The organism is Pseudomonas sp. MIACH, assembly GCF_001269925.1.
Lineage (GTDB): Bacteria > Pseudomonadota > Gammaproteobacteria > Pseudomonadales > Pseudomonadaceae > Aquipseudomonas.
In genome coordinates this window covers 1-55,455 of sequence record NZ_LHVO01000064.1, presented here as the reverse complement: position 1 = coordinate 55,455, position 55,455 = coordinate 1, and the positions used below count along the sequence as shown (strand labels likewise).

Genomic DNA, 55,455 nt, shown 5'->3' with positions numbered 1-55,455 from the left:
TGCGCATGCGCACCGTGGTGGCGGTGGTGACCGACTCCAGCGGCTCGGCGGCGAGCATACGGCCGCTTTTTTGGATGGACTGCGCGTAGGCAAGGCATTCCGGGTCTGCGGGGCTGTCCGGCGAGGTGTGCAGCACCTGCTCGTTGCTGTAGATCAGGCAGAGGTATTTCATGTGCGTCTCCGTTTTCGGACTATTGACTATAGTTCGCGGCGCTCAAGGTTTCAGGTCGAACAATGCCGTGCCGCTTGCCATGTCGAACGGCGCCGACCAATGCTCATGCACCACCTTCCAGTCGCCGTTAAAACGTCGATAACCGGCCGTCACCCGCATCCAGCAGGCCTTCACTTCACCGTCCGGCCCGGCGCCGCCGCAGTGGGCCAGCCAGTGGGCGAATGCGCTGTCCTGGGACTCGACGATACGCAGTTCGTGGAACTCGAAAATACCTGGGCCAGGGCAGTGCTCCATGCAGGCTTCCCAGTGCGCACGGTAGGCGGCCTTGCCTTTGAATTGCAGGGCAGTGACGGCGTCGAACGAGACGATATCGTCGGCGTAATAGCTGACAATATTGTCGATATTCCGGGAAAGCACGGCGTGCTTCCATTCTTCGATCAGGGTGTTGATTGCGGTACTCATGGCGATACTCCTTCGGCTTGGAAAATCACGGAAGACACCCTTAGTCGAACGGCCTGCGGGCAAATCGACAGCCCGGTGAAAAATAATGTCGTCCAACACAAAACCGCTAGACTGCGCCCTTCTTTGCAGCTGTTCGGACACGCCGATGCAAACCCGCCTTGTCGCCTACGAGACGCTGAATGCTGTGCAACAACAGCACGTCAGCACCATCGAAGTTCATCCTGAGCAGTTGCCGTTTTCCGGCGACATGTATTGCGCCCTCAATTCACTGCTGGCCAAGCCCAGCCCCGGCGTCAAAGGCTTTGCCCTGCTGGCCGACGACATTCCGGTGGCCTTCCTCCTGCTTAAACGCCCGCCCTGCCTGCCCCACTGGGCCGATAAGCACAGCGCGACGCTGCACGCCTTGCAGGTGGATCGACGACAGCAAGGGCGTGGGTTCGGCAAGGCGTGCTTGCAGGCGCTGCCGGCTGCGGCATTGCAGGCGTGGCCGCAGATCAAGGCGCTGGAGTTGTCGGTGGACACGGACAATGTGGCAGCGATGGGGCTGTATCTGGGCGCCGGATGGGTGGACAGCGGGGAGGCATATAAGGGGCGGGTTGGGTATGAGCGTAGGTTGAGGTGGATGTATGCGTCTTAACCATGGCTCTGCTGAGGGGCTGCGCAGCGGTAGGTTTGAGGGCTGCTGCGCAGCCCAACGCGGGACAAGCCCGCTCGCCACAAAGGAAAGGGTTCAGCCAGTGCTTACTTGGGTTCTACAGGCAACCAGATCTCCACCGTCCCCGTCCCCTTGCGCCCATCAAAATCCGCGCTGTAGCGCTCGAAATCCGCCCCCGCCACCTTGTAGCCCGAGTGCGGCAACCACTCGAACATGATGCGCTCGTAGGTCTGATCCAGTGCCTGCACCGGGCCGTAGTGCGGGAACACGGCGTAGTGGTGCGCAGCCAGTTCGACGCACTCGAAGTTGCTCGGCACATCGCCTTTGGACGGTACTTCCACCCCGGCCATGTAATCGAATTCGCCGTGGCTGGGGTTATGGCAAACACCGTAGGTCACGCCGCCGATGCGTTGCTTGATGGCTTTGATGCTGTCGTCGAACACGCCCCATAGCTTGGGGATATCGCCCGCAGTGGCCTTTGAATAACGCCCTTGCACTCCAGCGATCACCAGAGCCTTGCCCTCTTCCATGCGTGGCTCTAACGGTTGTTTTGTCTGCTGATCCATACGAACAGTCTCCTTCTTAATGAGGGAACAAACCCGTATCGAGTATAGGGGCATATCACCGCTGTACTCCATGCAGAAAATTTTCCTACGTATCTGGACAACTGGCCATCATCGACCGTATTGTCTGCTCCGCAGGCCACCGCAGTGGCCGACGTCGCTCGGACGGTTCCGGGCGCTTACGTACTCTCGAGGCAACAATGGCCGACCAAGGTTCGCCGCGCCGCTTTGCGCGCATAGATCGACTCCCCCCTTACGTTTTCAATATCACTGCCGAGCTGAAGATGGCTGCGCGTCGGCGCGGCGAAGACATCATCGACTTGAGCATGGGTAACCCTGACGGCGCCACGCCTCCACACATCGTGGAAAAAATGGTCACCGTCGCCCAACGTGAAGACACCCACGGCTACTCCACCTCCAAAGGCATTCCGCGCCTGCGCCGGGCGATTTCGCGTTGGTACAAGGACCGCTATGAGGTGGACATCGACCCTGAGACCGAAGCCATCGTCACCATCGGTTCCAAGGAAGGCCTGGCGCACTTGATGCTGGCCACCCTGGACCAGGGCGACACGGTGCTGGTGCCCAACCCGAGCTACCCGATTCATATCTACGGTGCCGTGATTGCCGGCGCCCAGGTCCGTTCGGTGCCGCTGATTCCTGGCGTGGACTTCTTCGCCGAGCTGGAACGGGCGATCCGTGGGTCGATCCCGAAGCCGAAGATGATGATCCTCGGCTTCCCGTCCAACCCGACTGCGCAGTGCGTGGAGCTGGACTTCTTCGAACGGGTGATCGCCCTGGCCAAGCAGTACGACGTGCTGGTGGTGCATGACCTGGCCTACGCCGACATCGTCTACGACGGCTGGAAAGCCCCATCGATCATGCAAGTGCCCGGCGCCAAGGACATTGCGGTGGAGTTCTTCACCTTGTCCAAGAGCTACAACATGGCCGGTTGGCGCATCGGTTTCATGGTGGGCAACCCGGAGCTGGTCAACGCCCTGGCGCGGATCAAGAGCTACCACGACTATGGCACCTTCACCCCACTGCAGGTGGCGGCCATCGCGGCATTGGAAGGCGACCAGCAGTGCGTAAAAGACATCGCCGAGCAGTACCGCCAGCGCCGCAATGTGCTGGTCAAGGGCCTGCATGAGCTGGGCTGGATGGTGGAGAATCCCAAGGCGTCGATGTATGTCTGGGCGAAGATCCCCGAGGCGTATGCCGCCATGGGCTCGCTGGAATTTGCCAAGAAACTGCTGCTGGAGGCGAAGGTGTGTGTGTCGCCGGGGATTGGTTTTGGTGAGTATGGCGACGATCATGTGCGCTTTGCGCTGATCGAGAACCAGGACCGGATTCGCCAGGCGGTGCGCGGGATTCGCGGGATGTTCCGGGCGGATGGATTGGTCACTAAAGCCTGACCCGATCCACCTGAACAAATGTGGTCAAAATGTGGGAGAGGCTTGCCCCCTCCCACAGTTGCATTGGGTTTTCACCCTTGCTGCCGGTGTGTCGGTTAGACCACCAACGACAGCAGCATGATAAAGATCAACGCCACAATGGACAGGATGGTCTCCATCGCTGTCCAGGTCTTGAAGGTTTCGGCCACGGTCATGTTGAAGTACTGCTTCACCAGCCAGAACCCCGCATCGTTGACGTGCGACAGGATCAACGAACCCGCCCCCGTCGCCAACACCAGCAGCTCACGGTTAACCCCCGGAATCATCCCCACCACCGGCACTACGATGCCCGCACCGGTAATGGTCGCCACGGTGGCCGAACCGGTCGCCACACGAATCACCGCCGCCACCAGCCACGCCAGCAGGATCGGGTTGATCTGTGCGTTCACCGCCATATGGCCGATCACGTCACCCACGCCGCTGGTCACCAGCATCTGCTTGAAGCCACCACCGGCACCGATGATCAGGATGATCGCAGCGGTCGGCGCAAGGCTGGCGTCGAGCAGCTTGAGGATCTGCTTGGAATGAATGCTCTGGCGGCTGCCAAAGGTGTACAGCGACAGCAGCAACGCCAGCAGCAAGGCGGTGATCGGGTGACCGATCATGTCCATCCAGTTGCGCACCACGTTGCCTTCGGCAAAGGCGATGTCGGCGAAGGTTTTGAGCAGCATCAGGAACACCGGCAACAGCACGGTGACCAGGGTGATACTGAAGCTCGGCAGGTTTTTGTTCTCAGGCTCGCGGGCCAGTTGGTCGACCAGTTCCTGGGACGGGTTGCCCGGGATGTACTTGGCGATAAACGTACCGAAGATCGGGCCAGCGATGATGGCGGTCGGCAGCGCGACGATCAGGCCATACAGGATGGTCTTGCCGATGTCGGCGCCAAACACGCCGATGGCCAGCAGCGGGCCCGGGTGCGGCGGCACCAGGCCGTGGACTGCCGACAGGCCGGCGAGCAACGGGATGCCGATCTTGATCAGCGACACGCCGGTGCGGCGCGCCACGATAAACACCAGCGGGATCAGCAGCACAAAGCCGATCTCGAAGAACAGCGGAATGCCCACCAGGAACGCGGCGAACATCATCGCCCACTGGACCTTTTCCTTGCCGAAGGCACGGATCAGGGTCTGGGCGATCTGATCGGCGCCACCGGATTCGGCCATCATCTTGCCGAGCATCGTGCCCAGCGCGAGGATGATGCCGACAAAGCCGAGCACCCCGCCGAAACCGTCCTGGAACGCCTTGATGATCTTGTCCACTGGCATGCCCGAGGTCAGGCCAAGGAAGCCTGCCGCGATGATCAGCGCAATGAACGGGTGAACCTTGAACCGGGTGATCAATACAATCAGCCCGATGATGGTGACCACTGCATCTAGCAGCAGGTACGACTCGTGGGACATGCCAAACATGGGGGGTCTCTCCTGTTTGTTGTTGTTATTAAAGCGGGTGTTGAATTTCCTGCCGGGGATAGCGCTATCTTTTCCGGCAAAAAATTAATGAGTAGGTTCAAAGCCGTGCTTGAGCCACCAGGCGTTGGTTTGCCTGGCCAGTTCCTCGACGCTGTCTTCGCTGGCGTTGAGGGCCAGGGTCAATGGCTCGCCCTTGGGCGATTCGAGGGTGGCGAACTGGCTGTCGATGAGGCTTGCCGGCATGAAATGGTCGGGGCGATGGGACACGCGGTCGGCAGCGACTTCACGGGTCAGTTCCAGAAACACAAAGCCCAGGCCCGGCGCGGCTTCACGCAGGTGGTCACGGTATTTCTTTTTCAGTGCGGAACAGGTGAGTACCGGGTGTTCACCGGCTTTGAGCGAACGGCGCAGTTCATCGCACAGGATGTCGAGCCAGCCGGCGCGGTCGTCGTCGTTGAGGGGGTGACCGGCGCTCATCTTTTCGATGTTCGCGGCAGGGTGAAAGCTGTCGCCTTCAATGGCGGTGGCGCCGTTCAGCTGGCACAGGGCCTCGCTGACACTGGTCTTGCCACAGCCGGCGACGCCCATGATGACCAGGGCGGTAACAGGTTGACTCATGGAACACCTCAGGACGCAGATAGCGCTACCTTTGCACACCGTAAGGCGAGTGCAAAAACAGGCTTTTCCCGCGCCGTCTTGTCTTTTTTTATGGAGTGACGCGTGCATCCGCTCCAATCATTTGAACCGGATCAGGCAACCCAAAGTTCAATAATTTGCAGCCATTTGGAGACAGCGCTACCTTAGTGCCTCGATTTTTGTTTGGCAAGCCGCCTGATGACCTCCAAGAACGATAAAAATACACGCACCACCGGTCGCCCTACCCTCAATGAAGTCGCACGCCTGGCTGGCGTCAGCCCGATTACTGCCTCCCGTGCCCTGCGCGGCATCAGCACGGTGGCCATCGAGCTGGTAGAAAAAGTCCAGCACGCCGCCGCCGAACTCAACTATGTGGTCAACCCTGCCGCTCGCGCCCTGGCTTCGGCCCAGAGCCATTCAGTAGTGGTGTTGGTGCCGTCGTTGTCCAACCTGCTGTTTATCGAAACCCTCGAAGCCATTCACCAGGTCCTGCGGCCCAAGGGCTTTGAAGTGCTGATCGGCAACTCCCACTATTCGCGTGACGAAGAAGAAAACCTGCTGCGCAACTACATGGCCTACCAGCCTCGCGGACTGTTGTTGACCGGCTTCGATCGCACCGAGAGCGCCCGACGGATGGTCGAGGCCAGTAATGTGCCGTGTGTGTACATGATGGACCTCGACCCCAATGCCGGCGTGAACTGCGTGGGCTTCTCGCAGTTGGCGGCGGGTGAGACAGCCGCCGCGCATTTGATCTCCCGGGGGCGCAAGCGCCTGGCGTATATCGGCGCGCAGTTGGACCAACGCACCTTGCTGCGCGGTGAAGGTTTCCGCCGGGCGCTGCAACAGGCCGGCCTGTACGACCCGGCGCTGGAACTGCTGACGCCACGCCCTTCCTCCGTGGGCCTGGGCGGCGAGCTGTTTTTGCAACTGTTGGCCGCCCATCCGGATGTGGATGCGATCTTCTTCGGCAACGACGACCTGGCCCAGGGCGCGCTGCTGGAAGCCATGCGCCACGGTATCAAGGTGCCAGAGCGCGTCGCAGTGCTGGGCTTCAACGACTTGCCGGCCTCGTCGTTCATGGTGCCGCGCCTGAGCAGCATCAGCACGCCCAGGGAAGCGATTGGCCGGCGAGCGGCAGAGCATTTGTTGACGATCATGGCGGGCAACAAAATCGCCAAGCCGGTGGTGGATATGGGGTTTGAGTTGCAGGTGCGGGAAAGCACGTAGTCCCTCCCACATTTTTAACCGTGCCCGCTTGGCCCCTGCTAGATTGGCTGTTCTCCACCGCAAGGAAAGCACCATGGCACACTCACTGAAAATCTTGGGCCGCACGTCCTCCATCAACGTGCGAAAAGTGCTCTGGACCTGCCAGGAACTGGGCATCGACTATGTTCGCGAAGACTGGGGCATCGGCTTCAAGCCCACCCAGTCCGCCGAATTCCTCGCCCTGAACCCCAACGCGCAAATACCGGTGCTGATCGACGACCACGGCGTGCTGTGGGAATCCAACACCATCTGCCGCTACCTCGTGAACCTCTATCAACGCCACGACCTGCTACCCGTCGAGCCCGCACCACGGGCCCGCGTCGAACAGTGGATCGACTGGCAAGCCGTCGAACTCAACCGCGCCTGGGGCGATGCCTTTACCGCCCTGGTACGCAATAACCCGGACGGCCTGGACGCAGCGCAGATTGCCGCCGCCGTGCAGCGTTGGAACGACAAGATGGGCATCCTTGAGCAACAGCTGACCAAGACCGGCGCCTTTGTTGCCGGCGATGAATTCACCCTCGCCGACATCCTCATCGGCCTCTCGGTGCACCGCTGGCAGATGACGCCCATGGAGCGCCCGCCCTACCCCGCCATTGCCGCCTACTACCAGCGCCTCGGCCAGCACCAGGGTTTCCAGCTCTTCGCCCTCGACGGGCATAACTAAGGACATGCACGTGAAAGGACTCAACGTACTGCTCACCGGCGCTTGCGGCAGAATCGGCAAGACGTTTTTCGAAGCCTCGAAAGACCGCTACCGTTTCACCCTCACCGACCGCATCGCGCCAGATTTCGACCTGGGCGAACACCGCTTCGTACACGCTGACCTCAGCGACAAAGCCAGCCTCGCCAGCCTGCTCGAAGGTATCGACGTGATCGTGCACCTGTCGGGGATCCCCCACGCCAGCGCGTCGTTCGAAGAACTGCTGCCAAACAATATCCTCGCCACCACCTACCTGTTCGAAGCCGCCGTGGCTGCGGGCGTGCAACGCCTGGTGTTCGCCAGCAGCGCGCAAACTATCGAAGGCTATCCGGTAGACCGGCAGATCACCTCGGGCATGCAGGTGATGCCGGCCAACCTGTACGGCGTGAGCAAATGCTACGGCGAAGCGTTGTGCGCCTTCTACGCGGCAAAAACCCCGCTGTCGACGATTGCCCTGCGCATCGGCGCGTTCGAATTCGTTGAAACCCACGATCTGAACAACGCCCGCGACCTCAGTGCCTGGCTCAGCCCGCGGGATGCCGTGCACCTGCTGCAACGCTCGGTGGAGGCCGTCGGTGTGAAGCACCTGATCGCCCACGGCATTTCCAATAACCGCTTCAAGCGCCTGGACCTGAGCGAAACCACGCGGGTGTTGGGTTACCATCCGCTGGACGATGCTTTTCAGACCTTCGATATCCCCATCACTGACTGAGTTTTTCCCGCCATGCCAGCACTTCCCGCTACAGACGGCATCGACCCGATCCGCGCCGCCCATATCAGCGCGCGTATCGACCGCCTGCCCGCCGTCGCCACGGTCTGGCGCCTGGTGGCGCTGCTGTCGATCGGCGGCTTTTTCGAGCTGTATGACTTGTTCCAGACCGCCTACATCAGCCCCGGTCTGATCAGCGACGGCATCTTCCATACCGGCAGCGAAGGCGTGTTTGGCTTCTCGGATCAGGCGGCATTCGCCTCGGCGACCTTCCTCGGCCTGTTCCTCGGCGCCAGCCTGCTCAGCCCTATCGCCGACCGCTTCGGGCGGCGGGCGATCTTCACCTTTGCCTTGATCTGGTACACCGTGGCGACGGTGTTGATGGGCATTCAAACGTCCGCCCCGGGGATTATCTGCATGCGCTTCCTGGTGGGCATTGGCCTGGGGATCGAGCTGGTGACGATTGACGCATACCTCTCGGAACTGGTGCCCAAGCGCATGCGCAGCTCGGCGTTTGCCTTTGCGTTTTTTATCCAGTTTCTGTCGGTGCCAGCGGTGGCGTTGATGTCGTGGTGGCTGGTGCCCCAGGCGCCGTTCGGGGTTTCGGGCTGGCGCTGGGTGGTACTGAGCAGTGCGGTGTTTGCGTTGTTTATCTGGCAACTGCGCAAGCGCCTGCCGGAATCACCGCGCTGGCTGGCGCAGAAAGGCCGCTTCGAAGAAGCCGGTACGATCATGGACAGCCTGGAGGCGCGTTGCCAGAAAGATCACGGCAAGCCGCTGGATGAACCCGAACCCGAAGCGGTCAGTGTGCAAGGCAGCGGCCGGTTTGCCGACATCTGGCAACCGCCGTACCGCCGCCGAGCGTTGATGCTGATTGTGTTCCATGTATTTCAGGCCATCGGCTTTTTTGGGTTCGGCAACTGGTTGCCGGCGCTGCTCTCGGGCCAGGGTGTCAGCGTGACCCACAGCTTGCTGTACGCCTTTATCATCACCCTCGCCTACCCGCTGGGGCCGCTGCTGTTCGTGAAGGTGGCCAACCGCTTTGAAAACAAATGGCAGATCGTCGGCTCGGCCATGGGCGCGGTGATCTTCGGTAGCCTGTTCGCGTTGCAGACCACGGCGGTGGGGCTGGTGATCTGCGGGGTGATGATCACTTTCTGCAACGCCTGGCTGAGCTTCAGTTACCACTCGTACCAGAGCGAGCTGTTCCCGACCAATATCCGCGCGCGGGCGGTGGGGTTCTGCTATTCGTTCAGCCGCTTGTCGACGGTCTTCAGCAGCCTGTTGATCGGTTTTATCCTCGAACACCTGGGCACGCCGGGCGTGTTGGCGTTTATTGCCAGCAGCATGTTGATCGTGATGATCACCATCAGTTGGTTCGGCCCGCGCACGCGCAACCTGGCCTTGGAAAATATCGCCCATTGACGGCAACGGTTGGCCGCCGGCGCGACAATGTTTGCCGCGGCGGCCGCACCAACCCCAGTAAAACCGGGGTTATCGGACCCGGCATGTTATTTGCTCAAGCTATGGCACCGAACATTTTCCCAGGTGACCGATCATGCTGGTTAACAACAACACTCAAGCGGTGTCGACCGTTCAACAGATCAAGCGACCCGACATGGACCCTGCCAACGCCGCCGCCAGCGCGTTGTACAGCGGCGCACTGCAAGCCGCGCAGCAAAGCGTGACCGTGCCGGCCGCGCAGAAGGAATTGGACAAGGCTACCGACCGTATCGATGAAGCCTTCGCCAAGACCCGTGTGCAGTTGCAGGCCAGCACTGCGGCCACCCCCGCGACGACAGATATGCCCGCTACCGGCTCCACCACCAGCTCCGCGCGTGCAGACTTCACCGATTACATGAGCAAGACCCCAGCCGAACGCATCCGTGAGCAATTGCTCAAGGAACAGGGTTTGACCGAGGCAGATGTGCAAAACATGTCCCAGGAAAAGCAGGACGCCATTTCCAAGCAAGTGGCTGAGCGCTTGAAGCAGCAGCAAGAACAGCAGGTAGCGGCGAAGACCACTGACCCGCAGGCGCTGACCGTGAAAGAAACCCTGGCGGCGATCTAAGCCGCACGATCGTTTCCACGCTGTGCGTGGAAACGATCATCTGTTTACTGCAGCTGCAACGTCGAATTGAACTGCCCGATTGCATCCACAACATGCCGTGACCCTTCCTGAATCTCCAGGATCACCTGTCCCGCCTCGTTCGCCAATTCCACCCCCTGCCCCGTGCGACTCAAGCTCGACTGCATGCTCGACACCGCACTCAGCGACAGGTCGTGGTTCTTGCGCACCACTTCCACAATTTCCACCGTCGCCTCGCTGGTACGCGCGGCGAGGCTGCGCACCTCATCGGCCACCACCGCAAAGCCACGCCCATGCTCGCCCGCTCGCGCGGCTTCAATAGCCGCGTTAAGCGCCAGCATATTGGTTTGCTCGGCAATGCTGCGGATGGTCTGGACAATGGTGCCGATGATCTCTGACTGCTTGTTCACGGCATCGATGCTCTGCGCCGCCTGATTCAGGTTATGGGAAATTTCTTCGATGATCTGCACGGTTTGCTGCACCACCTCCGAGCCCTTGCGCGCGCAGGCGTCATTTTGTACCGAGGTGGCATGGGCCGAATCGGCGGCGGTCCGCAGGGTGGTGACCTGGTCGGTGATGTCGCTGGCGAATTTCACCACTTTATACAGGCGCCCATTGGCATCGAAAATCGGGTTGTAGGACGCTTCCAAAAACAGGGTTTTACCGTATTTGTTTTTGCGCTCGAAGCGGTGCGAGTGATATTCGCCGCGATTGAGGGAGGCCCAGAACGCCTTGTACGTCGGCGATTCCACTTCGCTGCGATGGCAAAACAGGCTGTGGTGCTGGCCGACGACTTCATCCAGGGAGTACTGCACCGTCTTCAGGAAGTTGTCGTTGGCGTTGAGGATCTGGCCTTGAGGGGTGAACTCGATCACCGCCATGGAGCGGCTGATGGCGTCGATCAGGCTCTGGTTTTCATGTTCATGGTGAATCCGGGCGGAAATATCCGAGGCCACTTTGATCACGCTCTGCACGTGGTTATCGCTGTCCAGCACCGGCATGTAGCTGGCTTCGAGCCACACTTCCTGGCCGTGCTTGTTCAAGCGCATGAAGGTGCCACTGAGTGCTTCGCCCCGCGCCAGGTCGCGCCATAATTTGGCGTACGCGTCGGTGTGGGTGTAGGCCTCGTCACAAAAGATCCGGTGATGCTGACCGCGAATTTCCTCGATGCTGTAGCCCATGGCTTTGCAGAAATTGTCGTTGGCATCGAGTATCACCCCATCGCGATCAAATTCGATCATGGCCATGGACCGGCTGATGGCGGCAAGTTTGGCGTTGGACTCGGTGAGTGCGCAGGAGAAGCGCTGAATTTCAAGCAGGTCGGATTTGTGATGGAGGTTGAACATGATCAGATCACCCTTGATTACCGGCGCCTGGAAGGCGCATTCCATTCTTCAGTTGGCTACTGCTGGAAAACCTGCTCGGGGAGAAAACCATCCGAATCGCTTGCTAGGCCAAGCGTCCTCAATGGTTCTGGATGAGCATAGACAGGCCTTGCCGCTATGCAAGGCCACTGGCCAGCCAACTTGACCAGGCGAAAAAATGGGAGCGGGCTCACTCACGACCGTGCTGTGTCAGCCTAGGAACAAATCGACTGATTCAGCGCTATCGCGAGCAAGCCCGCTCCCACTAGTTGAACGATGTTGCGACCTGAAAACCTTAGTGACCGAACAAGCCGCTCTCGGATTTCTTGGTTTTCTTGTCTGCGCGTTTTTCATCGGCAGTCTTCGCCGGTTTTTTCTTCGCGGCTTTCTTTGAATCCATACCTTTGGCCATGATGCATGCTCCACTTACAGGGGATGTAACACTGGGTATAACACCTATTGCCGCACAGAAGGCGCTTATAATTCCCGGCCCTTGACTCTGTTGCCCAAACACCATGCCCGAACTGCACATCGAACCGCTGGCAGAGCCGCTGTGGCCGCTGCTGAACAAGTTTTACCGCAGCCACAACTCACCGATGAAAGCGCTCAAGGGCGGGCGTTTATGGGTGGCACGGGACGGCGAAATTGTCGCCGGGCTATGCCTCACACCCGTGGTGGGTGGGCAGTGGTTGACCGGGGTGTTTGTCGACCCGGCGTATCGCGGCCAAGGGTTGGCGGCACGGCTGATCGGCGCGGCGGCGGCCGAGGTGGAAGGTACCCTGTGGCTGTTGTGTCATCCGGACCTGGAGGGTTTGTATCAGCGCATGGGTTTCAGCCAGGACACGCTATTGCCGCAATCCCTCAGTGAGCGACTGGTGCGCTACAAGCGCAACAAACCGATGATCGCGATGGGCTTAGATCGTTTAGTGAGGTCGTCCTTGGATAATGTGTGATCGCCCGGTGTGGGCCCCATGCTAGCCTCGGCGACACAGTGGCCCATTTTTCGGATGATCATGAAAGCGACCCTTGCAGCTCTGTCCTTTACCGCCCTCCTCGTTCCCACGCTCAGTCAGGCCACCGACGCACCGATCAGTGCCCAGCAATACGCCAGCGTGTTGGCTGGCAGCTGGCGCGACCCGGCCAACAGCGCGCGCGACGGCTATCGCCACCCGCAGCAGACCTTGGAATTCTTTGGCCTGGGTGCCAGGCAGACCGTGATCGAAATCACCCCTGGCGGCGGTTGGTACAGCGAACTGCTGGCGCCGTTGCTCAAGGATCACGGGCATTACATCGCCGCGGTGCAGGCAGCGAGCAGCAGTGCCTACGCGCGCACGTCCGAAGATAACCTGAAGAAAAAATTCGCCGCCGACCCGACGCGGTATGCCGAGGCTGAAGTGCTCGAGTTCGACCCCAAGGCGCCGGTATTCGGTAAACCCGCTTCAGCGGATGCGGTGCTGACCTTTCGCAATGTGCATAACTGGGTTGCGGCCGATACCGCCAACGCTACCTTCAGCGCGTTCTATACCGTGCTGAAACCGGGTGGCGTGCTGGGCGTGGAAGATCACCGGGCCAAGGACGGGGCCGATCTGCAAGCGATCAAGGACAGCGGTTACCTGACCACCGCCCAGGTGGTGAAACTGGCGACCGATGCCGGGTTCAAGCTGGCCGGGCAGAGTGAGGTCAACGCCAACCCGAAGGACACCAAGGATTATCCCGCCGGCGTGTGGACGCTGCCGCCGACGTTGAAACTGGGTGAGCAGGATAAGGCCAAGTATGTGGCGATTGGCGAGTCGGACCGGATGACGTTGCGGTTCGTCAAACCGGCCAAATAACCTGGCCTCAAGTGCAAATCAAATATGGGAGGGGTCAAGCCCCCTCCCACATGTTGATCTCCGCGTGTCTGCGATTACTCGTCAGCAGCAGGATCCATGTCGGGAAACATCACTTCAATAAACCCGAACTTGCTGAAATCGGTAATCCGCGATGGGTATAGCCGGCCGATCAGGTGATCGCACTCATGCTGCACCACCCGCGCATGGAAGCCATCGGCGAAACGTACGATCGGCTCGCCCTTGGGATCAAACCCTTCGTAGCGAATCTGCTGGTAGCGGTCCACCGCGCCACGTAGGCCAGGCACGGACAGGCAACCTTCAAAGCCCTCTTCCAGCACCGGGCTCAGCGGGGTGATCAACGGGTTGATGAGGATGGTCTGCGGCACCGGCGGCGCATCCGGGTAGCGTTCGCTGGCTTCGAAACCAAAGATCACCAATTGCAGGTCGACGCCAATCTGCGGCGCGGCCAGGCCGACGCCGCCCACGTGTTCCATGGTCTGGAACATGTCATCGATCAATTGCCACAGCTCGGGGCTGTCGAACATTTCCGGCGGCACCGGCGGGGCGATACGCAGCAGGCGTTCATCGCCCATTTTCAGGATTTCACGGATCATCGATCAGGCTTCGTCGGTAGTGGGTTTGGAATGGTCGCGGCCTAGGCCTGAGACATGTTGTTTTTCCTGCGCGGGCTCGTCGAAATCCTTCGCGCCCGGTGCCTTTCCTTCGGCCGACATATGCTCGATCACGGCATTCATTTCCGCACCCAGCAATAGCACGGCAGCGGAAATATAGAAGTACAGGAGCAGCACGATGATCGCACCGATGCTGCCATACATGGCGTTGTAGTCGGCGAAGGTTTTGACGTAGTAGCCAAAACCGAGGGAGGCGACAATCCACACCACCACGGCAAGCACGGAGCCTGGGGTGATAAAGCGAAATTTCTGCTCAACGTCGGGCATCACGTAGTACATGAGGGCCACGGCGAACATCAGCAGGATCACGATCAGCGGCCAGCGCACGATGGTCCACAGGGTGACCACGAACTCCTGCATGCCAATCTGCCCCGCCAGCCATTCCATCACCTGCGGGCCGAGTACCATCAGCGCGGCGGCAGCCAGCAACATGCCAGCGATGCCGACGGTATAGAAAATCGACAGCGGGAAACGCTTCCAGATCGGCCGGCCTTCGACCACGTCGTACGCGGCGTTCATGGCGCTCATCATCAGGCGCACGCCAGCGGAGGCGGTCCACAGGGCAATCACGATACCCACCGAGAGCAAGCCGCCCTTGGATTGCTGCAACTGGTCGATTACCGGGTTGACCTGCTCCAGCGCCTGGGGCGGCAACACCAGTTCCGACTGCAGGCGCAACCAGGTGAAAAAGTCCGGCAGGTGCAGGAAACCGATCAGGGCAATCAGGAACAGCAGGAAAGGAAACAGCGAGAACAGCATCTGGTAGGCCAATGCCGACGCGTAGGTGGGCATCTCGTCATCGACGAACTCCTTGACGGTGCGCACCAGCACCTTGTGCAGCTTGAGACCATCGAGAACCGGAAAAATCATAGCGTCTCCTTTCGCCGCAAAGAGGTTGGGTTCATGGGCGACTCAGGGGCCGTTTTCTACATCAAAGTAGCCCATTTGGCGACTTTCAAACAATTTCAAAACTTTAGTTGCAGCAAAGCACATAAAAACGGCCATCCGTGGATGGCCGCAGGGCTGCGTGGTTACCGTCAGCCAGATCGGGACTATTTGGTCGCTTTCTTGACCGCGTCCTTGGTGTCGCCAACCGCTTTCTGCACTTCACCTTTCTTTTCTTGAATCACGCCTTCAGCGCGCAGTTTGTCGTTGCCAGTCACTTTGCCAACGCCCTGCTTGATGTTGCCAACGGCTTCATTCGCCAAGCCTTTTGCCTTATCCGATGTGCTACTCATGGTATCTCTCCTGGGAACAATCAAGGATTTTGGTCACTACGTAGAGATTGACCCGGGGCCGTTCAGCAGAGTTTCAATTATTTTTCGGTGAGCATTTCATCGCCAGCCGCAGGTTTGGCTTTATGTTTTGCAGCCAACCCACGAGAATGCCCGGCAGATTCAGGCTCTAACGCTGAATAACAGATCCCGTAGGAAGGTTATGAAACTCAATAAAGCACAGGCCATCGCCCGCAGAAACCAGGAACTGGGAGGTGCCGTACTCGGCGTCAACAATTGCCACTTCACCGACCTGGACCGCAAACGCAACATCTGGTGGTTCGACCTGCCGGTGGGGCGTATTGCCGTGGGCCAGTACGAGTGGATTCACTTATTGATGCACAACGCCGAGACCGACCAGTTGCTGCACCTGAAGGTGCCGACCGTGTTCCTGCGTGAAAAACTCGAAGGCCTGGTGGTGCGCAATGCGGGCAAGCGCAAGCCGGAGATCACCCTGGAGCTGAGTGCGGATAAGGATTCGTTCTTGAAGGACGTGCGCCCGGCGGGTGCGGGTGTGAGCTTCGCGCAGTTCGCACTGTAAGCACCGCCCCTCCCACATTGGATTGCATTCCAATCCAGTCATTAAAAAACCCGCATCGGCGGGTTTTTTATGGGTTCACTTTTTCAGGCCCAGCTTCTTCAACTCTTCATCGCGCAATTCGCGGCGCAGGATCTTGCCCACGTTGGTGGTCGGCAGCGCATCGCGGAACTCCACGGCCTTGGGCACTTTGTAACCGGTGACATTGGCGCGCATATGCTCCATCACCTGCTCCTTCGTCAGGGTGGCACCCGGCTTGACCACGATAAAGAGCTTGATGTGTTCCCCGGACTTTTCATCCGGCACACCGATGGCCGCGCACTGCAGTACGCCCGGCAAGCCTGCCAGCACGTCTTCAAGCTCGTTGGGGTACACGTTGAAACCGGAGACCAGGATCATGTCCTTCTTGCGGTCGACAATGCGCATGTAGCCATCCGGCTGGATGATCGCGATGTCGCCGGTCTTCAGCCAGCCTTCGCTGTCGAGCATCTCGGCGGTGGCGTCTTCACGCTGCCAGTAGCCCTTCATCACCTGCGGGCCCTTGACGCACAACTCGCCGACTTCACCCAGGGCCAACTCGACGCCGTCATCGGTGATGACCTTGCACAGGGTCGACGGCACCGGAATGCCGATGGTACCGATCTGGATATGCTGGATCGGGTTCACCGTGGCCACCGGACTGGTTTCGGTCATACCGTAGCCTTCGCAGATGCCACAACCGGTCACGGCCTTCCAACGCTCGGCCGCCGCCAGTTGCAGGGCCATGCCGCCCGACAGGGTGACTTTAAGCGCGGAGAAATCCAGCTTGCGGAAGGCTTCGTTGTTGCACAGCGCGACGAACAGGGTGTTCAGGCCGACAAAGCCGCTGAACTTCCACTTCGACAACTCCTTGACCATCGCCGGCAGGTCGCGCGGGTTGCTGATCAGGATGTTGTGGTTGCCGATGAGCATCATCGCCATGCAATGAAAGGTGAACGCGTAGATGTGGTACAGCGGCAGCGGCGTGATCAGGATCTCGCAACCTTCATTGAGGTTGGAACCCATCAGCGCCTTGCACTGCAGCATGTTGGCCACCAGGTTGCGGTGGGTCAGCATCGCGCCCTTGGCCACGCCGGTGGTGCCGCCGGTGTATTGCAGCACGGCCACGTCGCTGCTGGCCGGGCTGACTTCATTGACCGCCTGACCGTGGCCCTTGGCAAGGACGTCGTTGAACTTGATCGCCTTGGGCAAGTGATAGGCCGGGACCATCTTCTTCACGTACTTGATGACGCTGTTGATCAGCAGACGCTTGAGCGGCGGCAACAGGTCGGCGACTTCGGTGACGATCACATGCTTGACGGCGGTCTTGGGCACGACCTTTTCCGCCAGGTGGGCCATGTTGGCCAGGCAGACCAACGCCTTGGCGCCGGAGTCATTGAATTGGTGTTCCATTTCCCGCGCGGTGTACAGCGGGTTGGTGTTGACCACGATCAGGCCGGCACGGATGGCGCCGAACACGGCGACCGGGTATTGCAGGACATTGGGCAGTTGCACGGCGATTCGATCGCCAGGCTTGAGGTCGGTATGCTGTTGCAGGTACGCGGCGAAGGCACCGGACAACTCGTACAATTCACCGTAGGTGATTGTCTTGCCCAGGTTGCTGAAAGCCGGTTTGTTGGCGAAGCGCTGGCAGGACTGCTTCAATACCGCCTGAATATTCGGATACTCGTCTGGATTGATTTCTGCAGCAATCCCGGCGGGGTACTTATCCTTCCAAAAGTCTTCGTGCATGGAAGCCCACTCCTCAGCGACGCGAATTCATCATCGCATTTGATGCGATTATTATTGGTGTATGTTTTTTTTAGGTGAATCTGGCGCTTTCAAGCAGGCCGAGACGTCACAAAGCGCGCCGAGAGTAGCAGCTTTGCCAAGGGCCGACTAGAGCCTAAAGGGGCCCCCACAGTCATAATCACGACTGTCCTACAATATTTAGTCACACTTTAAACGAAAGTGAAATTCCTTGATGAAAGGCTCTGGAATAGGCCTTCAGGACGATACACGACAAATGTGGGAGGGGGCTTGCCCCCGATGCGGTGGACCAGTCGATACGTCCGGTGACTGTTCCACTGCATCGGGGGCAAGCCCCCTCCCACATTTTGATTGCATTTCAATTCATGGTCAGGCGATGTCGCGTAGCTCCCTGCGCAGGATCTTCCCTACCGGCGTCATCGGCAACGAGTCACGCAACACAATGTGCTTGGGTACCTTGTACCCGGTGAAGTTGGTCTTGCAGTACACCTTCAACTCTTCAAGGCTTACCCCTTCGGCACGCGCTACCACAAACAGCTTCACCGCCTCCCCGGTGCGCTCATCCGGCACGCCGATCACCGCGCAATTGGCCACCGCCGGGTGGGCCATGACGACATCTTCGATTTCGTTGGGGTACACATTGAAGCCCGAAACGATGATCAGGTCTTTCTTGCGATCGACGATGCGCACAAAGCCGTCGTCGTCTATCACTGCAATGTCACCGGTCTTGAGCCAGCCTTCGGCATCCAGGGCCTCGGCGCTGGCGGCCGGTTGCTGCCAGTAGCCCTTCATCACCTGCGGGCCCTTGATGCACAACTCGCCGCGCTCGCCCAAGGGCAGCTCGGCGCCTTCGTCGTCAATCACCTTCATCGCGGTAGCGGGCACCGGGATGCCCACGGTACCCAGGCGTGACTTGTTGCCGTAGGGGTTGGTGCTGGCGACCGGCGAGGTTTCTGTCAGGCCATAGCCCTCACCAATCGCGCAGCCGGTGATTTGCTCCCAGCGCTCGGCCGTGGCCTTGATCAGTGCCGTGCCGCCGGAGTTGGTGAGCTTGAGATGGGAAAAATCCAGGCTCTTGAAATCCGGGTGATCCATCAACGCCACAAACAACGTGTTAAGCCCCAGCAGCCCGGTAAAACGCCACTTTTTCAGCTCTTTGATAAACCCACCGATGTCCCGTGGGTTGGTGATCAGCACGTTGTGATTACCCGAGACCATCATGCACATGCAGTTCGCGGTGAAGGCATAGATATGGTACAGCGGCAGCGGCGCGATCATCACCTCCTGCCCTTCTTTGATCAGCGGGTGGCCGTCGTCGCCGGTCTGGGACATGCAGGCGCGCACCTGCTGCATGTTCGCCACCAGGTTGCCATGGGTCAGCATCGCGCCCTTGGCCAGGCCGGTGGTGCCGCCGGTGTATTGCAGCACCGCGATGTCGTCCAAGCTCACCGGGTGGCGCGTCACGCCGAGGCCTGCGCCCATGCGCAAGGTGCGCTTGAACGACACCGCACGCGGCAGGTGGTAGGCCGGGACCATCTTTTTCACCTTGTCGACCACGGTATTGACCAGCCAGCCTTTGGCAGCGGGCAGGAAGTCGCCCATCTTGGCTTCGATCAGGTAGTCGATCTCGGTGTCGGTGCATACCTCCTGCACCCGCGAACCAAACAGGTTGAGGTAGACCAAGGCCCGTACGCCGGCGTCCTTGAACTGGTGACGCATTTCGCGCGGGGTGTACAGCGGGTTGGTGTTGACCACAATCAGCCCGGCACGCAGTGCGCCGAACACGGCAATCGGGTAATGCAGCACGTTGGGCATCTGCACGGCGATGCGCTCGCCGGGCTTGAGGTCGGTGTGCTGTTGCAGGTAGCCGGCGAACGCCGCACTGTGGCGCTCAAGCTCAGCGTAGGTCAGGGTGACCCCCATGTTGCTGAATGCCGGACGGTCGGCAAAGGCCTTGCAGGAACGCTCGAAGACTTCGATCACCGATTTATAGGCCGAAAGGTCGATGTCATTGGGAACGCCCGCCGCGCGTTTGTCATTCCAGAAATCAGGTTGCATTATTCTTGTCCTCTTACCTGAATGTGTCCGGCCGCTTTCGTGCTGCTTATAAAAAGCGGAGCTTCGGGGACGTTAGCAGCTATGGCCAAACAGGCAAATACGGAAAAGAGCGTCATTTGTTGCGTGAATCTTCCTACAAGGCCCTGCGCTGATCAGACGCTTCCCGCGGGATGAGCTATACACTGCAACGTCCCTGAGCTGACCTTGAGCAGCCCTTGAGAAAAGGAAACGTCATGAACCACAGCACTTTCTGGCTGACCGCGAATGACCGCAGCCGCCTGTACGTCAATCATTGGATGCCGGACGGCCCGGCCAGGGCCGTGATCATGCTGTCCCACGGCATGGCCGAGCACAGCGGGCGCTACGCGCGCCTGGCCGAAGCCTTGTGCCGCGCAGGCTACGGCGTGTATGCGCCGGACCAGCGAGGCCATGGCCGCACCGCCGACGAAGGCACCCTGGGGCTCTACGCCGAAAAAGATGGCTGGAACAAAGTGGTGGGCGACCTGGCCAGTCTCAACCAGCACATCGGCCAGCAACAACCGGGGCTGCCGATCATTTTGCTGGGGCACAGCATGGGCAGCTACATCGCCCAGGCCTACCTGCTGCACCACAGTGCCAGCCTGAATGGGGCGATTCTCAGCGGCTCGAATTTCCAGCCGGTGGCGCTGTATCGCGCCGCACGCCTGATTGCTCGCCTGGAGCGCACACGCCAGGGCCTGCGTGGGCGCAGTGCACTGATCGAGTTCTTGTCGTTCGGCTCATTCAACAAGGCGTTCAAACCCAATCGCACGGCGTTCGATTGGCTCAGCCGCGACCCGGTTGAAGTCGACAAGTACATCAATGACCCACTTTGTGGTTTCCGCTGTACCAACCAGCTGTGGATCGATCTGCTCGGCGGCTTGCAGCAAATCAGCAAAGCGTCCAATCTCGTGCAGATCGATCCGGGCCTGCCGATCCTGGTGATGGGCGGCGAATGTGATCCGGTGAGTGAAGGCAAGCGTCTCAAAAGCCTGGCCCATGCCCTGCGCGAAGCCGGCTGCCAGAACCTGCAACTGAATATCTACCCGCAGGCGCGTCACGAAGTGTTCAACGAAACCAACCGCGATGAAGTCACGGCAGATGTGCTGACGTGGCTCGACCAGGTCATGACCTTGCACAGGCCGGCCCGCTGCGAATAACTTTTCGTTTAAAATCAGACAGTTAAATTACCGATTAGCCACAGGATGCACCCTTAGATGACCCAGGTAACCAACACCCCGTACGAAGCCCTTGAAGTCGGCCAGACCGCCAGCTACAGCAAGACCGTCGAAGAGCGTGATATCCAGCTGTTTGCCGCCATGTCCGGCGACCACAACCCGGTGCACCTGGATGCCGAATACGCCAAGGCGACGATGTTCAAGGAGCGTATCGCCCACGGTATGTTCAGCGGCGCCCTGATCAGCGCGGCCGTTGCCTGCGAACTGCCCGGGCCGGGCACCATCTACATCGGCCAGCAGATGACCTTCCAGAAGCCGGTAAAAATCGGCGATACCCTGACCGTGCGCCTGGAAATCCTCGAAAAGCTGCCGAAGTTTCGCGTGCGCATCGCCACCCGTGTGTTCAACCAGCGCGATGAGCTGGTGGTGGATGGCGAGGCGGAGATCCTCGCGCCACGCAAACAGCAGGTCGTAACGTTGACCGAACTGCCGCCGATCAGCATCGGCTGAGTACGGTTTCAACGCCAACACCATACAAATGTGGGAGGGGGCTTGCTCCCGATTGCGGTGGGCCAGTCATTGAAATATCGACTGATCCACCGCTATCGGGAGCAAGCCCCCTCCCACACTTGCTACACGACAGGACTTACGACTGAGCGCGAGCCTGGTTACGCAGGGCTTTTACCTGGTCGTGATTGCGTTGTACGCCGTGGTACTGACGCTCAACCAGATCACGAATGCCCAGCAGGTTGTGCTTGTTGATCTTCTCGATGGCTTCTTTGTAAGCCTTCAGTGCGTGGTCTTCACCGCGCTCGGCTTCGTTCAGAACAGCCTCTTCGTCCTTACCGGTCAGCATCGACTTTACGTCGACCCAGCCACGGTGCAGGGCGCCGGCTACGCTGCCGGAATCTTCCGGATCACCGCCCAGAGCACGTACGGCGGTTTTCAGTTCGGCGGCGGCAGTGGCGCAATCAGCCGAACGCTTGGCGAACAGAGCCTTGAGTTCAGGGTGCTTGATGTCTTCAGCGCACTCTTTGAAGCCCTTCTGGCCGTCGATGCTGGTCTCGATCAGGTCGTTCAGTACGGAGATCGATTCTTTATTGATGTCAGTCATTTTTCAATTCCTTGTACGGGTTAAGAAGGTTGTCTTAGTTATTGCAGCGCCCGTGCCAAGTTTTCAAAAAGAATATTATTGTTTAAATTCAATAACTTATAAAATATTGAACCATCTGTATCGACGTTATTTGCATGATCTGTCATTTGGCCTTCATGCAGAATGCCTGTATTTTCGAAAATCTCGCCTTACTCCCACGAAGCTCATGAATCCTGAAAAACTTGAACTGCTGATCACCCGCGAAATGCCCTTCGGCAAGTACAAGGGCCGGATCATCGCCGACCTGCCTGGCCCCTACCTGAACTGGTTCGCCCGTGAAGGCTTTCCTCACGGCGAATTGGGCGGCTTGCTGGCATTGATGCAGGAAATCGACCACAACGGCCTGTCCGAACTGCTGGAACCGCTGCGCGTTAAACACGGTAAACCCGCCCCCCGCCATTAAGAGACGCGCCATGCCAAGGAATGCTGATAACGAACTCCACTGGCAGGCCATCGCCCAGCGTTATGCGCTGGAGCCCGGCCCGATCAACCTGGAGAACGGCTACTTCGGGCGCATGAGCCGCGAGGTGCAGGCGCAGTACCTGGAGCACGTGGCGTTTATCAACCGCAGCAACTCGCTGTATGTGCGCCAACGCTTCGAGCAAGGTGAAAACGTCGAGATCCGTCGCCAACTGGCCGGGCTGATCGATGTCGACCCCGAGGCCGTCGCCTTCACCCGCAACGCCACCGAAGCCTTGCAATCGCTGATCCGCAACTACAACCGCCTGCAACCCGGCGATCAGGTGCTGATCAGCGACCTGGAGTACGACACCGTCAAAGGTGCGATGCGCTGGTTGGCAGGGGTTCGCGGGGTGGAGGTCGTGGAGTTGTCCCACACGCACCCGGCCAGTTTCGACAGCCTGCTGCAGACCTATCGCGATGCGTTCGCGCGCTACCCGCGCCTCAAGCTGATGGCACTCACCCATGTAACCCATCGCACCGGCCTGGTGATGCCTGTTGAAGCCATCGCCCAGGCTGCGCGTGAACGTGCCATCGACGTGATCCTCGACGGCGCCCACGCGCTCGGCCAAATCGAGTTCAACCTGGCCGAACTGGGCATTGCCTTCGCCGGATTCAACCTGCACAAATGGATCGGCGCGCCGCTGACCCTGGGGTTTCTCTATATCGCCCCCGAGCGCCTGGCTGACATTGACCCGGACATGGGCGAGTTCCACTACCCCGCCACCGACGTGCGTGCGCGCACGTCGTACAGCACACCCAACTTTCCGGCACTGATGACCTTGCCACTGGTACTGCAAGAACATCGCGCTATGGGCGGCGCGGCGGCCAAGGGCGCGCGGGTGAACCACTTGCGCGACGTGTGGGTAAAACAGGTGCGGGCATTACCGGGGATCGAGGTGCTGACACCGGATGATCCACGGCTGTATTGCGGGATTACGGCGTTCAAGTTCAGCGGGCGGGATCAGCAGGTGATGGTGGATCGCATGCTCAGGGACTACAGCCTATTTACCACCACGCGCACAGGTGCTGCGTTTGGTACCTGTATCCGCGTGACACCGGGGTTGGTGACGTCAGCGGCGGACATCAATGTCCTGGTCAACGCCATTACCGAACTGGCGCACAGCGGCCCGGGGGGCGGGGAAGTTTTTTAGGCAAAAAAAAGCGGTACACCGACCAAGTGCACCGCAAAAATGCCGTTAAGCACAGCAACAACGATTCGATAAATCAGATCAATCCAGCAGCGCCAACGCCTGAGCGGTCACTTCCTGGATGCGGGCCCAGTCGCCGTTCTTGATCCACTCCGGGTCAAGCATCCAGCTGCCGCCCACGCACATCACGTTTTTCAACGCCATGTAGCTCTTGATGTTGGCCGGACCGACGCCGCCGGTCGGGCAGAACTTCACTTCGCCGAACGGGCCGCCCAGGGCCTTGATCGCAGCAACGCCGCCGCTGACTTCGGCCGGGAACAGCTTGAAGCGGCGGTAGCCCAGGCCATAGCCTTCCATGATGCCGGAGGCGTTGCTGATACCTGGCAGCAAAGGAATCGGGCTGTGCACCGAGGCTTCCAGCAGGTCGCGGGTAATGCCGGGGGTGACGATAAATTGCGAACCAGCCACTTCCGCCGCTTCAAGCATGTGGCGGTCGAGTACGGTACCGGCGCCGGTGCACAGTTCAGGACGCTGCTCGCGCAGGACCTGAATGGCCTTGAGGCCGAACTCGGAACGCAGGGTCACTTCCAATGCGGTCAGACCACCGGCTGCCAGGGCATCGGCCAGCGGCAGGATGTCCTGTTCGCGGGCGATGGTGATCACCGGCAGGATCCGCGCCTTGGCGCAGAGGCTGTCGATCAGGGCAACTTTATACGCCATGGACACGGTCGGTTGAGGGCTTTTCATAGCGGCTGATCCTTGGCTCATGGGCACCAGTAAATCTCTAAAGTAGGTTGCAAAAACGCGCGAATCGGCATGGCAGCAACGTCATCACTGGCCAGCGCGGCGCTCAAGGTGGTCAATTTCGAACTGCCGGAAATCGACAGCACGGTGTAGTGGGCCGTGGCCAACAACGCGCGACTCATGGTCAGGCGCTGGTGCGGCACGGTCGGCGCCAGCATTGGCCAGCAACGGCGGGTACCGTCGGCCTGCAGGGCTTCGTTGAGGTTCGGGCTGTCGGGAAACAGCGATGCGGTGTGGCCGTCATCGCCCATGCCCAGCACCAGCACATCAATGGCTGGCAACTCCGCCAGCAGGCGATCAGCCTGCTCGGCAGCGTCATCAAGATTGGCCGCAGCGCTGTACAGGCTGAGAAACTTGGCCTTGGCCGCCGGGCCTTGCAACAAGTGCTGCTTTAGCAGGCCGGCATTGCTGTCGGCGTGTTCAACCGGCACCCAGCGCTCATCGGCGAGGGTGATGGTGACTTTTGACCAGTCCAGGCCTTGCTTGGCCAGGTTCTGGAAAAACGCCACGGGGCTGCGGCCACCGGACACCACCAGGGTTGCCTCGCCACGGGCACTGATGGCCGCGCGCAGTTGTTCGGCCACGTCATTGGCCAGGCCGTCCGCCAGCAGCACAGGCGTGCGGTACTCGTGGGCAGTCACGCCCCGAGGCAGTTTCAATTCAGATATCGCCATACCAAGACCTCCCATCCCGCGTGATCAGTGCAATAGAGCTCATCGGCCCCCAGGACCCCGCCGCATACGGCTTGGGCGCATCACCGGATTTTTTCCACCCGGCGATCAACTGGTCACACCACTTCCACGCGGCTTCGATTTCATCTTTGCGAACAAACAGGTTCTGATTGCCGCGCATCACTTCCAGCAACAACCGCTCGTAGGCATCGGGGATGCGTGCGCTGCGATAGGTGTCAGAAAAATTCAGTTGCAGAGGTCCGCTGCGCAGTTGCATGCCCTTGTCCAGGCCCTGCTCCTTGGTCATCACGCGCAAGGAAATACCTTCGTCCGGCTGCAGGCGAATGATCAACTTGTTGCTGATCTGCAAACGCTGCTCGGGGGCGAAGATGTAATGAGACGGTTCCTTGAAGTGGATGACGATCTGCGACAGCTTCTGCGGCATACGCTTGCCAGTGCGCAGGTAGAACGGCACCCCGGCCCAACGCCAGTTACGGATATCGGCCCGCAGCGCGACGAAGGTTTCGGTGTCGCTCTGGGTGTTGGAATTCTCTTCTTCCAGGTAACCCGGCACCGGCTTGCCAGCGCTGTAGCCGGCGATGTACTGGCCACGCACCACCTGAGTGGTAAGGCCATCCGGGCTGATCGGCGCCAGGGCCTTGAGCACCTTGACCTTCTCGTCACGGATGCTGTCGGCGGACAGGTCGGCCGGCGGGTCCATGGCGATCAGGCACAACAGCTGCAGCAAGTGGTTCTGGATCATGTCGCGCAGCTGGCCGGCCTTGTCGAAATAGCCCCAACGGCCTTCGATACCGACCTGCTCGGCCACGGTGATTTCCACGTGGGAAATGTAGTTCTGGTTCCACTGGGTTTCGAACAGGCTGTTGGCGAAACGCAGGGCGATCAGGTTTTGGACGGTCTCTTTGCCCAGGTAGTGGTCGATGCGGTAGGTGCGGTTTTCCGGGAAAAACTGCGCCACGGCGTCGTTGACCTTGCGCGAGGATTCCAGGTCCGAACCGATGGGTTTTTCCAGCACGACGCGGGTGTTTTCCGCCAGGCCGACCTTGGACAGGTTCTCGCAGATTGCGCCGTACACCGCCGCAGGCGTGGCGAAGTAGGCGATCAGGCGCTGTTCGGTGCCGGCCAGTTCAGCCAGGGCCACGTAGTCGTCGGCTTTCATGAAGTCGACATGGACATAGGTCAGGCGCGCCAGGAAACGCTGGGCGATGCTCTCGTCCAGTTCCTTGTCGACGTATTTACGCAATTCTTTTTCGATATGGGCCAGGTGTTGCTGCTCGGAACCGGCTTCACGGGCCAGGGCCAGGATACGGGTGTCGTCGTGCAGGAGCCCGGCGCCATCGAGTTGATAGAGGGCAGGAAATAACTTGCGCAGCGCCAGATCACCCAAGGCGCCAAACAGGGCAAAGGTGCAGGGTTCTACGGTTATCGAAGGCATGATGTTTGTTCTTTTATCAAGTTAAGCTACAAATACCTTTTTTCAAGGCATCACTCAAGGAAAAATGTAGTAATAACCACAACATTTTCCCGAAATACGCATTCCGAGTGGTGGTGTTCAGCTACCCTCAGTAGGATAGGCCACCGCAAAGGGCCACTCGTCGATTGGTTGCCGCCCTTTATTTGCATCGTCGCCCGAAGGAAAGACTGAATGGACCGCGTGCGAAATCTTCTGGAACAGATCCGGAACCGCCTCGAAGAACTGAACAAGGCTGAGAAAAAAGTAGCCGAGGTCATCCTGCTCAACCCGCAGCAGGCGACCCGCTTCTCCATCGCAGCCCTAGCCCAAGCCGCCTCGGTCAGTGAACCGACGGTCAACCGTTTCTGCCGCTCGTTCGGCGTCAGCGGCTACCCTGAACTTAAATTGCAGTTGGCGCAAAGCCTGGCCAGTGGCGCAGCGTACGTCAGCCGCGCCGTGGAGGCCGATGATAACCCTGAGGCCTACACCCAGAAGATCTTTGGCAGCGCCATCGCTTCCCTGGACAGCGCCTGCCAGGCCCTGGACCCGGCCCTGATCAGCAAGGCCGTGGACCTGTTGATCCAGGCGCGGCAGATCCACTTCTTCGGCCTCGGTGCTTCGGCGCCGGTGGCCATGGATGCGCTGCACAAGTTTTTCCGCTTCAACCTGGCGGTCACCGCCCACGCCGACGTGCTGATGCAACGCATGATCGCCTCGGTGGCCCACACGGGCGAGTTGTTCGTGATCATTTCCTACACCGGGCGCACCCGCGAGCTGGTGGAAGTGGCGCGTATCGCCCGGGAAAACGGTGCGTCAGTGCTGGGCGTAACCGCCGAGAACTCGCCGTTGGCCAAGGCCAGTACCGTAAGCCTGAATATTCCGCTGCCGGAAGACACCGACATCTATATGCCGATGACCTCGCGGATCATCCAATTGACGGTGCTGGATGTGTTGGCGACCGGCATGACTTTGCGCCGTGGGGTAGATTTCCAGCCGCATCTGCGCAAGATCAAAGAGAGTTTGAATGACAGCCGGTATCCGGTTGGGGATGAGTTTAACTAAGCCAGCCTGTGTGTTGGCTTCACTGGCCTCATCGGCGGCAAGCCCCCGATGAGGCCATCAACCACACCGCTAAACCCCAGCCCGCGCCTGCAAACTGAGATGCGCCCTCTCCCCCGGCGCCAGACTCGCCCCGGCCATCGCCGACTCGACACACACAAACCCCGACGCCTCGTTAAAGCTCACCCCCAGCAGCGGCCGGCTGCCGGGATGCCATACCACGGTGTCGGCGCTGTCGCCGGTGTCGATGCACAGTTCGCGCTGCCAGGCATGATCCTTAAGCTGTAGTTCGCCGTCGTGCTGGAACACCCGCTGGCACCCGCCGTCGACGCGCAACTCGCCTTCCTGCTGGCACGCCTGGCGATTGAGCTGGTCGTAACCGTGCGCGCCGTCGAGCCCAGACAGCGCTATCTCATCGACGTGACCAATACGCCAGTAGGCGTGCAAAGCATGGCTCAATTGGCACGGCAACTCGTCCTGATGCTCGGTGCTCAGGCGCAGTTCCAGGGTATCGCCCAGGTGCGCGTGCAGGTCGACCTGCCAATCGCACAGCTGCAATTGCCAGTGCAGGCGCACGCCATCGTCGTCGGTGCTGCTGTCGAGCAGTTTCCAGTCGATCAACCGCGCCCAACCATGGGACGGCCACGCGTTTTCGCTCGGATGGCGGCCATACCACGGCCAGCACACCGGCACGCCGCCACGGATGGCGCCGACTTGCGGCCACTTGGCCGCGCACCACAGCCAGGGTTTCTGGCCACGGGGTTGGAAATGCAACAGTTGCGCACCCTGGCGACTGAACACCGCCTGACACAGCGGATGGTCGATCACCAACACGTCGCGCATCTGAAAGCGCTCCCAAGCGAACACCGGACGCTCGCGCAGGGATTTGAAAAAGCGTTGCAGCGGTTGCTCATGCATGTGCCACGGTCCTGAATATCGTCACAGTGCCACCCAAAAAAAAGCGGATAGCCATGGCTATCCGCAAAATGCGCACAGAGAGAAGGAGCTTATCGCAACAGCGTTAGAACGTAGACTGAATTTTCAGGCCCGCCACCAGCGCGTTGTCGACTTTATCCACGCCGCCCGGTTGGACAACGTATTGCAGGTTGGGACGCACGGTCAGCCAGTTGGTGACGTGGAAGCCGTAGTTGATTTCGAAGTTGTACTCGGTTTCGCGGATCGGCGAGAACAGCGGGTTGTCGTAGTCGGCCACGCCATTCGCGACGTTAAGCAGTTCGGCGTTTTTCTTCACGTCATCGTTGACGTGCAGACGCGCAGCGCCAATGCCGACGTCATCTTTTGGACGCGCGTCGAATGGGCCCTTGTACACCAGCATGATCGACTGATAGTTGTCGACCAGGTTGGTTTCCTTATCGTGGAAGGTCGCGTTGGCAGCGATGTTCAAGCCACGGGAAGCGTCGCCGTTATGGCTGGTGAGTTGCTGTTGGGCAACGAACCAGTAGCCTTTTTTGCTGCTGTGGGTACGGTAGGCCGCGCCCGTGGTGGCAGCATCGTTGCCATTGACGTCTTCACGAACGTCAGCAGCGTCGGCGGCGCTCTTGTAGTAACCCACACGGTATTCGCCCGGCAGGTTATTAACCTTCGGCGACCAGACCAATTCCACCGGAATCACGGTGCCCTTGGTGCCGCTGCCGCTGAGTTTGAAGCCGTTGCCGTGCTCCAGCTGCGATGGGTTCTGGTTGTACGCACCGATCTGCGCATACAGCTCAGGCGTGATGTTGTACTTCACGCGGATCGCGGCCTGGCTGACCGGCCAGTTGTACCAGGTGTTTACATAGTTACCGACCTGGGAGCCACAGAACGACAGGTTCTGGAAGTCGCACGGGAAGGTGTTGAAGTCTTCGCCTTCACCGAAGTAACCGAGCTTCACGTCCAGCTTGTTGTCGAACATCTGGTGCTGAATCCAGAACTGGGTCAGACGGACCATGTGGCCGCGACCGTAGACTTCCATGGACGAACTCAGCGTGCCGGCACGCGGGTCGCCAATGCGGTCGTTGGAGATGTTCTGGCCATTACGGTTAGTCAGTTGGATCTTGGCCTGGGTGTTATCCCAGCCCCACAGCTTTTGCAGGTCCAGCGCTACGCCCAACCCGAACTGGTCGGAGTAACGGCCGGTTCTGTCGTTGTTGTAGCCGCCGCGCAGGTTGGCGCCCATTTCCCCTACGTAGTCAGCCTTGATGTCGATACCTTGCTCGATCAGCTTGGTACGCTCACCGCCCCAATCGCCGGTCATCCACTTGGAATCGGCACTGAATGCATCGGCCGCCATCGCATTGGCGGACAGTACAAGGGCTGCTGCTGCTGACAGTTGGCAGATCAGCCGGGTGTTGTTGTGTTGCTTTTTCATCCCTACATCCTCGTCTTTATTGTTATTAAACTGTTTTTATCTAACGCGGGTTACATTTTTTAATTAAAACAACTACTTATCTCGTTCGCCCTACACTTGTAGGAGCGAGCTTGCCGGCGAAAAACTCAAGGTCAACGCGTTTATCCAGGATGCCCGCGTTATCGTTGACGACCTTCGCGAGCAAGCTCGCTCCTACCGTGTTCAGCGGCCCTTGAACTGAGCCACGTTATCGGCATGCCCTTGCGTTGGCACTGAAGCAGCAGTGCCCAGGCGCTCGCCCGTCTTGGCGTCGAACAGCAACACCTTGGCCGGATCGAATTGCAGCGTCAGGGTCTCGCCCACCTGCGGTGCCACATCGGGCGCCAGGCGGCAGCAGACCTTGGTGTCATTCAGTTGCACGAATACCAGGGTGTCCGGGCCGGTGGGTTCGGTGACCTGGACTTCGGCACGAATACTCGACGAACCATTGCCCTCACCCGCCGCCAGCATGATTTGCTCCGGGCGCAGGCCGAGGATTACATCGCGGTCTTCCAGGCCGGCGTCGTTCATCGCCAGCGGCAGTTCGCAACGGGCCTGACCGCTGTCGAGCAGGGCTACCAGGCGACCGTCCTTGCGTTGCAGGCGCAGGGGCACGAAGTTCATCGGCGGCGAACCGATAAAGCTCGCCACGAACTGGTTGGCCGGGTTGTTGTAAATCTCTTTCGGCGTGCCGAACTGCTGGATGATGCCGTCCTTCATCACCGCCACCTTGTCGCCCAGGGTCATCGCTTCGATCTGGTCGTGGGTCACGTAGACGGTGGTGGTTTTCAGGCGCTGGTGCATCAGCTTCATTTCGGTACGCATCTCGACGCGCAGCTTGGCGTCGAGGTTCGACAGCGGTTCGTCGAACAGGTAGATCTTCGGCCGACGCGCCAGGGCCCGGCCCATGGCCACACGCTGTTGCTGGCCACCGGAGAGCTGGCCTGGCTTGCGGTTGAGCAGGTGTTCGATCTGCAGCAGCTTGGCCACGCGCGCGACTTCGGCGTCGATGTCGGCCTGGGGCATCTTGCGGATCTTGAGGCCGAACTCGATGTTCTCGCGCACGCTCATGGTCGGGTACAGCGCATAGGACTGGAACACCATGGCGATGTCACGGTCCTTGGGGCTCATGCCGCTGACGTCCTGGTCGCCGATCATGATTGCGCCGCCGGTGATGGTCTCCAGGCCCGCGATGCAGTTCATCAGCGTGGACTTACCGCAACCCGAAGGGCCGACCAGGATCAGGAACTCACCTTCCTTGATCGACAGTTCGATGTTCTTCAAGGTGTCGGGCAGGCCGGCGCCATAGGTCTTGTTTACATTGCGAAGTTCAAGCGTAGCCATGATTACCCCTTGACCGCGCCGGCCGTCAGGCCGCGCACGAAATACTTGCCTGCGATCACATAGACCAGCAGGGTCGGCAGCCCGGCGATCATCGCCGCCGCCATATCCACGTTATATTCCTTGGCCCCGGTGCTGGTGTTGACCAGATTGTTCAGCGCCACCGTGATGGGCTGGGAATCGCCACTGGAGAACACCACGCCGAACAGGAAGTCGTTCCAGATCTGAGTGAACTGCCAGATCAGGCAGACCATGATGATCGGCGTGGACATCGGCAGAATGATCTGACGGAAAATGGTGAAGAAACCGGCACCGTCCAGGCGTGCCGCCTTGATCAGCGCATCCGGAATGCTCACGTAGTAGTTACGGAAGAACAGCGTGGTGAACGCCAGACCGTACACAACGTGCACAAACACCAAGCCAGTGGTGGTACTCGCCAGGCCCATCTTGCCGAGGGTGAACGACGCCGGCAGCAGCACGGTCTGGAACGGCAGGAAGCAGCCGAACAACAGCAAACCGAAAAACAACTGCGAACCACGGAAGCGCCAGAACGACAGCACATAGCCGTTCAACGCGCCGATGGCGGTGGAAATCAGCACGGCCGGCACGGTGATCTTGATCGAGTTCCAGAAGTAGCCATCCACCGTGGCCCAGGCCTTGACCCAGCCGATGCCGCTGACCACGGTCGGCCAGCTCAGCAGGTTGCCGGTGCTGATGTCTTCCGGGGTCTTGAAGCTGGTGAGCAGCATCACCACCAGCGGTACCAGGTACAGCAACACAGCCAGGATCAACACCGCGTAGATCGCGATGCGGCTCAGGCTGATGGCAGGTTTGGCAGCGAGACTAGTCATTACGCTTGGTCCTCAGCTCGGAGTAGAGGTAAGGCACGATGATCGCGAGGATCGCACCGAGCATCAGGATTGCACTGGCCGAGCCCATGCCCATCTGGCCACGGCTGAAGGTGAACGAGTACATGAACATCGCGGGCAGGTCGGACGAGTAGCCCGGACCACCGGCCGTCATGGCCGCCACCAGGTCGAAGCTCTTGATCGCAATGTGCGCCAGGATCATCACCGCACTGAAAAACACCGGACGCAGGCTGGGCAGCACCACGCTCCAGTAGATGCGCGGCAGGCTTGCGCCGTCGATCTGGGCGGCACGGATGATCGACTGATCAACGCCACGCAGGCCGGCGAGGAACATCGCCATGATGAAACCGGAGGCTTGCCACACAGCAGCAATCACCAGGCAATAGACCACGCGGTCCGGGTCGATCAGCCAGTCGAGACGGAAGCCTTCCCAGCCCCAGTCACGCAGGAGTTTGTCCAGGCCCATGCCCGGGTTGAGCAGCCATTTCCAGGCGGTACCGGTGACGATCATCGAGAGCGCCATCGGGTACAGGTAAATGGTGCGGATAAAACCTTCGCGGCGGATTTTCTGGTCGAGGAAAATCGCCAGCGTCACGCCGATCACCAAGGTGATGCCGATAAACATCCCGCCGAAAAGCGCCAGGTTCTTGCTCGCCACCCACCAGCGGTCGTTGTCGAACAACCGTTCGTATTGCGCAAGACCCGCCCATTTGTAGCTCGGCAGGAACGTAGACGTGGTGAACGAGAGCACAAACGTCCACAGGATGTAGCCGTAGAAGCCCACCAACACGATGAACATGCTGGGCGCCAGCACCAGTTTGGGTAGCCAGCGCTGCAGTGCATCGAACGGCGAGGCTTTGCTGAACACAGCAACAGAACTCATGGGGAAATCCAATACAGGGAAAAAGGACTACAGAAGCACGCCTTGTGAGGGGTCAGGGGTCCCCCTCACAAGGTCAACCGTTACTTGGCAGACTTGATCGCAGCGCCGAGTTTCTTGGCGGTGTCGGCCGGGTCGGCTTTCGGGTCGTTGATGTAGTTGGTCACGACATCAAAGAACGCGCCTTGCACGGCCAGGGTAGTGGCCATGTTGTGCGCCATGCTTGGCTGCAGGCCGCCGCTCTTGGCGTCAGCCAGGAAGTCCTTGGCCGCAGTCTGGGCGCAGGAGTCGAAGCCGAGCTTGTCCATTTCATTGAGCATGTCGGTACGAACAGGGATCGAGCCCTTGTTGATGCTGAAGACCTTCTGGAAGTTTTCACCCAGCACGACTTTGGCGATGTCCTGCTGGCCAGCAGCAGTGCCTTTGTCTTTCTGCTTGAACACCGCCAGGGAGTCGATGTTGTAGGTGAAGGCTTTGTCGGTGCCCGGGAAGGCTACGCACTCGTAGTCTTTGCCGGCGACTTTCTTGGCGGCGGTCCATTCGGATTTGGCCCAGTCACCCATGATCTGCATGCCGGCCTTGCCGTTGATGACCTTGCCGGCTTCGAGGTTCCAGTCCTGGCCTTTGCCGTCGACGTCCATATAGGTCGCGACTTTCTTCAGCTCGGTCAGGGACTTGACCATTTCCGGGCCGGTCAGCGCAGCGTTATCCAGGTCGACCAGGGCTTTCTTGTAGCCATCGGCGCCCATTACCGACAGGACCACCGCTTCGAAGACGGTGCTGTCCTGCCAAGGCTGGCCACCGTGGGCGAGCGGAATGAAGCCCGCGGCCTTGAGCTTGTCGCCGGCTGCGTAGAATTCTTCGAGGGTGGTTGGGTTCTTGGTGATACCGGCTTTCTTGAAGACTTCCGGGTTGATCCACAGCCAGTTCACGCGGTGGATGTTGACCGGTACGGCGACGTAGTCACCGTCGTACTTCACGGTGTCGGAGACTTTCTTGTCGAGCAGGGAATCCCATTTTTCGTCTTTGGCGACGGACTTCAGGACGTCGGTGTCGAGCAGGCCGGTGGACGCCCATTCCTGGATGTCAGGGCCTTTGATCTGGGCAACGCCTGGCGGATTGCCGGCGACCGCGCGGCTTTTCAGCACGGTCATGGCCGTGGCGCCACCACCACCTGCGACGGCACCGTCTTTCCAGGTAAAGCCGTCTTTCTCTACTTGGGCCTTCAGGACATCTACAGCCGCTTTTTCGCCACCCGAGGTCCACCAATGCACAACTTCAACCGTCCCTTTGGAGTCGGCGGCAAATGCACTGAGGGGAAACAACGAGGCAACGGAAATAGCTACGGCGAGGCGATTAATCGCGTTCATCTGAATACCTTTTCTTGTTGTTATGCATGCAAGTCTAGAGCTTGCGCTGCACGGAGTTTAAACATGGTTTTTTCGAGCGCAGGTAACAAAGGGATGCACAAATGTCACCACTTGGTGACATAACCCCCAGCACTTAAAGCGCTGGCCATGCTTGGCGCCAAAGGCAGTGCAGGCAGCACTACCGCTTGCCAGGCATGGTACAGGTCCGGTTTGCCGCCCCAGATGTTGCTGCTGGGCTGGTTGTGCGGGCCGAGTTCGTGGTGCCAGCTGCCGTGGATACGGTCAATGAAATGGGTGTCGCAAAACTCCCAGAAACGCCGGTACCAGGTTTCGTAATGCAACTCACCCGTGCGTTTAAGCAAGGCCTGGGCAGCAGCGCTGGCTTCAGCGTGGGTCCAGTGCAGACGCTCACGCACGACCGGGCGCTGGTTCCAGTCCAGGGTGTAGACGATGCCGGGAGCGCCATCCACGGCCCAGGCATATTCGCAGGCGCTGGCGAACAGGCCCTTGGCCGCGCTCAGCAGCCAGTCCGGCGTGGCCAGCCCGGCCTGCTGGCGTGCCGCTTCCAGGTGCAGCACCAGCCGCGCCCACTCAAAACCGTGGCCGGGGGTGATGCCATAGGGGCGGAAGCCGTCGGCGGGGTTGTCTTCGTTGTAATCGAGCAGGGGTTTCCACTGAGTGTCGAAATGCTCGATCACCATGAACTGATTGGCGGCGGCGTGGGTATGAATCACCCGCTCGACGATGCGCAGGGCGCGGTCCAGCCAACGTGTGTCAGCGGTGACATCGGCCAGGGCCAGGAAGGCTTCGGTGGCGTGCATGTTGCTGTTGGCGCCGCGATAGGCTTCAACGCCGCTCCAGTCCCGGGCAAACGATTCGAGCATCACGCCTTCCTCTTCGCTCCAGAAGAACTGGTCGATGATATGGATAGCGTCGTTGAGCAGGTTTTGTGCCCCGGGCGCGCCCGCCACCACCGCTGAGCTGGCCGCCAGGGCGACAAAGGCGTGCAGGTAGGCAGCCTTGCCGGTGTTGCCATCCAGGGCCTGGGGCGTGGCAAACCAGCCGCCGTGTTCGCTGTCGCGCAAAGGCCCGCTCAGGGCCGCAACACCGTGCGCCACCAGGTCGGCATAACCCGGCACCCCCATGGCATGGGCCATGGCGAAGCTGTGGGTCATGCGTGCGGTATTCATGGTTTCGGCGTGGGCATCGGCCGGCAATTGGCCTTTGTCGTCGAGATTGCCAAAACCCTCAGGCAGACGAGATGCCTTGGCGAATGCCAGCAGGCGCTGGCCTTCGGCGGCGAGCCAAGCGTGATGGGCAGGTGCATTCAGCCAACTGCTGGCAGGCAGTGGTTGCGTGGTCATGGGTGGCCCTTATTATTTTTTGTGGGATGACCCGGAGTCTAAACAAGGGTGAGGTGGGGGCAAGTAACGAAGGGGATGGGAAATGTCACCAGACGGTGACATTCAAGCCGCTTAGGCGGCCTGTGGCGAGCAAGCTTGCCACAGGCCCGATATTACTGGCCGAGCGGCGTGACCGCCGCAGGCGCATTCAGGCGCTGGTTCAGGTTCTGCACCTGGCTTTGCAAGGTGGTGATATTGCGGGTGGTCTGGATGCGAAACACGTCGAACTCTTTATTCGTCGGCGCATCGCTGTTGGCCGGCTGGCTGTCCTGGGCGCTTTTGAGTACCACCAGATCCTGCTCAAGACGGGCGATGGCCGCGCTCGGGTTACCTTGTTTTTTCAAGGCGGCAACATCTGCGACCAATTCCTTTATCTCGGCATCGTGCTTGCCGGCATCACCCTGCGCCGCCTTCAGGCTCGCCACGGCATCGGTCAAGGCTTGCACCTGGCCTTGCAGCTTGGCATTGGCGCTCGACAGCTCAGTGGTGCTGGCGGTCATTTTCGCCAGCCGCGTGTCCAGCTCGGTGGCCTGGCCGGCAACGCCGAGCTGCTGTTTACCCTGCTCCAGCAACTGACTTTCGAGCTGTTTGATCTGCAGTTTCAGCGCTTCGCTGCCGTTGTTCACGCTGGCTTCACTGGCGACGACCTTGCCGGAAATGTCCTGCAGGCGCCCCGCCGCTTCTTCGCTGATGCGCGCAAAACTTTCCTGGGTGGCGACCAACTGCTGGCCCATCAGCGAGATCTGCTGGAAGCTCCACCAGGCCAGGCCGGTAAACGCGATCAGCAGTGCGCCGATCAATGCCCACAGCGGGCCGGTGCTGGGCCCCTTGACCTTGACCACAGGCGTAGTGCGCGAACGTACGGAAGTGGCTGGGGATGGCTCGAAATCATCGTCATCCCCGTGATCAGCCCGCAGGCTGGGAACGTTGTCGAAATCGTCTTTAGCATCGTTACGCATGAATCAACCCTGAATCGGTGAGTTAGCTGGCTGCAAAGCCGAGCGGCGGGAGTATAAACCGCAACCCCGCCGCACTGATCGACCCGGAACCTGGAACTCGGTTCCCGATGTGTTGCCTGTTGTGACCTTACTTGAGCCCGGGATCCTGGGCCTTCCACCAACTGCAAAACTCGTCGAGGGCGGTCCACAGGCTGACTTTAGGCTCGTAATCCAGATAATGCCTGGCTCGGCTGATGTCGAGGGTGAAATCTTTGTTCATAACCTGCATCCCCAGCCGCGACAACGACGGCTCCGGTCGTCCCGGCCACAGGGCACAGACTGCCTCGTTCAATGCCGCCACGCTGTAGGACAAGGCGTAGGACCGATACCGGGTGACCTGGGGCAACTCCATCTGGCGCATCACGTAGTTCACCACATCCCACACCGGCACAGGCGCGCCGTTGCTGATGTTATAGGCCTTGCCCAGCGCAGACCCTGGGGCCAGCAAACTGCTGAGCAAGGCTTCGTTAAGGTTGTGAATGCTGGTGAAATCCACCTTGTTCAGGCCATCGCCGACGATGGCCAGACGGTTTTTGCGCTGCATTTTCAACAGGCGCGGGAAAATGCTCATGTCCCCGGCGCCGGTCACAAAACGCGGGCGCAGGGCCAGCACTTCCAGGCCGAACTCCTGGGCGCCGAACACCTTCTGCTCGGCCAGGTACTTCGTGGCGGCGTAAGGGTGTTTGAAACGCTTAGGGACTTGCTCTTCCGTCAGCCCGAGGTGATCGCGCCCGTCAAAGTAGATCGACGGCGACGACAGGTGGACCAGGCGGCCAACGCGCTGCTTGAGGCAGGCCTCGACAACGTTTTCAGTCACCAGCACGTTGCCTTGATGGAAGTCCTGATACTTCCCCCACAGCCCAACAGCACCGGCGCAATGCACCACGGCTTCGACATCGCGGCACAGGTCGCGCACCAGGTTGGCATCATTCAGATCACCCTGGATAAACTCGGCACCGCGCCGGACCAGGTGCTCCACCCCTTCGGCGCGTCGCCCGTTGACCCGTACGTCGAGCCCCTGCTCCAGGGCGAAACGCGCAAAGCGCCCGCCGATGAAGCCGCTTGCGCCGGTGACCAGAATCTTCATGTATTACCCCGTGTTCTTTCATTTTTCATCGCTGTTGCCTTGACGACCGCCGTCAGTCCAACGGCACCAACCATTGTCCACAGGCCTGGGCCAGATGGTTGGTCAACAGGCCCAACAGCTGCCCACCGCTGCGCCAATGATGCCAGTACAACGGCACATCGATGGGCTTATCTGGCAATAACTCGACCAGCACGCCCGTTTCCAACTGGTCGCGCACCTGCAATTCAGGCACCAGCCCCCACCCGAGCCCAGCCTCCGCCAGGCGGATAAAGCCTTCGGACGATGGGCATAAATGGTGTTCGAAACCTCCGTCCACGCCCAGGGACGCCAAGTAGCGATGCTGCAGGAAATCATCCGGGCCAAACACCAGTGCCGGTGTGCGCGCCAGTTGATCGGCGCGCACGCCTTGGGGGAAATGCCGGGCAATAAAGGCTGGGCTGGCCAGCGCCCGATAACGCATGGCCCCCAGCAACAGGCTGCGAGCGCCGGCCACCGGGCGTTCGCTGGCACAAATACAGGCGGCCACCTCACCGGCGCGCATGCGCTTGAGGCCCACCGTCTGGTCCTCTACGACCAGGTCCAGGAGCAGATGCTGCTCGGCACAAAAATCACTGACCGCCTCGGCCCACCAAGTGGCCAGGCTGTCGGCATTCAGCGCGATGCGCAGGCGCTCGGGCATGCCTTCGTCATCCAACGCCGGCACCTGGCTTTGCAGGTCGCGCTCCAGCAACCGCACCTGCTGCACATGGTTAAGCAGCCGCCGACCAATATCGGTGGGCGTCGGCGGTGTCACCCGCACCAGCACCGGCTGGCCGATGCGTGCTTCCAACAGTTTGATGCGCTGGGAAATCGCCGATTGCGACAAGCCCAATACCTGGGCACCGCGCTCGAAGCCGGCCTGTTCCACCACCGCCGCCAGGGCGGAAAGCAATTTATAGTCGAACATCAGTTTCTCTAATGAGCGATCAGCAATATTGGTTTTTCTTATACAGCCTGGCCCGTGAGAATAGCCAGCCTTGCTTCTCTCTTCTTATTAAGGATCCCTTGCATGGCTGGCGAAACCGCCCTGGCAACCCTGCTGCGCAGCATGAGCCCGCAGCTTAATGAAGGTGACTACGTGTTCTGCACCCTGCCTGACAATCGCATCCCGACCGATTGCGAGGTGATCGGCAGCTTTCGCGAACAGCAAGGGCTGACGCTGATCCTGGAGAGGCAGCAGGCGGAGAAGGCTGGCCTGGCGTTCGACTACATCGCGGCGTGGATCACCCTGAATGTGCATTCGGCACTGCAAGCCGTGGGCTTGACGGCGGCGTTCGCCAGCGCACTGGGCAAAGCCGGCATCAGTTGCAACGTGATTGCCGGTTATTACCACGACCACCTGTTCGTTGGCCGCGCGGACGCCCAGCGAGCCATGGACGTATTGCGTCAACTGGCAGCGACTTCGGAGTAATGGTTATGTGGCAAAGTTATCTGAACGGACTATTGGTGGCCCTGGGGTTGATCATGGCCATCGGCACGCAAAACGCCTTTGTATTGGCGCAAAGCCTGCGCCGTGAACATCACCTGCCGGTGGCGGCGTTGTGCGTGGTGTGTGACGCCTTGCTCGTGGCGGCCGGGGTATTCGGCCTGGCCACGGTGCTGGCGCAAAACCCGTTGCTGCTGGCAATTGCCCGCTGGGGCGGCGCGGCGTTCCTGTTGTGGTACGGCACCCTGGCGTTGCGCCGGGCGTTTTCGACACAGAGCCTGGAGCAAGGAGGCAACCTCAAGGTCCGTTCATTGCGCGCCGTGTTGCTCAGCGCATTGGCGGTAACGTTGCTCAATCCTCATGTGTACCTGGACACTGTTCTGCTGATCGGCTCACTGGGGGCGCAACAGACCGAACCCGGCGCCTACGTGGCCGGGGCCGCGAGTGCATCGTTCCTGTGGTTCGCCACCCTGGCACTCGGCGCAGCCTGGTTGGCGCCGTGGCTGGCACGCCCGACGACATGGCGCCTGTTGGACCTGTTGGTAGCGGTGATGATGTTCAGCGTGGCCTATCAATTAATAAGCGCGCCGTGAACTTATTCCAAAAGGCTCTGGAACCTCTATCCCACACAGTTGTTGCGTGGTTTTGCCGCACCCCCGGTGCTATGATCCTGCCCCTGCGCCGCAAAGAGTACAAACTCCCCGGCGCTTGTTTGGCCGCCCGTGATCGGCCTTGCGCTCACCGCAACTGACCTGATTAGGAGAATCATCATGGCTTTCGAATTGCCGCCGCTGCCCTACGCACACGATGCCCTGCAGCCGCATATCTCCAAGGAAACCTTGGAGTTCCACCACGACAAGCACCACAACACCTATGTCGTGAACCTGAACAACCTGGTGCCTGGCACCGAGTTCGAAGGCAAGACCCTGGAAGAGATCGTTAAATCCTCTTCGGGCGGCATCTTCAACAACGCCGCTCAGGTCTGGAACCACACCTTCTACTGGAACTGCCTGGCGCCAAACGCCGGCGGCCAACCGACCGGCGCACTGGCTGAAGCCATCAACGCTGCGTTCGGTTCGTTCGACAAGTTCAAGGAAGAATTCACCAAGACGTCCGTCGGTACCTTCGGTTCCGGTTGGGGCTGGCTGGTGAAAAAGGCTGACGGTTCCCTGGCCCTGGCCAGCACCATCGGCGCCGGCAACCCGCTGACCAGCGGCGACACCCCGCTGCTGACCTGCGACGTGTGGGAACACGCCTACTACATCGACTACCGCAACGTGCGTCCAAAGTATGTGGAAGCGTTCTGGAACCTGGTCAACTGGAAGTTCGTGGCTGAGCAGTTCGAAGGCAAGACCTTCACTGCCTAAGCCCCCCTTGCAGTAGAAAGAGCCCGGCGATTGCCGGGCTTTTTTTGGGTACTGTCCCCAAGGCAGTCGGACTATTGGAACTCAACGGTAATAATTCCCCACTCAAATTGCCGGAGGGATAAACCTCTCAACTAAAGGTGGAGAATTACGATGATTCCGTTATTGAGTGCAATTCCAATGGCAGCGAAGCTTCTTGGTACCGGTATGGATATAGCAAAAGGTGCAGCGGATCTGGCAAGCAAAGTCATGGATACAACAGATGCCGTCAAAAAGGTCGCAGGAGAAGTGCCAAAACCGCTGGGTCCGTTTAATTTTTAATATCGCCTCCTGACAGAAGGCGGGGCCTGCTCCGCCTTCGCTCCCGTCAATATTTGCGCAGTACGCCCACTCTCTATTCGCACCTGCCAGGTACCGACCTGCGTTGGCGCGCCTCAATGCCGGTCAAGCCAAAGCGTCAATTGAGCTTTTGCCCCAATGTCCCTTTGACTGCCATCACTAGATTGCCAATACTCATGGCATATTGAAGGCCACCCGCATGAGACAAGGAATGCCCCTTTGAAGCTGGAACTCAAGAACAGCTTGTCGGTGAAGTTGCTACGGGTTGTGCTCCTGTCGGCGTTGATCGTGGGCGTGGCGCTGAGCGTGGCGCAGATCGTTTTCGATGCCTACAAGACACGCCAGGCCGTGGCTGGCGATGCCCAGCGCATTCTGGATATGTTTCGCGACCCCTCGACCCAGGCCGTCTACAGCCTGGACCGTGAAATGGGCATGCAGGTGATCGAAGGGCTGTTTCAGGACGATGCGGTGCGCATGGCATCCATCGGGCATCCCAACGAAACCATGCTGGCGGAGAAAAGCCGCACCTTGCAGCAATCCCCCAGCCGCTGGCTGACCGACCTGATTCTTGGCCAGGAACGCACGTTTACCACCGCATTGGTCGGCAAAGGCCCCTACAGCGAGTATTACGGCGACCTGAGTATCACCCTCGACACCGCCACCTACGGTCAGGGATTTATCGTCAATTCGGTGATCATCTTCATTTCCGGCGTACTGCGGGCCCTCGCCATGGGCCTGGTGCTGTACCTGGTCTACCACTGGCTGCTGACCAAGCCGCTGTCACGGATTATCGAGCATCTGACCTCGATCAACCCGGACCGCCCCAGCGAACACAAGATCCCGCAGCTCAAGGGCCACGAGCGCAACGAACTGGGGTTGTGGATCAATACCGCCAACCAGTTGCTGGAGTCCATCGAGCGCAATACGCACCTGCGCCATGAGGCGGAATCCAGCCTGCTGCGCATGGCCCAATACGATTTCCTCACCGGTCTGCCAAACCGGCAGAAACTGCAGGAGCAACTGGACAAGATCCTTATCGACGCTGGCCGCCGCCAGCGCCGCGTAGCGGTGTTATGCGTGGGGCTGGATGACTTTAAAAGCGTCAACGAACAGTTCACCTACCAGGCCGGCGACAAATTGTTGCTGGCCCTGGCCGACCGCCTGCGCGCCCACAGCGGCCGCCTCGGCGCCCTCGCCCGCCTGGGTGGCGACCAATTCGCGCTGGTACAGGCCGATATCGACCAGCCCTACGAAGCGGCCGAACTGGCGCAAAGTATCCTCGACGACCTGGAGGCAGAGTTCGCCCTCGACCACGAGGAAATTCACCTGCGCGCCACCATCGGCATCACCTTGTTTCCTGAAGACGGCGACAGCACCGAGAAGCTGCTGCAAAAAGCCGAACAGACCATGACCCTGGCCAAAAGCCGCTCACGCAACCGCTATCAGTTCTATATCGCCAGCGTCGACAGCGAAATGCGCCGCCGCCGTGAACTGGAAAAAGACCTGCGCGACGCCCTGGGCCGCAGCCAGTTTCACCTGGTCTATCAGCCGCAGATCAGCTATCGCGACCAACGCGTGGTGGGCGTGGAAGCCCTGATCCGCTGGCAGCACCCGGAGCACGGCCTGGTGCCGCCGGACCTGTTTATCCCGCTGGCCGAACAGAACGGCACCATTATCCCGATTGGCGAGTGGGTACTGGACCAGGCCTGCCGACAACTGCGTGAATGGCATGACCAGGGCTTCACCGAACTGCGCATGGCGGTCAACCTGTCCACCGTACAGTTGCACCACACCGAGTTGCCACGGGTGGTCAACAACCTGATGCAGATCTACCGCCTGCCGCCGCGCAGCCTGGAACTGGAAGTCACCGAGACCGGCCTGATGGAAGACATCAGCACCGCCGCCCAACACCTGTTGAGCCTGCGCCGCTCCGGGGCGTTGATCGCCATCGATGACTTCGGCACCGGTTACTCATCCTTGAGTTATTTGAAAAGCCTGCCGCTGGATAAGATCAAGATCGACAAGAGCTTCGTCCAGGACCTGCTGGACGACGATGACGACGCCACCATCGTTCGCGCGATTATCCAACTGGGCAAAAGCCTGGGCATGCAGGTCATCGCAGAAGGCGTGGAAACCGCAGAGCAGGAGGCTTACATCATCTCCGAGGGCTGCCATGAAGGTCAGGGCTACTACTACAGCAAACCCTTGCCGGCGCGGGAGCTGGCGGCATTTTTGAAGCAGGCCGAGCGCAATAGCGCGGCGATTCTCTGATCGGGCAAAACGAAACTGAATATTTCCCGCGCATAACCCTTTACACAAAATGCAAATCTTTCGCATTATGTCGCAGTTTTGCGCGACCCCCGCGCGCCCATCAACAACCGAAGCAGGATGTTCGCCATGATTCGTATGCCCCTGGCCACCGCCAGTCTGCTGGCCATTGCCATTTCTCTCGCCGGTTGCGGCGAAGGTAAAGACAAGGCCGCAGCCAACCAGGCGCCGACCCCGGCTGCCAGCACTACCGCTCCAGCGGCTGCCACCCCTGCCGGCCAGGTCGACGAAGCCGCTGCCAAGGCCGTGGTCGCGCATTACGCAGACATGGTCTTCGCGGTCTACAGCGATGCCGAGTCCACGGCGAAAACCCTGCAAACCGCGATCGACGCGTTCCTCGCCAAGCCGAACGACGAAACCCTGAAAGCCGCACGCACCGCCTGGATTGCCGCTCGTGTGCCGTACCTGCAGAGCGAAGTGTTTCGCTTCGGCAACACCATCATTGACGACTGGGAAGGTCAGGTTAACGCCTGGCCCCTGGACGAAGGCCTGATCGACTACGTCGACAAATCCTACGAGCACGCCTTGGGTAACCCAGGCGCTAACGCCAACATCATCGCCAATACCGAAGTTCAGATCGGCGAAGACAAGGTCGACGTCAAGGACATCACCCCGGAAAAACTCGCCAGCCTCAATGAGCTGGGCGGTTCCGAAGCCAACGTCGCCACCGGCTACCACGCCATCGAATTCCTGCTCTGGGGCCAGGACCTGAACGGCACCGGCCCAGGCGCCGGCAACCGTCCTGCGTCGGACTACCTGACCGGCGACGGCGCAACCGGCGGCCACAACGAGCGCCGCCGTGCCTACCTGAGCGCCGTGACCCAACTGCTGGTCAGCGACCTGCAGGAAATGGTCGGCAACTGGAAACCCAACGCCGAAGACAACTACCGCGCCACCCTGGAGGCAGAACCTGCCACCGACGGCCTGCGCAAAATGTTGTTCGGCATGGGCAGCCTGTCCCTGGGCGAACTGGCCGGTGAGCGCATGAAGGTTTCCCTGGAAGCCAACTCGCCGGAAGACGAACAGGACTGCTTCAGTGACAACACCCACTACTCGCACTTCTACGACGCCAAGGGCATCCGCAACGTCTACCTGGGCGAGTACACCCGCGTCGACGGCACCAAAATGACCGGCGCCAGCCTGTCCTCCCTGGTGGCCAAGGCCGATCCGGCTGCCGATACCGCACTGAAAGCGGACCTGGCAGCGACCGAAGCGAAGATCCAGGTCATGGTTGATCACGCCGCGAAGGGTGAACACTACGACCAACTGATCGCGGCCGGTAACGAGGCGGGCAACCAGATCGTGCGTGACGCCATCGCCGCCCTGGTCAAGCAGACCGGTTCGATCGAAGCCGCTGCCGGTAAGCTCGGCATCAGCGACCTGAACCCGGATAACGCTGATCACGAGTTCTGATCCGTGCCGCGTTGAATGAGGCGACCTTCGGGTCGCCTTTTTTTTACCCCCCCTCCCACATTTGATTTGCGTCGCTTTCAAGGCCCGGTTTACATGCCCTGCCCCCCAGGTAGAATGGCGCCTCTGCCCTATCCCGAGCGAACTTCATGGCGTTGCCGACTCTCCGCATCATCGGTTTCATCATCGGCATCTTCCTGATCACCCTCGCGATCGCCATGGTCGTGCCCATGGCCACGCTGGTGATTTTCGAACGCACCCGCGATCTGCCCTCATTCCTGTGGGCCAGCTTGATCACCTTTGTCGCCGGCCTGGCCCTGGTCATCCCCGGTCGCCCCGAGCATGTGCACCTGCGCCCGCGGGACATGTACCTGCTTACCGTAACGAGTTGGGTAGTGGTGTGCGTGTTCGCTGCGCTGCCGTTCTTGCTGACCCAGCACATCAGCTACACCGACTCGTTTTTCGAAAGCATGTCCGGCATCACCGCCACCGGATCAACGGTGCTGAGCGGGTTGGACAACATGTCACCGGGCATTTTGATATGGCGCTCGCTGCTGCACTGGCTCGGCGGCATCGGCTTTATCGGCATGGCGGTGGCGATCCTGCCGCTGCTGCGCATTGGTGGCATGCGCCTGTTCCAGACCGAATCCTCGGACCGCTCGGAAAAAGTCATGCCCCGCTCGCACATGGTGGCGCGGCTGATCGTGGCGGCCTACGTCGGGATCACCATCCTCGGCAGCCTGGCCTTCTGGTGGGCCGGCATGGGCTTGTTCGATGCGATCAACCACGCAATGTCGGCGATTTCCACCGGTGGATTCTCCACCTCCGACGAGTCCCTGGCGCACTGGAAACAACCGGCAGTGCACTGGGTTGCAGTGGTGGTGATGATCCTCGGCAGCTTGCCGTTCACCCTGTATGTGGCCACGCTGCGTGGCAACCGCCGGGCGCTGATCAAAGACCAGCAGGTGCAGGGTCTGCTCGGTTTGCTGGTCGTGACCTGGCTGGTGCTCGGCACCTGGTACTGGTGGACCACCAACCTGCACTGGCTGGATGCGTTGCGCCATGTAGCGTTGAACGTCACCTCGGTGGTGACGACGACTGGTTTTGCACTCGGGGACTACAGCCTGTGGGGCAATTTCTCACTGATGCTGTTCTTCTACCTGGGCTTTATCGGTGGCTGTTCGGGCTCCACGGCGGGCGGTATCAAGATCTTCCGCTTCCAGGTCGCCTATATCCTGCTCAAGGCCAACTTGAACCAACTGATTCACCCGCGTGCGGTGATCAAGCAGAAGTACAACGGCCATCGTCTCGACGAAGAGATTGTGCGGTCGATCCTGACCTTTTCGTTTTTCTTCGCTATCACCATCTGCGCTATTGCACTGGCGCTGTCACTGCTGGGCCTGGACTGGATGACCGCACTTACCGGCGCCGCCAGTACCGTGTCGGGTGTCGGCCCGGGCCTTGGGGAAACCATCGGTCCGGCCGGCAACTTCGCCAGCCTGCCGGATGCAGCCAAGTGGATCCTGTCGCTGGGCATGCTGCTGGGCCGACTGGAAATCATCACAGTCTTTGTTCTGTGCATTCCTGCGTTCTGGCGTCACTGACCGTCGACGCTTCCTGCAGCCGCGCCCGGTACTCGCCGGGCGTGGCATCGAACCAGCGGCGAAACGCGCGAAAGAAGTTGCTCGGGTCGGCAAAGCCCAGCAGGTAGGCAATTTCCAGCAGGGTCATGCTCGGCTGCGCCAGGTACTGTTCGGCCAATTCGCGGCGGGTGTCGTCGAGCAGAGTCTGGAAACTGGTGCCCTCTTCCTGCAAGCGCCTCTGCAACGTGCGCTGTGACAGGTGCAGGGTCTGGGCCACAACTTCGCGCTTGGGTTCGCCCTGGGGCAGCAACCGGCACAGCACCTGTCGGGCCTTGTGGGTCACGCGGCTTTCCGAGAAGCGCGCCAGGTACTCACCGGCAAATCGATCGTGCAATAGCGCCATGGCTTCGTTGGCCGTGGGCAGCGGCGCGTCCATGTCCGCGCGCTCGAAGATCAGCGCGTCATACGCCGCATTGAACTCCAGCGGGGCATGGAACGCCTGTTTGTAAGGGGCCAGGTCCGCCGGTTGCTCGCCTTGCAACAGCACTTTGCGCGGTTGCAGGGTGCGTCCGGTCAACCAGCCGCACAGCGCCAACGCACTGGCCAGGGAGGCTTCGGCGCTTTGCCGGGTCGGCGGAAGATGATCGCCATGCACCGTCAGAATCAGCGCATAACCTTCGGCTAATAGTCGAAAACTCAAGTCGGCGCTTTCAGCGATGATCCGTTGGTAACGCACCAGGCGCATAAAACCTTCGGCCAGGGTGTTACTGGACATCAGCGCATACCCAGCCACATGAAACGACGCCGGGCGCACCACCTTGCCCATGTTCAGGCCAATCGCCGGGTTGCCCGACAGCTCGACCGCACGCGTCCACAGGCGGGTCATAGCGTCTTGGGGGAACCGCGCATCGGGGTCACTCAGCGCGGAGTAGTCCAGGCCCAGTTGCTTGAACAAGGCGCGGCAATCCAGGCCGTCCATTTCCAGTGCCTTGACTATCCCCATCGCCCAGCTTGCAGAAGTTGTTCGTTCGCTCATGGCGTCTTCTTAATAAAGCAGGCTTAAAACGGCAGCCAGGAAAGCCAAGGATACTAAAGTGGCATCTATTGTCACTGGCTGTTACCACTGATCACTCTAGACTCAAATAAGCTCCCCGCCGAACATCTGTTGGGCGGCACAACAATCAAAGGGCCGGCCGCAGTGGAAAACCTCAAGCGATTCAATAGCTTTGCCGAGTTTTACCCCTATTACCTGACTGAACACGGCAACAGCACCTGCCGACGCCTGCACTTTATCGGCACCACCCTGGTGATCGGCATTCTGGCCTATGCCATCGGCAGGGGTTCCCTGGGGCTGTTGCTGGCCGTGCCGATTGCCGGTTACAGCTTTGCCTGGATCGGGCACTTCTTCTTCGAAAAAAACCGTCCGGCGACCTTTCAGCACCCGTTCTACAGCCTGCTGGGGGATTTTGTGATGTACCGCGACATGATCCTGGGCAAGGTGCCCTTCTGAACGGTGTGACCTCTTGTCACTTGCGTAAAAACGATAAAAGGTTCGTACACCCGGCCATATAAAAGTCTTTTTGTCATTTACAGTGCTGTATCCTGCCAAGGCTTTTTGAGAGCGCGGAATCACCTGCGATTGAAAAAACAGACTTTGCAAGGAGCGACGACGATGCACGAGATACCTAATCTCCCCTTCCCAAGCCTGCACGAAACTGAGCAGCCAACACCGCAGCAGGCCAGCGCAGAGCAGCCTGAGGCCAAAGAAGCAAAACCAGTCGACAGCAAGAGCCAGGACTGACGCCGTACCAGACCGTGTGGAAAGCGTACCTTTGAACGCTTTCCACACTGCCTGAATCACCCCGAGGTACCCGCCATGACAGACACCCTCCCGGACACCGCTGTACTCGACACCGCCCTGCAGATGGTCGAAGTGTGGAACCGCCTCAGCGCGGACAAACAAGCCTTGCTGCTCAAGCGCTTCGGCACCCAGGAAAACGCCCTGGCCGCCCTGGTCACCACCCAGTTACTCGCTCCCCTTCAAGCCTGACGTCTTTTTGATCTGACGTTTTTGCGTTTTACCGCCCTGCGCAAGCCCAAGCCCCGGTATCATTAGCAGCCTATCTTTACCTGCTGCGACAGTGGACCTCTCCCATGCCAGATACTCAGCGCCCCCTAGCGGTAACGCTGCAAGTTGTTTCCATCGTGTTGTTCACCTTTATCGGCTACCTGAATATCGGCATTCCCCTGGCCGTGTTGCCGGGCTATGTCCACAGCGAACTGGGCTACGGTGCGGTGATCGCCGGGCTGGTGATCAGCGTGCAATACCTGGCCACGCTGTTGAGCCGTCCTTATGCCGGCAAAATCATCGATAACCTGGGCAGCAAGCGTGCGGTGTTGATCGGCCTGGTGGGCTGCGGCTTGAGCGGCGTGTTCATGTTGCTGGCCGCGTGGTTTTCAAGCGTGCCGGCCGTCAGTCTGGCAAGCCTGCTTATCGGGCGACTGGTGTTGGGCAGCGCGGAAAGCCTCGTGGGCTCAGGCGCCATCGGCTGGGGCATCGGTCGGGTGGGCGCGGCCAATACCGCCAAGGTCATTTCGTGGAACGGCATCGCCAGTTACGGCGCGCTGGCCATCGGCGCACCGTTGGGGGTGCTGCTGGTGAGGAATTTCGGGCTGTGGAGCATGGGTGTGAGCATTATCCTGCTGGCGGTAGTCGGCGTGTTGCTGGCCTGGAACAAAGTGGCCGCGCCGATTGTGGCCGGTGTGCGCCTGCCGTTCATGAATGTACTGGGCCGGGTGCTGCCCCACGGGTGCGCGCTGGCCCTGGGCTCTATCGGCTTTGGCACCATCGCCACCTTTATCACCCTGTATTACACCACCCAACACTGGGATAACGCGGTGTGGGCCTTGAGCCTGTTCGGCGCCAGCTTTATCGGTGCGCGCCTGCTGTTTGGCAACTTGATCAACCGCATCGGCGGCTTTCGCGTGGCGATTGCCTGCCTGTCGGTGGAGATCCTCGGCCTGCTGCTGTTGTGGCTGGCGCCGGATGCCAACCTGGCCCTGGCCGGCGCGGCGTTGAGCGGTTTCGGCTTCTCCCTGGTGTTTCCGGCGCTGGGGGTGGAGGCGGTCAACCTGGTGCCCGCGTCCAGTCGAGGTTCGGCGGTCGGGGCTTACTCGCTGTTTATCGACTTATCGCTGGGCATTACCGGGCCACTGGCGGGGGCCGTGGCGGCAGGCTTCGGCTTTGCGTCGATCTTCCTGTTCGCCGCCCTCGCCGCGCTTGGCGGGTTGCTGCTGAGTGTGTACCTGTACCGGCAAGCGCCCCGGGCCCGCGCAGCGCGCGACGCCTAGAAGTCGACTTTGCCACGCCCGGCCTTGATGCTGCCGCGCTTGGTCTTGGATTCCAGACGGCGCTTTTTCGAACCCAGGGTGGGTTTGGTCGGGCGGCGTTTCTTCTCGACCTTGGTGGCGCTGAGGATCAGCTCCACCAAGCGCTCCAGCGCATCAGCGCGGTTCTGTTCCTGGGTCCGATACTGCTGGGCCTTGAGCACCAGCACGCCTTCGCTGGTGATGCGGCTGTCCCGCAGCGCCAGCAGCCGCTCCTTATAGAACTCCGGCAACGACGACGCCGGAATATCAAACCGCAGGTGCACCGCGCTCGACACCTTATTGACGTTCTGCCCACCGGCGCCCTGGGCGCGGATCGCGGTCAGCTCGATCTCGGCATCGGGCAGGTGCACGTTGTTGGAAATTACCAGCATTGGGACGGATCCGTGGTTCAGAGTCGCCAGCATACTCGAACACAACCCGCTCCTCGCTGCAAACCACTGCCCATAGGGACTGCGATCAAATTACTCGCCCATCCGCCGTGACCCTCGCTCGATTGCCGCCCTGCAGGTCATGGCGAAATTTCTCATAATGGGTTTTCACCGGCGGCTGCGTATTCAGGGCATCCATAACGTGTGAATTGGAAACAGTGAAGTCAGCGGCCCTGATCGGCGCGCTGAAAGGCTCGCGATAAAGTGACGCGCCCCATTGCACCGCAAGGCCATGGTTGGCCGCTCCCAGGTTGACCTCAATCATCGAGTGGTGGTTGTCATCCACCAGGTAACCGGTGGCCATCCAGCGCACTAATTCCTTCATTTCCCGCTGCCCCCTCAGCGCAGTCTGTTCACTCGACTCACCCGCCTTGGGCTGGCCAAGCCCCAGTTCATTGACCAGTCCATTGCCCAGTAACCGGGCGGCCGTCATAAAGCGGTCGGTGGTCCCAGACGGTCCTGCTACCACCGGCTTTTGTTGCAAAGCAGCATCTTTGGCGAAGCCGGTGTTTTGTTTGACTTGCCAGACCGCAAAGCCATTACCCCGGGGAATCACGGTTTGCTCAAGCGGCAGGGCCGCCCGGCTTTTAATCGGCCCTTGGTAGCCGAATTGGCCGTCATCCCGATCAAAGCGGTTGCGCGGGTTAAGGCGTGCAAAATCAAGTTCACGCGAACTCAGGCGCTGATCGGCTTTCAGGTCAGCAGCCGACACCCAGACTTTGTTTGCCAGCGGCGCTGCTTCACGGAAGTCGCTCTGCACTTTGGTCAGGCTGGCGCCGGCTTTTGCCGGATTGCTCACTACAGGTCGACCGCCTAGCTCCTTGGTGGATTCGTACAAGTGCGCATTCTGCGAGGCATCCTGAGTGTTTTCATTACTGAAGGTATAAAGCATCAGTTGCTCGGGTAACGGACGCTCTTCGGTGCTGCCGCGGGCAGGTCCGAAACGCTTGGACTCCAGATACGGAACATCAACAATTTCTGCGACATGCTTTTTCAATTCGCTGGAGCCGTGAATGCGCTCCAAAGTCTCGCGAAAATACGCGGAGTTACTCAAATTGAAGAATGCGGTGCCCTTTTCTCTCAGTGTCAGGGGTTCGTCACCGCCACGGTGCGCGCGCGGTCCACCTTGGCGTGCTTCATCCAGGATCCGGTTTAACCCACCCGCCCCCAACTGGCCAACCACGCCGAAGTTAGGAACATCGGACGAGTAACTGCTGAACATTTTGGCGGTGGCCTTCAGCTCGCTTCCTTCAACCAACGTGAACAGCCGAGTCAAGCTGACAAGTAAGGCGTCAACCGTTCTATGAGCGGCAGGGCTTTCACTGGCGAGCCGACCCAAGTTGGCTTCTACCTGAACGTTACTGCTCTGACAGGCGGCGGGGTGAGCCAGTGGCAGCCTCAACGTCTCTAGCACAGGGTATTGCACTCCGATCATGATGACCCCTCATTGAAAACAGTTGAAATCTCAACGTTGAGTGAATCCCCGCTAAACAATCGTTCCTATCATCTTTTTCTGATTCGCAATGATGGGCGCCAAACACGCAAGACCAGACATCCTGCTACCACAAACCTGAAAGCCTTCAGGCAACGGACAAGCCCAACTCTGACAACAACATCGACGCCTGGGCTTTGGAAATCACGGTGCCTTTGAAAAGTTTGGCATCATTGAGGCGAAACCCGCTCAAATCCGCACCGCGCAGATCCGCCCCAGCGAAATTGGCACCGTTGATGCGGGCATGGGCGAGGCTGCAATCGGCAGGCGATCTTGTCGGAGCAGATCTGCGAACCATTCCTGGAAAAACAAACCCGACTCAAGGTCGGGTTTGTTTTTCCAGGTAGGCTATCTCACTCGGCGAATGAAGCCACCGCGCCCAACTGCTCACGCGCTCTGCGCTTGTTCTTGATCCAGTAACACACCGCCATAAACGCCACCCACACCGGGATCGCGTACACCGATACCTGAATCCCCGGAATCATCAGCATGATCACCAGGATAAACACCACGAACGCCAGGCACACGTAGTTGCCGTATGGGTACCACAGCGCCTTGAACAACGGCACCTGGCCGGTGCGGTTCATGTGCTGGCGGAACTTGAGGTGGGAAAAGCTGATCATCGCCCAGTTGATCACCAGCGTAGCCACGACCAGGGACATCAGCAGTTCCAGCGCATGTTGCGGGATGAAGTAGTTCATCAGCACCGCTACCAGCGTGACCGCCGCCGAGGCGAGGATCGAACGCACTGGCACGCCGCGCTTGTCGATCTTGGCCAGCGCCTTGGGCGCATCACCCTGCTCGGCCATGCCCAGCAGCATGCGGCTGTTGCAGTAGGTGCCGCTGTTGTACACCGACAACGCGGCCGTCAACACTACGAAGTTGAGGATATGTGCAGCGGTGTTGCTGCCCAGCATCGAAAACACCTGCACGAACGGGCTGCCGCTGTAGGCATCGCCGGAGGCGTTAAGGGTGGCCAGCAAGCTGTCCCATGGCGTCAGCGACAACAGCACGACCAGGGCGCCGATGTAGAAGATCAGGATGCGGTAGATCACCTGGTTGATCGCCTTGGGGATCACGGTGCGCGGCTGATCGGCTTCGGCGGCGGTGAAACCGAGCATTTCCAGGCCACCGAAGGAGAACATGATGATCGCCATGGCCATCACCAAGCCGCCTACGCCGTGGGGGAAGAAGCCGCCGTGTTCCCACAGGTTGCTCACCGAGGCTTGCGGACCGCCGCTGCCGCTGACCAGCAGGTAGCTGCCCAGGGCGATCATGCCGACGATGGCCACCACCTTGATGATGGCGAACCAGAATTCGGCCTCACCGAAGACTTTGACGTTGGCCAGGTTGATCAGGTTGATCAGCACGAAGAATGCCGCCGCCGAGACCCAGGTCGGGATCTCCGGCCACCAGTAGTGCACGTATTTGCCAACGGCGGTCAGCTCGGACATGCCCACCAGGATGTACAGGATCCAGCAGTTCCAGCCCGACAGGAAGCCGGCGAAACCGCCCCAGTACTTGTGGGCAAAGTGGCTGAAGGATCCGGCGACCGGCTCTTCGACGATCATTTCGCCGAGCTGGCGCATGATCATGAAGGCAATGAAGCCGCAGATGGCATAACCCAGGATCATCGACGGGCCGGCGGATTTGAGCACACCGGCCGAGCCGAGGAACAGGCCGGTACCGATAGCGCCACCGAGGGCAATCAACTGGATATGCCGATTTTTCAGGCCACGTTTCAGCTCGCCTGAAGAGGAATGGGGTCCACTCATGAAAAGGTCTCACGCAAGGTTTGAGAAGATTGATTGCAGGTTGCTGCCTTGAATTACCGACTCAAGCAGCGCCGCTCAAACCCCAGCGCAGGCACCAGGAGTACAGCGTCTTTCTAGCGGTCATGCGTCACCTGTTTGTTTTTATCTGTGACGAAATCGAACCCGTCCGGCTCGTGGCCAGGCGGAATGATCAGGGCGGGTAAACCCTGAGGTCTTGGCCTTTTGCGTGGTTACGCAAGGGGGTCACAGTAAAACTGCGGCGCATTGTACACCGCTCGACCGCATGAAGCCGCACTCGAACGGTGCGTGCGACGATCTGTCAGGTATTCCTTACAGCCTGGGTTAAAGCAGTAATGCCAGGGATCATGCGTAAACTAATCGTTACAGAGCGGAAATCAGGCGTTACAGCTGTGATCTGAAGAAGAATTGACGGTAAGAAAACTCCGACGCATTGGCGACGCCAGCGCCCTGTATTTCCTCAGGAAAAAATACGCCTGGAAAAACAGAACAAAAAATCCAAATGAGACCGTGTCAATAAATATTTTGCATTAAACAGCCGTGTCTCCTAGGTTCATTCCACTTGCGCAGCGAAGCTCGCTGGCAAGCCGTTCTCAAACAACGTCCTCTAGGAGATACACCATGCAAGCACTGGAAAACGACCTGGAAACCGAACTGCAACTCGACGATTGGTTTGAAGCGCCGACCCACGAGGCCGCCGTTGAAATGATGCAAGCCGATGCCGTTGTGCCCTTTGGCACGGCAATGTGGCCATTCTGATACCCGGCACGTATTCGGCAGGTGCTGTGCACGGCACCTGCCTCCTTACCCAAGGCACAGAAGGACATACGTCATGGACAAGGCCCGCGCCGTAGAACACTTTCTCTACTACCTCGCCCACCACCCGGCCCTCCAAGGCCTGAGCTGCCCCACCGTACTGCTGGGCCACACCGAGCGCTACGACGCCATCGCCCAGGCCATCACCCAAAGCAGCGCCGCCCGTTTCAACTTCCAGGTGCAGCGCCTCGACCTGGCCGACAGCGACCATCTGGCTTTGGCCATCGATGCCTGCGACCTGTACCTGTTTCTCTACGATTCCTCCACCCTGCCCAACCCGCGCGCCGAAGGCCCGGACTTTATCCGTGCCCTGCAAAGCGTGATGGCCGAACACTGGAAGAAATCCCTGCTGTTCAAGGATTACGGCGACTATTTCTACGACACCTTCAGCGTCGAGCCGCAGCGCATCGCCGACCTCAACGCCACCCTGATCCGGCGCATGTCCCAGGCCACGGTGCTGAGCTTTACCGACAAACACGGCTCACGCCTTCAGGCGCCCATGAGCAGCATCAAGAAGTGGACCAATATCAACGGTATCGGCAACCACGACCTGGCCCCCGGCGAAATCGCCACCCACAGCGAGGCCATCAATGGCCAGGTGCGGTTTGTCGGCACCTTTCTCAGCACCATCCCCTTCGCGCGCAAATACGGCGTGCTGCAGTCACCGCTGGAACTGTGGATCGAGAACTCGACCATCTGCAGCGTGGCCAGTGACGTGCCGGGGCTGGCGGAGGACTTCAACAAATACCTGAATGCCAATCCGTCCAACCGTCGCGTGGAAGAACTGGGGATTGGTACCAATGAGGGGGTGAAAGACCTGTATGCGCGTAATGCCGGGTTCGAGGAGCGCCATTGCGGCTTGCACCTGGGCTTGGGTGGCGGGCAGAAAGGCAGTCATCATCTGGACCTGATCTTTGCCAGCGGGGTGTTGGCGTTGGATGACAAACCGGTGTTTGACGGCACCTTTGCGTTCTGAACACCGAACTTGAAAATGATAGGGAACCAACTGTGGGAGGGGGCTTGCTCCCGATAGCGGTGCGTCAGTCGCCGGATTGGCAAGCTGATACACCGCTATCGGGAGCAAG

Annotated in this window: 56 protein-coding genes and 2 pseudogenes (1 of these 58 only partly in view); 27 read left to right on the top strand and 31 right to left on the bottom strand. The window is 59.8% G+C overall.

The annotated features are described in order from the left end of the window. Both AD670_RS28415 and AD670_RS28410 read right to left on the bottom strand, forming a co-directional pair. A protein-coding gene (locus AD670_RS28415; RefSeq protein WP_053139983.1) for a YciI family protein crosses the window boundary here: on the bottom strand, positions 1–172 show its 5' portion. The gene continues 173 nt to the left of window position 1, outside the view; 172 of the gene's 345 nt are visible here — the first part of the coding sequence; the start codon lies at positions 170–172; its stop codon lies off the left edge, out of view. Positions 173–214: 42 nt separating this feature from the next. Beyond that, positions 215–634: a nuclear transport factor 2 family protein gene (locus AD670_RS28410; RefSeq protein ID WP_053139981.1), complete on the bottom strand. Its 420-nt coding sequence runs from the start codon at positions 632–634 to the stop codon at positions 215–217. Positions 635–779: 145 nt separating this feature from the next. Between AD670_RS28410 and AD670_RS28405 the strand changes: the two genes are divergently transcribed. Further along, entirely contained in the window at positions 780–1,271 is a 492-nt protein-coding gene (locus AD670_RS28405) for a GNAT family N-acetyltransferase (protein WP_053139979.1), read from the top strand. A 104-nt stretch (positions 1,272–1,375) separates the two neighbouring features. Here AD670_RS28405 and AD670_RS28400 read toward each other — a convergent pair whose 3' ends face one another. Further along, complete coding sequence (locus AD670_RS28400) at positions 1,376–1,855, bottom strand: GyrI-like domain-containing protein (protein WP_053139977.1); 480 nt, start codon at positions 1,853–1,855, stop codon at positions 1,376–1,378. Positions 1,856–2,052: 197 nt separating this feature from the next. On the opposite strand from AD670_RS28400, the gene alaC reads away from it, so the two are divergent. Next, positions 2,053–3,264, top strand: coding sequence for an alanine transaminase (gene alaC, locus AD670_RS28395; protein ID WP_053139975.1), 1,212 nt, complete (start codon positions 2,053–2,055; stop codon positions 3,262–3,264). 95 nt (positions 3,265–3,359) lie between these two features. Here the strand turns inward: alaC and AD670_RS28390 are convergent, their stop codons facing one another. Continuing rightward, entirely contained in the window at positions 3,360–4,712 is a 1,353-nt protein-coding gene (locus AD670_RS28390) for a GntP family permease (RefSeq protein ID WP_053139973.1), read from the bottom strand. An 84-nt stretch (positions 4,713–4,796) separates the two neighbouring features. Next, a complete protein-coding gene (locus tag AD670_RS28385; protein ID WP_053139971.1) occupies positions 4,797–5,330 on the bottom strand; it encodes a gluconokinase in 534 nt (177 codons plus the stop codon). Between the two features lie 213 nt (positions 5,331–5,543). On the opposite strand from AD670_RS28385, the gene AD670_RS28380 reads away from it, so the two are divergent. The 5 genes from AD670_RS28380 to AD670_RS28360 all read left to right on the top strand — a co-directional run bounded on the left by AD670_RS28380 (position 5,544) and on the right by AD670_RS28360 (position 10,097). Further along, a complete protein-coding gene (locus tag AD670_RS28380; RefSeq protein ID WP_167655187.1) occupies positions 5,544–6,575 on the top strand; it encodes a LacI family DNA-binding transcriptional regulator in 1,032 nt (343 codons plus the stop codon). A gap of 73 nt (positions 6,576–6,648) precedes the next feature. Further along, positions 6,649–7,281 carry a glutathione S-transferase family protein gene (locus AD670_RS28375; protein WP_053139968.1) on the top strand — a complete coding sequence of 211 codons (633 nt, stop codon included), beginning with the start codon at positions 6,649–6,651 and terminating at the stop codon, positions 7,279–7,281. A gap of 10 nt (positions 7,282–7,291) precedes the next feature. After that, a complete protein-coding gene (locus AD670_RS28370) occupies positions 7,292–8,029 on the top strand; it encodes an NAD(P)-dependent oxidoreductase (protein WP_053140201.1) in 738 nt (245 codons plus the stop codon). 12 nt (positions 8,030–8,041) lie between these two features. Further along, positions 8,042–9,451, top strand: coding sequence for an MFS transporter (locus AD670_RS28365; protein WP_053139966.1), 1,410 nt, complete (start codon positions 8,042–8,044; stop codon positions 9,449–9,451). A gap of 133 nt (positions 9,452–9,584) precedes the next feature. Further along, positions 9,585–10,097 (top strand): hypothetical protein, encoded by a 513-nt coding sequence (locus AD670_RS28360; protein WP_053139964.1) that lies wholly within the window; start codon positions 9,585–9,587, stop codon positions 10,095–10,097. Positions 10,098–10,141: 44 nt separating this feature from the next. Here the strand turns inward: AD670_RS28360 and AD670_RS32395 are convergent. Further along, a pseudogene (locus AD670_RS32395) lies at positions 10,142–10,543 on the bottom strand (methyl-accepting chemotaxis protein); the annotation flags it as partial. A gap of 141 nt (positions 10,544–10,684) precedes the next feature. Beyond that, a pseudogene (locus tag AD670_RS32390) lies at positions 10,685–11,461 on the bottom strand (PAS domain-containing protein); the annotation flags it as partial. 533 nt (positions 11,462–11,994) lie between these two features. Between AD670_RS32390 and AD670_RS28350 the strand changes: the two are divergent. Both AD670_RS28350 and AD670_RS28345 read left to right on the top strand, forming a co-directional pair. Continuing rightward, positions 11,995–12,432 carry a GNAT family N-acetyltransferase gene (locus tag AD670_RS28350; RefSeq protein WP_053139962.1) on the top strand — a complete coding sequence of 146 codons (438 nt, stop codon included), beginning with the start codon at positions 11,995–11,997 and terminating at the stop codon, positions 12,430–12,432. Between the two features lie 60 nt (positions 12,433–12,492). Further along, complete coding sequence (locus AD670_RS28345; protein WP_053140195.1) at positions 12,493–13,311, top strand: class I SAM-dependent methyltransferase; 819 nt, start codon at positions 12,493–12,495, stop codon at positions 13,309–13,311. 74 nt (positions 13,312–13,385) lie between these two features. Here the strand turns inward: AD670_RS28345 and def are convergent, their stop codons facing one another. The 3 genes from def to AD670_RS28330 form a co-directional block, all read right to left on the bottom strand. After that, a complete protein-coding gene (def, locus tag AD670_RS28340) occupies positions 13,386–13,925 on the bottom strand; it encodes a peptide deformylase (protein ID WP_053139960.1) in 540 nt (179 codons plus the stop codon). 3 nt (positions 13,926–13,928) lie between these two features. Further along, entirely contained in the window at positions 13,929–14,873 is a 945-nt protein-coding gene (locus tag AD670_RS28335) for a YihY/virulence factor BrkB family protein (protein WP_053139957.1), read from the bottom strand. 182 nt (positions 14,874–15,055) lie between these two features. Then, positions 15,056–15,241 carry a CsbD family protein gene (locus AD670_RS28330; RefSeq protein ID WP_034115689.1) on the bottom strand — a complete coding sequence of 62 codons (186 nt, stop codon included), beginning with the start codon at positions 15,239–15,241 and terminating at the stop codon, positions 15,056–15,058. A gap of 199 nt (positions 15,242–15,440) precedes the next feature. Here AD670_RS28330 and AD670_RS28325 point away from each other — a divergent pair, with 199 nt between their 5' ends. Continuing rightward, positions 15,441–15,818 carry a hypothetical protein gene (locus AD670_RS28325; RefSeq protein WP_053139955.1) on the top strand — a complete coding sequence of 126 codons (378 nt, stop codon included), beginning with the start codon at positions 15,441–15,443 and terminating at the stop codon, positions 15,816–15,818. A gap of 75 nt (positions 15,819–15,893) precedes the next feature. On the opposite strand, the gene fadD1 is transcribed toward AD670_RS28325, so the two are convergent. Further along, positions 15,894–17,585, bottom strand: coding sequence for a long-chain-fatty-acid--CoA ligase FadD1 (gene fadD1 / locus AD670_RS28320; protein WP_053139953.1), 1,692 nt, complete (start codon positions 17,583–17,585; stop codon positions 15,894–15,896). Between the two features lie 387 nt (positions 17,586–17,972). Further along, positions 17,973–19,661 (bottom strand): long-chain-fatty-acid--CoA ligase FadD2, encoded by a 1,689-nt coding sequence (gene fadD2 / locus AD670_RS28315; RefSeq protein ID WP_053139951.1) that lies wholly within the window; start codon positions 19,659–19,661, stop codon positions 17,973–17,975. A gap of 233 nt (positions 19,662–19,894) precedes the next feature. Here fadD2 and AD670_RS28310 point away from each other — a divergent pair, with 233 nt between their 5' ends. Both AD670_RS28310 and AD670_RS28305 read left to right on the top strand, forming a co-directional pair. After that, positions 19,895–20,839 (top strand): alpha/beta hydrolase, encoded by a 945-nt coding sequence (locus AD670_RS28310; RefSeq protein WP_053139948.1) that lies wholly within the window; start codon positions 19,895–19,897, stop codon positions 20,837–20,839. 57 nt (positions 20,840–20,896) lie between these two features. Further along, positions 20,897–21,367, top strand: a complete 471-nt coding sequence (locus AD670_RS28305) for a MaoC family dehydratase (protein ID WP_024077080.1) — start codon at positions 20,897–20,899, stop codon at positions 21,365–21,367. Between the two features lie 136 nt (positions 21,368–21,503). On the opposite strand, the gene AD670_RS28300 is transcribed toward AD670_RS28305, so the two are convergent. Beyond that, on the bottom strand, positions 21,504–21,971 hold the full coding sequence (locus AD670_RS28300) for a PA2169 family four-helix-bundle protein (protein WP_010208206.1): 468 nt from the start codon (positions 21,969–21,971) through the stop codon (positions 21,504–21,506). Between the two features lie 205 nt (positions 21,972–22,176). Between AD670_RS28300 and AD670_RS28295 the strand changes: the two genes are divergently transcribed. Next, positions 22,177–22,413: a DUF3820 family protein gene (locus tag AD670_RS28295; RefSeq protein ID WP_017139191.1), complete on the top strand. Its 237-nt coding sequence runs from the start codon at positions 22,177–22,179 to the stop codon at positions 22,411–22,413. A 10-nt stretch (positions 22,414–22,423) separates the two neighbouring features. After that, complete coding sequence (locus AD670_RS28290) at positions 22,424–23,623, top strand: aminotransferase class V-fold PLP-dependent enzyme (RefSeq protein WP_053139946.1); 1,200 nt, start codon at positions 22,424–22,426, stop codon at positions 23,621–23,623. 78 nt (positions 23,624–23,701) lie between these two features. Here AD670_RS28290 and AD670_RS28285 read toward each other — a convergent pair whose 3' ends face one another. Genes AD670_RS28285 through zwf form a run of 3 tightly spaced genes read right to left on the bottom strand, consistent with a single transcriptional unit; the run spans position 23,702 to position 26,551 of the window. Next, the gene (locus tag AD670_RS28285; RefSeq protein WP_053139944.1) at positions 23,702–24,367 is read right to left on the bottom strand and encodes a bifunctional 4-hydroxy-2-oxoglutarate aldolase/2-dehydro-3-deoxy-phosphogluconate aldolase; all 666 of its coding nucleotides are present in this window, start codon (positions 24,365–24,367) and stop codon (positions 23,702–23,704) included. Between the two features lie 17 nt (positions 24,368–24,384). After that, the gene (pgl, locus tag AD670_RS28280; protein ID WP_053139942.1) at positions 24,385–25,098 is read right to left on the bottom strand and encodes a 6-phosphogluconolactonase; all 714 of its coding nucleotides are present in this window, start codon (positions 25,096–25,098) and stop codon (positions 24,385–24,387) included. Then, a complete protein-coding gene (gene zwf / locus AD670_RS28275) occupies positions 25,085–26,551 on the bottom strand; it encodes a glucose-6-phosphate dehydrogenase (RefSeq protein WP_053139940.1) in 1,467 nt (488 codons plus the stop codon). Before zwf ends, pgl begins: the two co-directional genes overlap by 14 nt. Before the next feature lie 219 nt (positions 26,552–26,770). On the opposite strand from zwf, the gene AD670_RS28270 reads away from it, so the two are divergent. Beyond that, on the top strand, positions 26,771–27,631 hold the full coding sequence (locus AD670_RS28270; protein ID WP_170039859.1) for a MurR/RpiR family transcriptional regulator: 861 nt from the start codon (positions 26,771–26,773) through the stop codon (positions 27,629–27,631). 69 nt (positions 27,632–27,700) lie between these two features. On the opposite strand, the gene AD670_RS28265 is transcribed toward AD670_RS28270, so the two are convergent. The 10 genes from AD670_RS28265 to AD670_RS28220 form a co-directional block, all read right to left on the bottom strand. Continuing rightward, positions 27,701–28,546 (bottom strand): D-hexose-6-phosphate mutarotase, encoded by an 846-nt coding sequence (locus tag AD670_RS28265; RefSeq protein WP_053139938.1) that lies wholly within the window; start codon positions 28,544–28,546, stop codon positions 27,701–27,703. A 103-nt stretch (positions 28,547–28,649) separates the two neighbouring features. Continuing rightward, positions 28,650–29,996 carry a carbohydrate porin gene (locus AD670_RS28260; RefSeq protein WP_053139936.1) on the bottom strand — a complete coding sequence of 449 codons (1,347 nt, stop codon included), beginning with the start codon at positions 29,994–29,996 and terminating at the stop codon, positions 28,650–28,652. Between the two features lie 201 nt (positions 29,997–30,197). Then, a complete protein-coding gene (locus AD670_RS28255; RefSeq protein ID WP_053139934.1) occupies positions 30,198–31,358 on the bottom strand; it encodes an ABC transporter ATP-binding protein in 1,161 nt (386 codons plus the stop codon). A gap of 2 nt (positions 31,359–31,360) precedes the next feature. Further along, positions 31,361–32,206, bottom strand: coding sequence for a carbohydrate ABC transporter permease (locus tag AD670_RS28250; protein WP_034115702.1), 846 nt, complete (start codon positions 32,204–32,206; stop codon positions 31,361–31,363). Next, a complete protein-coding gene (locus AD670_RS28245) occupies positions 32,199–33,107 on the bottom strand; it encodes a carbohydrate ABC transporter permease (protein ID WP_003175732.1) in 909 nt (302 codons plus the stop codon). The genes AD670_RS28250 and AD670_RS28245 overlap by 8 nt, the downstream gene beginning before the upstream one ends. Before the next feature lie 80 nt (positions 33,108–33,187). Then, positions 33,188–34,474 (bottom strand): ABC transporter substrate-binding protein, encoded by a 1,287-nt coding sequence (locus AD670_RS28240; RefSeq protein WP_053139932.1) that lies wholly within the window; start codon positions 34,472–34,474, stop codon positions 33,188–33,190. Between the two features lie 104 nt (positions 34,475–34,578). Continuing rightward, the gene (locus tag AD670_RS28235; RefSeq protein ID WP_053139930.1) at positions 34,579–35,838 is read right to left on the bottom strand and encodes an AGE family epimerase/isomerase; all 1,260 of its coding nucleotides are present in this window, start codon (positions 35,836–35,838) and stop codon (positions 34,579–34,581) included. Between the two features lie 152 nt (positions 35,839–35,990). Beyond that, entirely contained in the window at positions 35,991–36,836 is an 846-nt protein-coding gene (locus tag AD670_RS28230; protein ID WP_053139927.1) for an ATPase, read from the bottom strand. A gap of 127 nt (positions 36,837–36,963) precedes the next feature. Continuing rightward, complete coding sequence (locus tag AD670_RS28225) at positions 36,964–37,962, bottom strand: NAD(P)-dependent oxidoreductase (protein ID WP_053139925.1); 999 nt, start codon at positions 37,960–37,962, stop codon at positions 36,964–36,966. A gap of 52 nt (positions 37,963–38,014) precedes the next feature. Further along, positions 38,015–38,908 carry a LysR family transcriptional regulator ArgP gene (locus AD670_RS28220; protein WP_053139923.1) on the bottom strand — a complete coding sequence of 298 codons (894 nt, stop codon included), beginning with the start codon at positions 38,906–38,908 and terminating at the stop codon, positions 38,015–38,017. Positions 38,909–39,010: 102 nt separating this feature from the next. Between AD670_RS28220 and AD670_RS28215 the strand changes: the two genes are divergently transcribed. From AD670_RS28215 to AD670_RS28190, 7 genes are all read left to right on the top strand, one after another. Next, entirely contained in the window at positions 39,011–39,412 is a 402-nt protein-coding gene (locus AD670_RS28215; protein ID WP_053139921.1) for an ACT domain-containing protein, read from the top strand. Positions 39,413–39,417: 5 nt separating this feature from the next. Then, positions 39,418–40,020, top strand: a complete 603-nt coding sequence (locus AD670_RS28210) for a LysE/ArgO family amino acid transporter (protein WP_053139919.1) — start codon at positions 39,418–39,420, stop codon at positions 40,018–40,020. Positions 40,021–40,197: 177 nt separating this feature from the next. Continuing rightward, entirely contained in the window at positions 40,198–40,794 is a 597-nt protein-coding gene (locus AD670_RS28205; RefSeq protein ID WP_017125974.1) for a superoxide dismutase, read from the top strand. A 150-nt stretch (positions 40,795–40,944) separates the two neighbouring features. Then, complete coding sequence (locus AD670_RS31585) at positions 40,945–41,112, top strand: hypothetical protein (RefSeq protein ID WP_156338338.1); 168 nt, start codon at positions 40,945–40,947, stop codon at positions 41,110–41,112. Positions 41,113–41,349: 237 nt separating this feature from the next. Then, positions 41,350–43,401 carry a bifunctional diguanylate cyclase/phosphodiesterase gene (locus tag AD670_RS28200; RefSeq protein WP_053139918.1) on the top strand — a complete coding sequence of 684 codons (2,052 nt, stop codon included), beginning with the start codon at positions 41,350–41,352 and terminating at the stop codon, positions 43,399–43,401. A gap of 126 nt (positions 43,402–43,527) precedes the next feature. Further along, complete coding sequence (locus AD670_RS28195; RefSeq protein WP_053139916.1) at positions 43,528–44,871, top strand: imelysin family protein; 1,344 nt, start codon at positions 43,528–43,530, stop codon at positions 44,869–44,871. A gap of 146 nt (positions 44,872–45,017) precedes the next feature. After that, complete coding sequence (locus AD670_RS28190) at positions 45,018–46,472, top strand: TrkH family potassium uptake protein (protein ID WP_053139914.1); 1,455 nt, start codon at positions 45,018–45,020, stop codon at positions 46,470–46,472. On the opposite strand, the gene AD670_RS28185 is transcribed toward AD670_RS28190, so the two are convergent. Further along, the gene (locus AD670_RS28185) at positions 46,429–47,487 is read right to left on the bottom strand and encodes an AraC family transcriptional regulator (RefSeq protein ID WP_053139912.1); all 1,059 of its coding nucleotides are present in this window, start codon (positions 47,485–47,487) and stop codon (positions 46,429–46,431) included. The genes AD670_RS28190 and AD670_RS28185 overlap by 44 nt on opposite strands. Positions 47,488–47,649: 162 nt before the next feature. Between AD670_RS28185 and AD670_RS28180 the strand changes: the two genes are divergently transcribed. The 3 genes from AD670_RS28180 to AD670_RS28175 all read left to right on the top strand — a co-directional run bounded on the left by AD670_RS28180 (position 47,650) and on the right by AD670_RS28175 (position 49,802). Then, on the top strand, positions 47,650–47,961 hold the full coding sequence (locus tag AD670_RS28180; protein WP_027605580.1) for a DUF962 domain-containing protein: 312 nt from the start codon (positions 47,650–47,652) through the stop codon (positions 47,959–47,961). A gap of 366 nt (positions 47,962–48,327) precedes the next feature. Further along, positions 48,328–48,501 carry a hypothetical protein gene (locus AD670_RS31750; RefSeq protein ID WP_172681534.1) on the top strand — a complete coding sequence of 58 codons (174 nt, stop codon included), beginning with the start codon at positions 48,328–48,330 and terminating at the stop codon, positions 48,499–48,501. Positions 48,502–48,605: 104 nt separating this feature from the next. Then, positions 48,606–49,802: an MFS transporter gene (locus AD670_RS28175; RefSeq protein ID WP_053139910.1), complete on the top strand. Its 1,197-nt coding sequence runs from the start codon at positions 48,606–48,608 to the stop codon at positions 49,800–49,802. On the opposite strand, the gene arfB is transcribed toward AD670_RS28175, so the two are convergent. The 4 genes from arfB to AD670_RS28155 form a co-directional block, all read right to left on the bottom strand. Further along, positions 49,799–50,212, bottom strand: coding sequence for an alternative ribosome rescue aminoacyl-tRNA hydrolase ArfB (arfB, locus tag AD670_RS28170; protein ID WP_016975416.1), 414 nt, complete (start codon positions 50,210–50,212; stop codon positions 49,799–49,801). The two genes, AD670_RS28175 and arfB, sit on opposite strands and share 4 nt — an antisense overlap. An 85-nt stretch (positions 50,213–50,297) precedes the next feature. After that, on the bottom strand, positions 50,298–51,704 hold the full coding sequence (locus AD670_RS28165) for a type III effector (RefSeq protein WP_156338334.1): 1,407 nt from the start codon (positions 51,702–51,704) through the stop codon (positions 50,298–50,300). A gap of 145 nt (positions 51,705–51,849) precedes the next feature. Then, entirely contained in the window at positions 51,850–52,059 is a 210-nt protein-coding gene (locus AD670_RS28160) for a pentapeptide repeat-containing protein (protein ID WP_053139906.1), read from the bottom strand. Between the two features lie 55 nt (positions 52,060–52,114). Then, positions 52,115–53,536 (bottom strand): amino acid permease, encoded by a 1,422-nt coding sequence (locus tag AD670_RS28155; protein ID WP_053139904.1) that lies wholly within the window; start codon positions 53,534–53,536, stop codon positions 52,115–52,117. Between the two features lie 639 nt (positions 53,537–54,175). On the opposite strand from AD670_RS28155, the gene AD670_RS31745 reads away from it, so the two are divergent. Further along, positions 54,176–54,313 (top strand): hypothetical protein, encoded by a 138-nt coding sequence (locus AD670_RS31745; protein WP_003175756.1) that lies wholly within the window; start codon positions 54,176–54,178, stop codon positions 54,311–54,313. Positions 54,314–54,386: 73 nt separating this feature from the next. Then, positions 54,387–55,346, top strand: a complete 960-nt coding sequence (locus tag AD670_RS28145) for a hypothetical protein (protein WP_053139903.1) — start codon at positions 54,387–54,389, stop codon at positions 55,344–55,346. Positions 55,347–55,455 lie beyond the last annotated feature (109 nt).

Bases quoted from the DNA above. Each gene is read 5' to 3' on its own strand.
- AD670_RS28410 (WP_053139981.1), bottom strand. From the start codon at position 634: ATGAGTACCGCAATCAACACCCTGATCGAAGAATGGAAGCACGCCGTG.
- AD670_RS28405 (WP_053139979.1), top strand. From the start codon at position 780: ATGCAAACCCGCCTTGTCGCCTACGAGACGCTGAATGCTGTGCAACAA.
- AD670_RS28400 (WP_053139977.1), bottom strand. From the start codon at position 1,855: ATGGATCAGCAGACAAAACAACCGTTAGAGCCACGCATGGAAGAGGGC.
- alaC (WP_053139975.1), top strand. From the start codon at position 2,053: ATGGCCGACCAAGGTTCGCCGCGCCGCTTTGCGCGCATAGATCGACTC.
- AD670_RS28390 (WP_053139973.1), bottom strand. From the start codon at position 4,712: ATGTTTGGCATGTCCCACGAGTCGTACCTGCTGCTAGATGCAGTGGTC.
- AD670_RS28385 (WP_053139971.1), bottom strand. From the start codon at position 5,330: ATGAGTCAACCTGTTACCGCCCTGGTCATCATGGGCGTCGCCGGCTGT.
- AD670_RS28375 (WP_053139968.1), top strand. From the start codon at position 6,649: ATGGCACACTCACTGAAAATCTTGGGCCGCACGTCCTCCATCAACGTG.
- AD670_RS28365 (WP_053139966.1), top strand. From the start codon at position 8,042: ATGCCAGCACTTCCCGCTACAGACGGCATCGACCCGATCCGCGCCGCC.
- AD670_RS28360 (WP_053139964.1), top strand. From the start codon at position 9,585: ATGCTGGTTAACAACAACACTCAAGCGGTGTCGACCGTTCAACAGATC.
- AD670_RS28350 (WP_053139962.1), top strand. From the start codon at position 11,995: ATGCCCGAACTGCACATCGAACCGCTGGCAGAGCCGCTGTGGCCGCTG.
- AD670_RS28345 (WP_053140195.1), top strand. From the start codon at position 12,493: ATGAAAGCGACCCTTGCAGCTCTGTCCTTTACCGCCCTCCTCGTTCCC.
- def (WP_053139960.1), bottom strand. From the start codon at position 13,925: ATGATCCGTGAAATCCTGAAAATGGGCGATGAACGCCTGCTGCGTATC.
- AD670_RS28335 (WP_053139957.1), bottom strand. From the start codon at position 14,873: ATGATTTTTCCGGTTCTCGATGGTCTCAAGCTGCACAAGGTGCTGGTG.
- AD670_RS28330 (WP_034115689.1), bottom strand. From the start codon at position 15,241: ATGAGTAGCACATCGGATAAGGCAAAAGGCTTGGCGAATGAAGCCGTT.
- AD670_RS28325 (WP_053139955.1), top strand. From the start codon at position 15,441: ATGAAACTCAATAAAGCACAGGCCATCGCCCGCAGAAACCAGGAACTG.
- fadD1 (WP_053139953.1), bottom strand. From the start codon at position 17,585: ATGCACGAAGACTTTTGGAAGGATAAGTACCCCGCCGGGATTGCTGCA.
- fadD2 (WP_053139951.1), bottom strand. From the start codon at position 19,661: ATGCAACCTGATTTCTGGAATGACAAACGCGCGGCGGGCGTTCCCAAT.
- AD670_RS28310 (WP_053139948.1), top strand. From the start codon at position 19,895: ATGAACCACAGCACTTTCTGGCTGACCGCGAATGACCGCAGCCGCCTG.
- AD670_RS28305 (WP_024077080.1), top strand. From the start codon at position 20,897: ATGACCCAGGTAACCAACACCCCGTACGAAGCCCTTGAAGTCGGCCAG.
- AD670_RS28300 (WP_010208206.1), bottom strand. From the start codon at position 21,971: ATGACTGACATCAATAAAGAATCGATCTCCGTACTGAACGACCTGATC.
- AD670_RS28295 (WP_017139191.1), top strand. From the start codon at position 22,177: ATGAATCCTGAAAAACTTGAACTGCTGATCACCCGCGAAATGCCCTTC.
- AD670_RS28290 (WP_053139946.1), top strand. From the start codon at position 22,424: ATGCCAAGGAATGCTGATAACGAACTCCACTGGCAGGCCATCGCCCAG.
- AD670_RS28285 (WP_053139944.1), bottom strand. From the start codon at position 24,367: ATGAAAAGCCCTCAACCGACCGTGTCCATGGCGTATAAAGTTGCCCTG.
- pgl (WP_053139942.1), bottom strand. From the start codon at position 25,098: ATGGCGATATCTGAATTGAAACTGCCTCGGGGCGTGACTGCCCACGAG.
- zwf (WP_053139940.1), bottom strand. From the start codon at position 26,551: ATGCCTTCGATAACCGTAGAACCCTGCACCTTTGCCCTGTTTGGCGCC.
- AD670_RS28265 (WP_053139938.1), bottom strand. From the start codon at position 28,546: ATGCATGAGCAACCGCTGCAACGCTTTTTCAAATCCCTGCGCGAGCGT.
- AD670_RS28260 (WP_053139936.1), bottom strand. From the start codon at position 29,996: ATGAAAAAGCAACACAACAACACCCGGCTGATCTGCCAACTGTCAGCA.
- AD670_RS28255 (WP_053139934.1), bottom strand. From the start codon at position 31,358: ATGGCTACGCTTGAACTTCGCAATGTAAACAAGACCTATGGCGCCGGC.
- AD670_RS28250 (WP_034115702.1), bottom strand. From the start codon at position 32,206: ATGACTAGTCTCGCTGCCAAACCTGCCATCAGCCTGAGCCGCATCGCG.
- AD670_RS28245 (WP_003175732.1), bottom strand. From the start codon at position 33,107: ATGAGTTCTGTTGCTGTGTTCAGCAAAGCCTCGCCGTTCGATGCACTG.
- AD670_RS28240 (WP_053139932.1), bottom strand. From the start codon at position 34,474: ATGAACGCGATTAATCGCCTCGCCGTAGCTATTTCCGTTGCCTCGTTG.
- AD670_RS28235 (WP_053139930.1), bottom strand. From the start codon at position 35,838: ATGACCACGCAACCACTGCCTGCCAGCAGTTGGCTGAATGCACCTGCC.
- AD670_RS28230 (WP_053139927.1), bottom strand. From the start codon at position 36,836: ATGCGTAACGATGCTAAAGACGATTTCGACAACGTTCCCAGCCTGCGG.
- AD670_RS28225 (WP_053139925.1), bottom strand. From the start codon at position 37,962: ATGAAGATTCTGGTCACCGGCGCAAGCGGCTTCATCGGCGGGCGCTTT.
- AD670_RS28220 (WP_053139923.1), bottom strand. From the start codon at position 38,908: ATGTTCGACTATAAATTGCTTTCCGCCCTGGCGGCGGTGGTGGAACAG.
- AD670_RS28215 (WP_053139921.1), top strand. From the start codon at position 39,011: ATGGCTGGCGAAACCGCCCTGGCAACCCTGCTGCGCAGCATGAGCCCG.
- AD670_RS28210 (WP_053139919.1), top strand. From the start codon at position 39,418: ATGTGGCAAAGTTATCTGAACGGACTATTGGTGGCCCTGGGGTTGATC.
- AD670_RS28205 (WP_017125974.1), top strand. From the start codon at position 40,198: ATGGCTTTCGAATTGCCGCCGCTGCCCTACGCACACGATGCCCTGCAG.
- AD670_RS31585 (WP_156338338.1), top strand. From the start codon at position 40,945: ATGATTCCGTTATTGAGTGCAATTCCAATGGCAGCGAAGCTTCTTGGT.
- AD670_RS28195 (WP_053139916.1), top strand. From the start codon at position 43,528: ATGATTCGTATGCCCCTGGCCACCGCCAGTCTGCTGGCCATTGCCATT.
- AD670_RS28190 (WP_053139914.1), top strand. From the start codon at position 45,018: ATGGCGTTGCCGACTCTCCGCATCATCGGTTTCATCATCGGCATCTTC.
- AD670_RS28185 (WP_053139912.1), bottom strand. From the start codon at position 47,487: ATGAGCGAACGAACAACTTCTGCAAGCTGGGCGATGGGGATAGTCAAG.
- AD670_RS31750 (WP_172681534.1), top strand. From the start codon at position 48,328: ATGACAGACACCCTCCCGGACACCGCTGTACTCGACACCGCCCTGCAG.
- AD670_RS28175 (WP_053139910.1), top strand. From the start codon at position 48,606: ATGCCAGATACTCAGCGCCCCCTAGCGGTAACGCTGCAAGTTGTTTCC.
- arfB (WP_016975416.1), bottom strand. From the start codon at position 50,212: ATGCTGGTAATTTCCAACAACGTGCACCTGCCCGATGCCGAGATCGAG.
- AD670_RS28165 (WP_156338334.1), bottom strand. From the start codon at position 51,704: ATGATCGGAGTGCAATACCCTGTGCTAGAGACGTTGAGGCTGCCACTG.
- AD670_RS28160 (WP_053139906.1), bottom strand. From the start codon at position 52,059: ATGGTTCGCAGATCTGCTCCGACAAGATCGCCTGCCGATTGCAGCCTC.
- AD670_RS28155 (WP_053139904.1), bottom strand. From the start codon at position 53,536: ATGAGTGGACCCCATTCCTCTTCAGGCGAGCTGAAACGTGGCCTGAAA.
- AD670_RS31745 (WP_003175756.1), top strand. From the start codon at position 54,176: ATGCAAGCACTGGAAAACGACCTGGAAACCGAACTGCAACTCGACGAT.
- AD670_RS28145 (WP_053139903.1), top strand. From the start codon at position 54,387: ATGGACAAGGCCCGCGCCGTAGAACACTTTCTCTACTACCTCGCCCAC.